This is a genomic window from Arthrobacter sp. B3I9, from assembly GCF_030816935.1.
GTDB lineage: Bacteria > Actinomycetota > Actinomycetes > Actinomycetales > Micrococcaceae > Arthrobacter.
Window position 1 is genome coordinate 1,879,449 of record NZ_JAUSYO010000001.1, and the last position, 56,027, is coordinate 1,935,475.

General features: G+C 66.2%; 53 protein-coding genes, 5 tRNA genes, 1 other RNA gene and 1 pseudogene (2 of these 60 cut by a window edge). 35 read left to right on the forward strand and 25 right to left on the reverse strand.

The annotated features are described in order from the left end of the window. Window positions 1–1,925: the 5' portion of a pyruvate dehydrogenase (acetyl-transferring), homodimeric type gene (aceE, locus tag QFZ65_RS08795; protein ID WP_306909748.1), read on the reverse strand. It extends 856 nt beyond the left edge of the window; the window shows 1,925 of its 2,781 coding nt (coding positions 1–1,925); it begins with the start codon at window positions 1,923–1,925; the stop codon falls past the left edge of the window. 400 nt (window positions 1,926–2,325) lie between these two features. Between aceE and QFZ65_RS08800 the strand changes: the two genes are divergently transcribed. The 5 genes from QFZ65_RS08800 (at window position 2,326) to QFZ65_RS08820 (ending at window position 5,167) form a co-directional block, all read left to right on the forward strand. Beyond that, window positions 2,326–2,745: a DUF3052 domain-containing protein gene (locus QFZ65_RS08800; RefSeq protein ID WP_306909749.1), complete on the forward strand. Its 420-nt coding sequence runs from the start codon at window positions 2,326–2,328 to the stop codon at window positions 2,743–2,745. After that, the gene (locus QFZ65_RS08805) at window positions 2,742–3,236 is read left to right on the forward strand and encodes a peroxiredoxin (RefSeq protein WP_306909750.1); all 495 of its coding nucleotides are present in this window, start codon (window positions 2,742–2,744) and stop codon (window positions 3,234–3,236) included. The genes QFZ65_RS08800 and QFZ65_RS08805 overlap by 4 nt, the downstream gene beginning before the upstream one ends. A gap of 31 nt (window positions 3,237–3,267) precedes the next feature. Then, complete coding sequence (locus QFZ65_RS08810; RefSeq protein ID WP_373427573.1) at window positions 3,268–4,161, forward strand: NAD-dependent protein deacetylase; 894 nt, start codon at window positions 3,268–3,270, stop codon at window positions 4,159–4,161. A gap of 98 nt (window positions 4,162–4,259) precedes the next feature. Further along, window positions 4,260–4,335, forward strand: a tRNA-Val gene (locus tag QFZ65_RS08815). Window positions 4,336–4,876: 541 nt separating this feature from the next. After that, entirely contained in the window at window positions 4,877–5,167 is a 291-nt protein-coding gene (locus QFZ65_RS08820; RefSeq protein ID WP_306909752.1) for a hypothetical protein, read from the forward strand. Between the two features lie 183 nt (window positions 5,168–5,350). Here QFZ65_RS08820 and QFZ65_RS08825 read toward each other — a convergent pair whose 3' ends face one another. Then, window positions 5,351–6,079: a FadR/GntR family transcriptional regulator gene (locus QFZ65_RS08825; RefSeq protein ID WP_306909753.1), complete on the reverse strand. Its 729-nt coding sequence runs from the start codon at window positions 6,077–6,079 to the stop codon at window positions 5,351–5,353. A 303-nt stretch (window positions 6,080–6,382) separates the two neighbouring features. Between QFZ65_RS08825 and gndA the strand changes: the two genes are divergently transcribed. Continuing rightward, a complete protein-coding gene (gene gndA / locus QFZ65_RS08830) occupies window positions 6,383–7,819 on the forward strand; it encodes an NADP-dependent phosphogluconate dehydrogenase (protein WP_306909754.1) in 1,437 nt (478 codons plus the stop codon). Window positions 7,820–7,918: 99 nt separating this feature from the next. Here the strand turns inward: gndA and epsC are convergent, their stop codons facing one another. The 3 genes from epsC to msrA all read right to left on the reverse strand — a co-directional run bounded on the left by epsC (window position 7,919) and on the right by msrA (window position 10,073). Beyond that, a complete protein-coding gene (gene epsC / locus QFZ65_RS08835) occupies window positions 7,919–8,503 on the reverse strand; it encodes a serine O-acetyltransferase EpsC (RefSeq protein ID WP_306909755.1) in 585 nt (194 codons plus the stop codon). Between the two features lie 43 nt (window positions 8,504–8,546). Continuing rightward, window positions 8,547–9,482 (reverse strand): cysteine synthase A, encoded by a 936-nt coding sequence (gene cysK / locus QFZ65_RS08840; protein WP_306909756.1) that lies wholly within the window; start codon window positions 9,480–9,482, stop codon window positions 8,547–8,549. A gap of 66 nt (window positions 9,483–9,548) precedes the next feature. Continuing rightward, a complete protein-coding gene (msrA, locus tag QFZ65_RS08845) occupies window positions 9,549–10,073 on the reverse strand; it encodes a peptide-methionine (S)-S-oxide reductase MsrA (protein ID WP_306909757.1) in 525 nt (174 codons plus the stop codon). A 113-nt stretch (window positions 10,074–10,186) separates the two neighbouring features. Here msrA and QFZ65_RS08850 point away from each other — a divergent pair, with 113 nt between their 5' ends. Together QFZ65_RS08850 and QFZ65_RS08855 are read left to right on the forward strand one after the other, a co-directional pair. After that, entirely contained in the window at window positions 10,187–11,125 is a 939-nt protein-coding gene (locus QFZ65_RS08850) for a Nif3-like dinuclear metal center hexameric protein (protein WP_306909758.1), read from the forward strand. 123 nt (window positions 11,126–11,248) lie between these two features. Continuing rightward, window positions 11,249–11,986: a zinc ribbon domain-containing protein gene (locus tag QFZ65_RS08855; protein ID WP_306909759.1), complete on the forward strand. Its 738-nt coding sequence runs from the start codon at window positions 11,249–11,251 to the stop codon at window positions 11,984–11,986. Between the two features lie 62 nt (window positions 11,987–12,048). Here the strand turns inward: QFZ65_RS08855 and QFZ65_RS08860 are convergent, their stop codons facing one another. From QFZ65_RS08860 to QFZ65_RS08870, 3 genes are read right to left on the reverse strand one after another with little or no spacing between them, the layout of a single operon-like run. Then, window positions 12,049–12,822, reverse strand: coding sequence for a YaaA family protein (locus QFZ65_RS08860; protein WP_306909760.1), 774 nt, complete (start codon window positions 12,820–12,822; stop codon window positions 12,049–12,051). A 26-nt stretch (window positions 12,823–12,848) separates the two neighbouring features. Continuing rightward, window positions 12,849–13,745, reverse strand: coding sequence for an alpha/beta hydrolase family protein (locus QFZ65_RS08865; RefSeq protein WP_306909761.1), 897 nt, complete (start codon window positions 13,743–13,745; stop codon window positions 12,849–12,851). A gap of 40 nt (window positions 13,746–13,785) precedes the next feature. After that, complete coding sequence (locus QFZ65_RS08870) at window positions 13,786–14,628, reverse strand: slipin family protein (RefSeq protein WP_306909762.1); 843 nt, start codon at window positions 14,626–14,628, stop codon at window positions 13,786–13,788. Between the two features lie 130 nt (window positions 14,629–14,758). Between QFZ65_RS08870 and rnpB the strand changes: the two genes are divergently transcribed. From rnpB to QFZ65_RS08900, 6 genes and pseudogenes are all read left to right on the forward strand, one after another. Next, window positions 14,759–15,150, forward strand: an RNA gene (gene rnpB / locus QFZ65_RS08875) — RNase P RNA component class A. A gap of 305 nt (window positions 15,151–15,455) precedes the next feature. Next, window positions 15,456–16,911, forward strand: a pseudogene (locus tag QFZ65_RS08880) (glyceraldehyde-3-phosphate dehydrogenase). A gap of 80 nt (window positions 16,912–16,991) precedes the next feature. Further along, window positions 16,992–17,201, forward strand: a complete 210-nt coding sequence (locus tag QFZ65_RS08885; protein WP_306909763.1) for a hypothetical protein — start codon at window positions 16,992–16,994, stop codon at window positions 17,199–17,201. A 136-nt stretch (window positions 17,202–17,337) separates the two neighbouring features. After that, a complete protein-coding gene (locus QFZ65_RS08890; RefSeq protein ID WP_306909764.1) occupies window positions 17,338–18,144 on the forward strand; it encodes an HNH endonuclease family protein in 807 nt (268 codons plus the stop codon). Window positions 18,145–18,212: 68 nt separating this feature from the next. Beyond that, window positions 18,213–18,665 (forward strand): DUF1579 family protein, encoded by a 453-nt coding sequence (locus tag QFZ65_RS08895; RefSeq protein WP_306909765.1) that lies wholly within the window; start codon window positions 18,213–18,215, stop codon window positions 18,663–18,665. A 9-nt stretch (window positions 18,666–18,674) separates the two neighbouring features. Next, entirely contained in the window at window positions 18,675–19,385 is a 711-nt protein-coding gene (locus QFZ65_RS08900; RefSeq protein ID WP_306909766.1) for an alpha/beta fold hydrolase, read from the forward strand. Between the two features lie 155 nt (window positions 19,386–19,540). Here the strand turns inward: QFZ65_RS08900 and def are convergent, their stop codons facing one another. The 4 genes from def to orn all read right to left on the reverse strand — a co-directional run bounded on the left by def (window position 19,541) and on the right by orn (window position 22,271). Continuing rightward, window positions 19,541–20,113 carry a peptide deformylase gene (def, locus tag QFZ65_RS08905; protein WP_306909767.1) on the reverse strand — a complete coding sequence of 191 codons (573 nt, stop codon included), beginning with the start codon at window positions 20,111–20,113 and terminating at the stop codon, window positions 19,541–19,543. A gap of 44 nt (window positions 20,114–20,157) precedes the next feature. After that, complete coding sequence (locus tag QFZ65_RS08910; RefSeq protein WP_306909768.1) at window positions 20,158–21,312, reverse strand: acyl-CoA dehydrogenase family protein; 1,155 nt, start codon at window positions 21,310–21,312, stop codon at window positions 20,158–20,160. A gap of 114 nt (window positions 21,313–21,426) precedes the next feature. Further along, a tRNA-His gene (locus QFZ65_RS08915) sits at window positions 21,427–21,499 on the reverse strand. 133 nt (window positions 21,500–21,632) lie between these two features. Beyond that, entirely contained in the window at window positions 21,633–22,271 is a 639-nt protein-coding gene (orn, locus tag QFZ65_RS08920; protein WP_306909769.1) for an oligoribonuclease, read from the reverse strand. Window positions 22,272–22,429: 158 nt separating this feature from the next. Here orn and mptB point away from each other — a divergent pair, with 158 nt between their 5' ends. Together mptB and map are read left to right on the forward strand one after the other, a co-directional pair. Then, a complete protein-coding gene (gene mptB, locus QFZ65_RS08925; protein ID WP_373427574.1) occupies window positions 22,430–23,986 on the forward strand; it encodes a polyprenol phosphomannose-dependent alpha 1,6 mannosyltransferase MptB in 1,557 nt (518 codons plus the stop codon). A 27-nt stretch (window positions 23,987–24,013) separates the two neighbouring features. Then, the gene (map, locus tag QFZ65_RS08930) at window positions 24,014–24,781 is read left to right on the forward strand and encodes a type I methionyl aminopeptidase (RefSeq protein WP_306909770.1); all 768 of its coding nucleotides are present in this window, start codon (window positions 24,014–24,016) and stop codon (window positions 24,779–24,781) included. Here map and QFZ65_RS08935 read toward each other — a convergent pair. Next, on the reverse strand, window positions 24,778–25,293 hold the full coding sequence (locus QFZ65_RS08935; RefSeq protein ID WP_306909771.1) for a lipopolysaccharide assembly LapA domain-containing protein: 516 nt from the start codon (window positions 25,291–25,293) through the stop codon (window positions 24,778–24,780). The two genes, map and QFZ65_RS08935, sit on opposite strands and share 4 nt — an antisense overlap. A 257-nt stretch (window positions 25,294–25,550) precedes the next feature. Between QFZ65_RS08935 and QFZ65_RS08940 the strand changes: the two genes are divergently transcribed. Then, window positions 25,551–26,567 (forward strand): magnesium and cobalt transport protein CorA, encoded by a 1,017-nt coding sequence (locus QFZ65_RS08940; RefSeq protein WP_306909772.1) that lies wholly within the window; start codon window positions 25,551–25,553, stop codon window positions 26,565–26,567. Between the two features lie 318 nt (window positions 26,568–26,885). On the opposite strand, the gene QFZ65_RS08945 is transcribed toward QFZ65_RS08940, so the two are convergent. The 4 genes from QFZ65_RS08945 to QFZ65_RS08960 form a co-directional block, all read right to left on the reverse strand. Then, window positions 26,886–26,958: transfer RNA gene (locus QFZ65_RS08945), tRNA-Arg, on the reverse strand. 276 nt (window positions 26,959–27,234) lie between these two features. After that, the gene (locus QFZ65_RS08950) at window positions 27,235–27,585 is read right to left on the reverse strand and encodes a hypothetical protein (protein WP_306909773.1); all 351 of its coding nucleotides are present in this window, start codon (window positions 27,583–27,585) and stop codon (window positions 27,235–27,237) included. A gap of 134 nt (window positions 27,586–27,719) precedes the next feature. After that, on the reverse strand, window positions 27,720–28,712 hold the full coding sequence (locus QFZ65_RS08955) for an IS481 family transposase (RefSeq protein ID WP_306909774.1): 993 nt from the start codon (window positions 28,710–28,712) through the stop codon (window positions 27,720–27,722). Window positions 28,713–28,933: 221 nt separating this feature from the next. Continuing rightward, window positions 28,934–29,176 (reverse strand): hypothetical protein, encoded by a 243-nt coding sequence (locus QFZ65_RS08960; RefSeq protein ID WP_306909775.1) that lies wholly within the window; start codon window positions 29,174–29,176, stop codon window positions 28,934–28,936. 622 nt (window positions 29,177–29,798) lie between these two features. On the opposite strand from QFZ65_RS08960, the gene QFZ65_RS08965 reads away from it, so the two are divergent. The 3 genes from QFZ65_RS08965 to ettA all read left to right on the forward strand — a co-directional run bounded on the left by QFZ65_RS08965 (window position 29,799) and on the right by ettA (window position 32,693). Continuing rightward, window positions 29,799–30,344, forward strand: a complete 546-nt coding sequence (locus QFZ65_RS08965; RefSeq protein WP_306909776.1) for a single-stranded DNA-binding protein — start codon at window positions 29,799–29,801, stop codon at window positions 30,342–30,344. An 80-nt stretch (window positions 30,345–30,424) separates the two neighbouring features. Next, on the forward strand, window positions 30,425–30,946 hold the full coding sequence (locus tag QFZ65_RS08970) for a hypothetical protein (RefSeq protein WP_306909777.1): 522 nt from the start codon (window positions 30,425–30,427) through the stop codon (window positions 30,944–30,946). Window positions 30,947–31,010: 64 nt separating this feature from the next. Next, entirely contained in the window at window positions 31,011–32,693 is a 1,683-nt protein-coding gene (gene ettA / locus QFZ65_RS08975) for an energy-dependent translational throttle protein EttA (protein ID WP_306909778.1), read from the forward strand. Between the two features lie 122 nt (window positions 32,694–32,815). Here ettA and QFZ65_RS08980 read toward each other — a convergent pair whose 3' ends face one another. Beyond that, on the reverse strand, window positions 32,816–33,727 hold the full coding sequence (locus tag QFZ65_RS08980) for an acyl-CoA thioesterase II (protein ID WP_306909779.1): 912 nt from the start codon (window positions 33,725–33,727) through the stop codon (window positions 32,816–32,818). Window positions 33,728–33,790: 63 nt separating this feature from the next. On the opposite strand from QFZ65_RS08980, the gene QFZ65_RS08985 reads away from it, so the two are divergent. Beyond that, window positions 33,791–34,450: a hypothetical protein gene (locus tag QFZ65_RS08985; protein ID WP_306909780.1), complete on the forward strand. Its 660-nt coding sequence runs from the start codon at window positions 33,791–33,793 to the stop codon at window positions 34,448–34,450. Between the two features lie 89 nt (window positions 34,451–34,539). On the opposite strand, the gene QFZ65_RS08990 is transcribed toward QFZ65_RS08985, so the two are convergent. Then, window positions 34,540–34,998 (reverse strand): globin, encoded by a 459-nt coding sequence (locus QFZ65_RS08990; protein WP_306909781.1) that lies wholly within the window; start codon window positions 34,996–34,998, stop codon window positions 34,540–34,542. Further along, window positions 34,995–35,597 carry a mechanosensitive ion channel family protein gene (locus QFZ65_RS08995; protein ID WP_373427636.1) on the reverse strand — a complete coding sequence of 201 codons (603 nt, stop codon included), beginning with the start codon at window positions 35,595–35,597 and terminating at the stop codon, window positions 34,995–34,997. The genes QFZ65_RS08990 and QFZ65_RS08995 overlap by 4 nt, the downstream gene beginning before the upstream one ends. Before the next feature lie 179 nt (window positions 35,598–35,776). On the opposite strand from QFZ65_RS08995, the gene QFZ65_RS09000 reads away from it, so the two are divergent. Next, a complete protein-coding gene (locus tag QFZ65_RS09000) occupies window positions 35,777–36,775 on the forward strand; it encodes an NAD-dependent epimerase/dehydratase family protein (protein ID WP_306909783.1) in 999 nt (332 codons plus the stop codon). A 51-nt stretch (window positions 36,776–36,826) separates the two neighbouring features. On the opposite strand, the gene QFZ65_RS09005 is transcribed toward QFZ65_RS09000, so the two are convergent. Together QFZ65_RS09005 and pepN are read right to left on the reverse strand one after the other, a co-directional pair. Further along, window positions 36,827–37,306 carry an OsmC family protein gene (locus QFZ65_RS09005; RefSeq protein WP_306909784.1) on the reverse strand — a complete coding sequence of 160 codons (480 nt, stop codon included), beginning with the start codon at window positions 37,304–37,306 and terminating at the stop codon, window positions 36,827–36,829. Then, complete coding sequence (gene pepN, locus QFZ65_RS09010; RefSeq protein WP_306909785.1) at window positions 37,303–39,861, reverse strand: aminopeptidase N; 2,559 nt, start codon at window positions 39,859–39,861, stop codon at window positions 37,303–37,305. The genes QFZ65_RS09005 and pepN overlap by 4 nt, the downstream gene beginning before the upstream one ends. A 211-nt stretch (window positions 39,862–40,072) precedes the next feature. On the opposite strand from pepN, the gene QFZ65_RS09015 reads away from it, so the two are divergent. From QFZ65_RS09015 to QFZ65_RS09025, 3 genes are all read left to right on the forward strand, one after another. Next, window positions 40,073–41,131 (forward strand): hypothetical protein, encoded by a 1,059-nt coding sequence (locus tag QFZ65_RS09015; RefSeq protein ID WP_306909786.1) that lies wholly within the window; start codon window positions 40,073–40,075, stop codon window positions 41,129–41,131. 78 nt (window positions 41,132–41,209) lie between these two features. Next, window positions 41,210–41,701, forward strand: a complete 492-nt coding sequence (locus QFZ65_RS09020; RefSeq protein WP_306909787.1) for a ribose-5-phosphate isomerase — start codon at window positions 41,210–41,212, stop codon at window positions 41,699–41,701. Continuing rightward, the gene (locus QFZ65_RS09025; protein WP_306909788.1) at window positions 41,701–42,651 is read left to right on the forward strand and encodes an Fpg/Nei family DNA glycosylase; all 951 of its coding nucleotides are present in this window, start codon (window positions 41,701–41,703) and stop codon (window positions 42,649–42,651) included. Before QFZ65_RS09020 ends, QFZ65_RS09025 begins: the two co-directional genes overlap by 1 nt. Window positions 42,652–42,804: 153 nt before the next feature. Here the strand turns inward: QFZ65_RS09025 and QFZ65_RS09030 are convergent. Further along, a tRNA-Gly gene (locus QFZ65_RS09030) sits at window positions 42,805–42,875 on the reverse strand. Window positions 42,876–43,023: 148 nt separating this feature from the next. On the opposite strand from QFZ65_RS09030, the gene QFZ65_RS09035 reads away from it, so the two are divergent. From QFZ65_RS09035 to QFZ65_RS09070, 8 genes are all read left to right on the forward strand, one after another. Further along, window positions 43,024–43,098 (forward strand) — tRNA-Pro (locus QFZ65_RS09035). Between the two features lie 68 nt (window positions 43,099–43,166). Then, window positions 43,167–44,567, forward strand: a complete 1,401-nt coding sequence (gene tig, locus QFZ65_RS09040) for a trigger factor (protein WP_306909789.1) — start codon at window positions 43,167–43,169, stop codon at window positions 44,565–44,567. A gap of 232 nt (window positions 44,568–44,799) precedes the next feature. Further along, on the forward strand, window positions 44,800–45,444 hold the full coding sequence (locus QFZ65_RS09045) for an ATP-dependent Clp protease proteolytic subunit (protein WP_306912539.1): 645 nt from the start codon (window positions 44,800–44,802) through the stop codon (window positions 45,442–45,444). A 38-nt stretch (window positions 45,445–45,482) separates the two neighbouring features. Next, entirely contained in the window at window positions 45,483–46,142 is a 660-nt protein-coding gene (locus QFZ65_RS09050) for an ATP-dependent Clp protease proteolytic subunit (protein ID WP_306912540.1), read from the forward strand. A 148-nt stretch (window positions 46,143–46,290) separates the two neighbouring features. Next, window positions 46,291–47,571 (forward strand): ATP-dependent Clp protease ATP-binding subunit ClpX, encoded by a 1,281-nt coding sequence (clpX, locus tag QFZ65_RS09055; RefSeq protein ID WP_306909790.1) that lies wholly within the window; start codon window positions 46,291–46,293, stop codon window positions 47,569–47,571. 103 nt (window positions 47,572–47,674) lie between these two features. Continuing rightward, window positions 47,675–48,292 (forward strand): DsbA family protein, encoded by a 618-nt coding sequence (locus tag QFZ65_RS09060; protein ID WP_306909791.1) that lies wholly within the window; start codon window positions 47,675–47,677, stop codon window positions 48,290–48,292. Window positions 48,293–48,712: 420 nt separating this feature from the next. Continuing rightward, window positions 48,713–50,554, forward strand: coding sequence for a glycoside hydrolase family 15 protein (locus QFZ65_RS09065; protein ID WP_306909792.1), 1,842 nt, complete (start codon window positions 48,713–48,715; stop codon window positions 50,552–50,554). Next, complete coding sequence (locus tag QFZ65_RS09070; protein WP_306909793.1) at window positions 50,551–51,144, forward strand: TIGR03086 family metal-binding protein; 594 nt, start codon at window positions 50,551–50,553, stop codon at window positions 51,142–51,144. Before QFZ65_RS09065 ends, QFZ65_RS09070 begins: the two co-directional genes overlap by 4 nt. A 103-nt stretch (window positions 51,145–51,247) precedes the next feature. Here QFZ65_RS09070 and valS read toward each other — a convergent pair whose 3' ends face one another. Continuing rightward, window positions 51,248–53,866 carry a valine--tRNA ligase gene (gene valS / locus QFZ65_RS09075; RefSeq protein WP_306909794.1) on the reverse strand — a complete coding sequence of 873 codons (2,619 nt, stop codon included), beginning with the start codon at window positions 53,864–53,866 and terminating at the stop codon, window positions 51,248–51,250. A 103-nt stretch (window positions 53,867–53,969) separates the two neighbouring features. Between valS and QFZ65_RS09080 the strand changes: the two genes are divergently transcribed. Both QFZ65_RS09080 and QFZ65_RS09085 read left to right on the forward strand, forming a co-directional pair. Then, window positions 53,970–54,320 carry a DUF488 domain-containing protein gene (locus QFZ65_RS09080; protein WP_373427637.1) on the forward strand — a complete coding sequence of 117 codons (351 nt, stop codon included), beginning with the start codon at window positions 53,970–53,972 and terminating at the stop codon, window positions 54,318–54,320. Window positions 54,321–54,377: 57 nt separating this feature from the next. After that, window positions 54,378–55,211 carry an SDR family oxidoreductase gene (locus tag QFZ65_RS09085; RefSeq protein WP_306909796.1) on the forward strand — a complete coding sequence of 278 codons (834 nt, stop codon included), beginning with the start codon at window positions 54,378–54,380 and terminating at the stop codon, window positions 55,209–55,211. 13 nt (window positions 55,212–55,224) lie between these two features. On the opposite strand, the gene QFZ65_RS09090 is transcribed toward QFZ65_RS09085, so the two are convergent. Beyond that, a protein-coding gene (locus QFZ65_RS09090; protein WP_306909797.1) for an endonuclease/exonuclease/phosphatase family protein crosses the window boundary here: on the reverse strand, window positions 55,225–56,027 show its 3' portion. The gene runs 226 nt beyond the window's last position; 803 of the gene's 1,029 nt are visible here — the last part of the coding sequence; its start codon lies off the right edge, out of view — the gene reads right to left on this strand; its stop codon occupies window positions 55,225–55,227.

The window sequence follows — 56,027 nt, forward strand, 5'->3', positions numbered from 1 at the left end:
GCAGCGGCCCAGAAGGAGTCACCGGTGCGCTGGAAGCCGAACATCGAGTAGAAGACGTAGACGGGGATCAGCGGCTCGCCATGCGTGGCGTAGGACGTTCCCGCGGCGGTGAATGCCGCCACGGAGCCGGCCTCGTTGATGCCGGCGTGCACGATCTGCCCGGCGATGGATTCCTTGTAGGCCAGGACAAGTTCGCGGTCAACGGACAGGTAGTTCTGGCCGTTCGGGTTGTAGATCTTTGCGGTCGGGAAGAACGCGTCCATGCCGAAGGTCCGGGCCTCGTCCGGGATGATCGGCACAATCCGCTTGCCGAACTCCTTGTCGCGCATGAGGTCCTTGAGCAGCCGGACAAACGCCATGGTGGTGGCTGCCTGCTGCTTGCCGGAGCCGCGGTTGGCCACCTCATAGGCCTTGTCATCCGGGAGGACGACGTCGGCGTGCTTGGAGCGGCGCTCGGGGACGAAGCCGCCGAGTTCCTTGCGCCGGCCCATCAGGTACTGGATCTCGGGGGAGTCCATGCCCGGGTGGTAGTAGGGCGGGCGGTAGAGGTCCGCTTCGAGCTGCTCGTCCGTGATCGGGATGCGCAGGTGGTCACGGAACGCCTTGAGGTCCGCGAGCGTGAGCTTCTTCATCTGGTGGGTCGCGTTGCGGCCCTCGAAGTGCGTGCCCAGGCCGTAGCCCTTGACGGTGTGGGCCAGGATGACCGTCGGCTTGCCCTTGAACTCGGTGGCGGCCTTGTAGGCGGCGTACACCTTGTTGTAGTCGTGGCCGCCGCGCTTGAGGTTCCAGATCTCGTCGTCGGAGAGGTGCTGGACCATTTCCTTGGTCTGCGGGGTCTTGCCGAAGAAGTGCTCGCGGACGAACGCGCCGGACTCAGCCTTGTAGGTCTGGTAGTCGCCGTCGACCGTCTCGTTCATGATCTTGACCAGCGAGCCGTCCTCGTCCTTGGCCAGGAGGCTGTCCCACTCGCGGCCCCAGACCACCTTGATGACGTTCCAGCCGGCACCGCGGAAGAAGGCTTCAAGTTCCTGCATGATCTTGCCGTTGCCGCGCACCGGACCGTCGAGGCGCTGGAGGTTGCAGTTGATCACGAAGTTGAGGTTGTCGAGCTTGTCGTTCGCGGCAAGCTGGAGCAGGCCGCGGGACTCGGGCTCATCCATTTCGCCGTCGCCCAGGAACGCCCAGACCTGCTGGTCCGAGGTGTCCTTGATACCGCGGTTGTGCAGGTACCGGTTGGACTGGGCCTGGTAGATGGCGTTCATCGGGCCGATGCCCATGGAGACGGTGGGGAACTCCCAGAACTCCGGCATCAGGCGCGGGTGCGGGTAGGAGGAAAGGGCGTGGCCTTCCTTGGACTTCTCCTGGCGGAAGCCGTCCATGTCCTCCTCGGAGAGGCGGCCTTCCATGAAGGCACGGGCGTACATGCCGGGGGAGGCGTGGCCCTGGAAGAAGATCTGGTCACCGCCGCCCGGGTGGTCCTTGCCGCGGAAGAAGTGGTTGAACCCGACCTCGTAGAGCGTGGCGGCGCCGGCGTAGGTGGAGATGTGCCCGCCCACGCCGATATCGGGGCGCTGGGCCCGGTGCACCATGACGGCCGCGTTCCAGCGGAGCCAGGCGCGGTATTTGCGCTCGATTTCCTCGTCGCCCGGGAACGGTGCTTCCTGGTCAACGGGGATGGTGTTGACGTAATCGGTGGTGGTGACCATCGGAACCCCGACGCTCTGCGCACCCGCGCGCTGCAGCAGCGCCCGCATGATGTACTGGGCACGCTCGGTGCCCTGATCCTGAATCAAATCATCCAGGGACTCCAGCCACTCGGCGGTCTCTTCCGGATCACGATCAGGCAGCTGGTTTGTCAACCCGCTGAGGATATGGGAGGTATCTTCTCCTGCAGCCACGTCCAACCTCTCTTTGAGCGCATTCATCGGCACCCTCAGCTCGCGGCAGGGTAGCTGCCTGGCGTGAACGCGACGTGTGCGACATATCGGTTACAACAGGCCCGGTCGTGTGCGCCGGGCCAAGGTCCAATCAAGACTATGCCTGCCGGTGTCAGCAGGGCGTCCGCCCTCGCGGGCGTAGTCGTCATGAGCCACTCTAGCCTTCACGGCAGGCGGATGCGTAGCGCTCACGTGGGCGCCCCACCGTATTTCCCGGGCATACTGGTTGTGTGACGAAGCGCCGCCCGGCGGCCTCCGGATCCTTCCGTGTGACGCAGAATATGGCGGATCGCGTTGCCAACAGCTTGAAGCGCAGGCTCAAAGGGTGTTGGCTTGGAGTAATGGAAATCACTAGGTTTGCACGAATCACTAAGCATAGGAGTTACACGTGAGCGAGGCCGACGCCGCCACTTCGGTAAATGTGGCGGAAAAACTGGGTTTCAAGACCGGGGATCTGATTCAGGAATTCGGTTATGACGACGACGTCGACTTCGACTTGCGTGACGATATCGAGGATCTCACCGGCTCGGAACTCTTCGACGAGGACGACCATGAGGTAGTGGATGCGGCTATTCTCTGGTGGAGGGCCGGCGACGGCGACCTCGTCGACACCCTCGTCGATCCTCTGACCACCCTCACGGAGGGCGGCGTCATCTGGGTCCTGACCCCGAAATCCGGCCGTCCGGGCTACGTTTCGCCGGCCGATATCCAGGATGCGGCTCCTACCGCCGGTCTCCACGTCACCACCTCCGCGGGCGTGTCCCGCGACTGGAGCGCAACCCGGCTGGTCTCCCGGAAGAACAAGTGACGCAAACCGTTGTAGCTGGTGGCGGAACCGTACCCGCCGTCGGCGCGCTGGCTCCCGACTTCGAACTGCTGAACCAGTTCGGGGAGCCGGTCAGGCTCTCCAGCCTCCGGGGACGCAGCGTGGTCCTGGTGTTCTACCCCTTCGCCTTCTCCGGTGTCTGCACCGGGGAGCTCTGTGAGCTGCAGGACAACCTCGGGCTTTTTGAGGACGCAGACGCCGTCCTGCTGGGAATCTCGGTGGACAGCAAGTTCGCCCAGCGGGCCTACGCGCAAAAAGAGGGCTACGGCTTCGATCTTCTAGCCGATTTCTGGCCCCATGGCGCAGTGGCAGCACAGTACGGCGTCTTCGACGCCGAAAGCGGCATGGCAAAGCGCGGCACCTTCATCATCGACCCGAGCGGCATGGTCCGCTACGTGGTGGTGAACCCGCGCGGCCAGGCCCGGGACTTCGCCGAATACCGTGCCGCCCTGGCTGGCCTCGCCGGGGGCTGAGCAATTGAGGCAGCGGCGCCCCGGGATCGGCATGACTGGCTTCGCCAGCCTGCCGCCCGTCGCCGCGGCCAGTCCGGCCAGCGACGAGCTTGAGTCGTTGCGGGAGATCCGCAGCATCCTCGCCGGCGACCGCTTCGCCGTTCTCACCGGGGCGGGCCTGAGCACGGACTCCGGCATACCGGACTACCGTGGCCCCGGCGCAGCACCCCGCGCGCCGATGACGTACCAGGAATTCATCGGCCAGGCGGAAAACCGCCAAAGGTACTGGGCCCGCAACCATATCGGCTGGTCCCACCTGCGCCGGGCCGACCCCAATCCCGGGCACGCCGCCGTCGCCCGCCTGGAGCAACGCGGCCTCCTCACCGGACTCATCACCCAGAACGTAGACCGGCTCCATGAGGACGCGGGCAGCGTCAACGTGGTGGACCTGCACGGCCGCTTCGACCGGGTGGTCTGCCTGCATTGCCAACGCCGTTACAGCCGCAGCCTGCTGGCGGGGGTGTTGGAGGAGCTTAACCCCGACTTCCTGGACCGGGCCTTGGCGGCCGGCGTCGTCGAGATGGCCCCCGACGCCGATGCCAGCGTGGAGGACGCCGGCTTGATCGGGGAGTTCGTCGTGGCCCAGTGTCCGGCCTGCGGCGGAACGCTCAAGCCGGACTTCGTGTACTTTGGCGAAAACGTGCCCAAGGACCGGGTGGAGCGTTCGTACGCGATGGTGGACGAGGCCGGGGCGCTGGTTGTCGCCGGATCATCGCTGACGGTGATGAGCGGGCTTCGCTTTGTCCGCCACGCCGCGAAGCAGGGGAAACCGGTCGTCATCATCAACAGGGGGCAGACCCGCGGGGACGACCTCGCGACCATCAAGCTTGAGGCCGGCGTCAGCGAGTCGCTGACGTGGCTGGCGGACGAGCTCCCGCCACTGTGATGGCCCGGCGGCCTGTGCCCGGATTGGTGTTTTTCCCACGGGGTCCGGTAAAGTAAATCTTCGTTGGTTGAAGCGCTGAGGCGCCGAAATCACGGTTTGGGTCTTTAGCTCAGCTGGTAGAGCGCCACGTTTACACCGTGGATGTCATCGGTTCGATCCCGGTAGGACCCACCACGTCAGGAAGCCCCGCCATTTTCGGAATACCCCGGAATTGGCGGGGCTTTTTTGTTGAGCGACCCGTTGAGCGCCGCCTAGCAAGTACCGATCAGGTGCGTCGGGGGCTGAAGGCAAGTACAGCATCCTAAAGACACGTGGACCGACACGCTTTGTCTCCAAGGGTGCAGGGAGGATCATGGCGGCAAGGCTGATTTCGTTGCGGATTCCGGAGCACCCGAACACACGGCAACGTCGCGGTGGGTTCGGAGAATGAGGCGTTCCGTGACGGCGGGAAACGCCCGTTAGCCACGAGTTGGGGAGTGATGCACATGAAAGTTTCCTTTCCTTTCGGCCAGGGCGCAGCCCCAGTCGACTGCCCCCACCTGTTCGTCGGAGTCTGTGACAGCTGCCTGCACGCCGCGCGAGCCGCGAATACCGGCGAACCGGACAGCCAGCCGCTGGGCATGTCCCCGCTTGACCCGTGACCCAGCCGCCCCGGAGCTTTCCCTGAATCGGACCTTCCCCAAATAACGTCACAGCCCCGCCCTACGCTGACGGCATGGAACACGTGATGGTGAAGTCAGGTCCCGACGGAAAGCCAGCGGCGGTGGTCCGCGGCGGCCGGGAATGGGTGGTGGGCGCGGAACCGGTCCGCTGGTTTGAGCGGGTGAGCTGGTGGGAAGCGGAGCGGAGGATGCCCAAGGGGCTGAGCCGGGTGGACGTGGAAGTGTGGCAGATCCAGGCGACTCTGGGCTGGAACCGGGATTCCGCACTCACCACCATGGAACTCATCCGCGACGGGCTGGGCGGCGGCTGGCGCTTGCGGGAGGCTGTCGCCGATGCCGCCTAAGGGCCGATGCTGCTCAGGGCCGATGGCGCCGGAAATCCGGCCGCTCCTGGCAATGGAAAAGCCTTCCACCGCGACTATTGGGGGATGCCGCGGTGGAAGGCTTAGGACGAATATACCGTGAAAGCCGCCGGATGTTAAACCGGTGTTAATCCGGCGTCACGGCAGCTGCACATTAACCGGAAGCTAGCGCTCCTGCAGCGGCACGAAAACCCGGGGCTGGTTCTTCCAAGTGGGCTCCATCTCCGAAATCGTCTGGCGCATGATCTGGTTTGATGCTTCCCACGCGGCGGAGGCGTTACCGGTGGCGATGGCCTCGGCCACGTCCACGTGCCACTGCAGGGCCGTTGCGCGGGGGTGGTCCGGCATCAGGCCGTGAACGGTGCGCCCGGTCAGCGTCTCAGCCACCTGGCCCACCATGTTGGCGAACATCTCGTTGCCCGAACCGGTCAGCAGCAGCGAATGAAAGTGGATGTCCAGCTCCAGGAACCGCGGCACGTCCCCGGCCTGGCCGGCGTCGCGCATTGCGTGCGAAACCTGGACGAGTTCACGGCGCAGTTCCTCGGGGGCGTTGACCGCTGCGAGCTCTGCCGCCACGGGCTCGACGGCGGCCCGCAGCTCTGCGAGGGAACGCAGCTGGCCCCCGCGTCCCTCCCCGGCAAGCCGCCAGCGGATGACGAGGGGATCGAAAGGGTTCCAGCGGTCGGCCGGCAGGACGCGGATCCCCACGCGCTTGGTGGTTTCCACCAGGCCCAGGGACTGCAGGACGCGGACGGCCTCCCGGACCACCGACCGGGAGACCTTCAGTTCATTTTCAAGATGCTCGGCCAGCATGACATGACCCGCCGGAAGTTCACCTGCGACGATGCGGGCGCCGAGATGTTCGATGGCCCGGTGGTGGAGGCTGGTTGGCATAGTCGTAAGCATAGTGCCGGGGGCCGGGCACGCAGCGGACGTCCGGCCGCCTGTTAGCAGGCGATGCCAACGGACTGACGCGGCGGCCCGCCGGCCGTGCCCGGGATTCCGGTGTGGCCGCAGCGCAGCCGCCGGAAATCATAGACTGTTTATGACGCGCCGTTGTTCCGCCACGTGGGCGCTTCTTTTCGGCAGCCCGCCGGAATACATATGGTTTACGGACAGCCACTGTCCTACAAAGCGTGTTCCGCAAGACGTGCGGGACGATATGCACTCGTTGCACAAGAATGAATTGGAGTTTTGATGTCAGCACACATCGGTGTCACCGGCCTTGCGGTGATGGGGGCCAACCTCGCCCGGAACCTGGCCCGGAACGGCTTCACCGTGGCCCTGCACAACCGGTCGGTGGAAAAGACCGACGCGCTCCTGGCCAAGCACGGCCAGGACGGCGACTTTGTCCGCACGGAAACGCTCCAGGAACTCGTGGACTCCCTGGAGAAACCGCGCCGCGTGCTGATCATGGTGAAGGCCGGCAAGCCGGTCGACTCCGTGATCGAACAGCTTGAGCCGCTCCTGGAAGCGGGCGACATCATCATCGATGCCGGCAACTCCCACTACGAGGACACCCGCCGCCGCGAAGCCGCACTGGCGAAGAAGGACCTGCACTTCGTGGGAATCGGCGTCTCCGGCGGCGAGGAGGGCGCGCTCAATGGCCCCTCGATCATGCCGGGCGGCTCCAGGGAGTCCTACGATGCCCTCGGCCCGCTGCTCGAGAAGATCTCCGCCCACGTTGACGGCCAGCCGTGCTGCGCGTGGATCGGCACCGACGGCGCCGGCCACTTCGTGAAGATGGTCCATAACGGCATCGAGTACGCGGACATGCAGGTCATCGGCGAAGCCTTCGACCTGCTGCGCTCCGGCGCCGGAATCGAACCCGCCGAGCAGTCCAAGATCTTCGAGGAATGGAACAAGGGCGAACTGGCTTCGTTCCTGATCGAGATCTCCGCCGAGGTCCTCGGCCACGTCGACGCGAAGACCGGCAAGCCGTTCGTCGACGTCGTCGTGGACGCCGCCGGGCAGAAGGGCACCGGCCGCTGGACGGTCATCTCCGCCCTCGAGCTGGGTTCCCCGACGTCGGGCATCGCCGAATCGGTCTTCGCCCGTGCACTGTCCTCCCAGACGGAGCAGCGCAAGCTGGCCCAGGAGATCCTCGCCGGCGAAGAACTCGCCGTCGAGGTTCCCGAGACGTTCGTGGAGGACGTCCGCCAGGCGCTGTATGCCTCCAAGCTGGTCTCCTACGCGCAGGGGCTGGACATGCTCACCGCAGCCGCTAAGGAATACGGCTGGGACCTGAAACTGGACGAGATCGCCTCGCTCTGGCGTGGCGGCTGCATCATCCGCGCCGAACTGCTCAAGGAAATCACCAAGGCATACGCCGCCGAGGAGAAGCCGGCGAACCTGCTCTTCGCTCCGGCCTTCACCAAGGCCATCGCTGAGGTCCTCCCGGCCTGGCGCCGGGTGGTCTCCACCGCGGTCCAGCTTGGCATTCCGGTGCCGGTGTTCTCTTCCTCGCTGGCCTACTACGACGGGCTGCGCCGCGACCGCCTCCCCGCCGCCCTCATCCAGGGCCAGCGTGACCTCTTCGGCGCCCACACCTACGGCCGCGTCGACGCCGACGGCACGTTCCACACCCTGTGGGGCGAGGACAAGTCCGAGATCGAAGCCGTGGACACGCACTAGTAGCACTCTGTCCGGTCCGGCGGCCGGCGCTTCCCGTTACTCTGGGGGCGCCGGCCGTCGGTGTTTAAGCGGGAGGTTGGTGCTTAAGCGGAGTCGCCACTAGATGTGGTAATCGATGAGGTACTCGGCGGGGTCGACGGCGGGTTTCGTCTCGCGCTGCGCGTCGCGGTGGCGCCAGATGCCCGGCACGCCGGTGACAATCGATTCGGCGGGAGTATCCTTCACCACGACGGCGTTGGCGCCCACGGCGCTGTCCCGTCCGATGGTGATGGGTCCCAGGATCTTGGCGCCGGCGCCGATCACCACGCGGTCCCCGATGGTGGGGTGGCGCTTGATCTTGGCAAGAGAGCGTCCGCCGAGGGTCACGCCATGGTAGATCATGACGTCCTCGCCGATCTCGGCGGTCTCGCCGATCACTACTCCCATGCCGTGGTCGATGAAGAAACGCCGGCCGATGGTTGCCCCCGGGTGGATCTCGATTCCGGTGAGGAAGCGGGCCAGCTGGGAAACCAGCCGTGCCGGGAAACGAAGGGCGGGGTTCTGCCACATCCGGTGCGTCAGGCGGTGAAACCAGATCGCGTGCAGCCCGGAGTAGGCAAAGAAGTTTTCAAAAGAGCCTCGCGCCGCCGGGTCGTGGGACCGGGCGGCGTCGAGGTCTTCCTTAAGCCTTGCGAAGAAGCTCACAAAGACCTTTCTACCGAAGATCGTCGAAGGGCGAGCCGGGGGCTCAGCCGCGGATGTCGTCGTAAAGAACGGTGGAGATGTAGCGCTCCCCGAAATCGCAGACGACGGCAACAATGAGTTTACCGGCGTTCTCCGGGCGTTTTGCCAGCTCAAGGGCCCCCCAGACGATGGCGCCGGAAGAAATGCCGCCCAGGATGCCTTCCTGCACGCCGAGCTGGCGTGCCACGCGGACGGAGTCCTCCAGAGTGGCGTCCAGGACCTCGTCGTAGACATTGGTGTCGAGGATCTCGGGCACGAAGTTCGCGCCCAGACCCTGGATTTTGTGCGGGCCGGGTGCCCCGCCGTTCAGGATCGCGGAATCCTTGGGTTCGACCGCAATGACCTGGATGTCGGGGTTGCGTTCCTTAAGGACCTGGCCGACGCCCGTGACGGTTCCGCCGGTGCCGACGCCGGCGACGAAGATGTCCACCTTGCCTTCGGTGTCCGCCCAGATCTCTTCCGCGGTGGTGGTGCGGTGGATCTCGGGGTTGGCCTCGTTGGCGAACTGCCGGGCCCAGATGGAGTTTTCCGTGTTGGCGACGATGTCCTGTGCCTTCTCGACAGCGCCGCGCATGCCTTCGGAGCCGGGGGTCAGCACAATCTCGGCACCATAGGCGCGCAGCATGACCCTGCGTTCCGTTGACATGGTCTCCGGCATGGTGAGGATGACCTTGTAGCCGCGGGCTGCGCCCACCATGGCGAGGGCGATGCCGGTGTTGCCGGAGGTGCCTTCGACGATGGTGCCGCCGGGCTTGAGGGCACCGGACTTTTCGGCGGCGTCGACGATCGCGACGCCGATGCGGTCCTTGACGCTGTTCGCCGGGTTGTAAAATTCCAGCTTCACGGCGACCGTGGCGTCGAGCCCTTCGGTAAGCCGGTTCAACCGGACCAGCGGGGTGCCGCCGACCAGCTGGGTAACATCGTCATAGATCCGTGCCATGGGTATATGTGCCTATCTGAAGTAGGGAATGCTGAGGTCAGCCTAACGAGGGCGCTCAGGGGCTAGCTAAGCATTAAGCCATCCAGAGTAATATTTCCGGGCCTTCGCGAGTTTCGGGTTGATGATCACCTGGCAGTAGCCCTGTTCCGGGTATTTGGCGTAGAAGTCCTGGTGCATGGCCTCAGCGACATGGAACGTCGACAGCCGGGTCACCTCGGTCACTATCGGGTGGGACCACAGCGCCTGGTTCCGCTCTATGGCTTCCTCAAAGAGGACCTTTTCCTCGGTCGTCTCGTAGAACATCGAGGAGCGGTACTGGGTTCCGACGTCGTAGCCCTGGCGGTTAAGCGTCGTGGGGTCATGGAGGGCGAAGAACATGTCCAGGATGACCTCCGGCGGGATCACCTCCTCGTCGAACGTCACTGCCACGACCTCGGCATGGCCTGTGGTTCCGGAGCACACGGAGTAGTAGTCGGGGTTGCGGTCATGGCCTCCGGTATAGCCGGAAACGACGGTGCTGACGCCCTTGGTTTTCTGGTAGACGGCGTCGAGGCACCAGAAGCAGCCTCCGCCGAGGACAAAAGTTCTCATGACTCCTTCAATGGTTGAAGTGCCCCGATGATTCCCGGCCCGGCGGCGGGGAGTGTGGCGCGGCCGGTGGCGCGGCCCGGTGAGCGGTGCGCCCATAGGGTAAAAATATGGGTATGGATGCTGTGAACACCGACGTTTCAGGCGGCTCTGCCGGAGGCAATAACAGAGGCAATGACACGGGGGCCGGTATTGGGAGCGCCGCGGAGGAGATCTCCGGCCCGCCCACGCTGGGCATGGTCCTGCTGGCCGTGGAAGAGCTCTGGCCTGAGTCGCTGGCCGAGGAATGGGACGAAGTGGGTCTCGTGGCGGGGCATCCTTCCGCCGCGGTGAGCAGGATCCTCTTCGCCGTGGATCCGACCCTGGAAGTCATCGAGGAGGCCATCGAGTGGGGTGCGGGTCTGTTGATCACGCACCATCCGCTGCTGCTCAAGGGCGTGACGTCGGTCGCCGCCACCACCGCCAAGGGGCGGGCCGTGCACCGGTTGATCGAGTCCGGTACCGGGCTGCTGACAGTGCACACCAACGGTGATTCCGCCGTCGGCGGAGTGTCCGATGTCCTGGCCGATGCGCTCGGGCTGCAGAACGTCTCCCCGCTGACGCCGGCGGCGGCCGGCCTGCCGGAAGAGGGAATCGGACGGGTGGGAGACCTTGAGGAGGTCCTCACCCTCGGCGACTTCGCGGCCCGGGTCTTTGGGATCCTGCCGGCGGTGGCCGGCGGAGTGCGTGTCTCAGGGGACCGGGACGGCCTCGTCCGGCGGGTTGCCGTCTGCGGCGGAGCCGGTGACTCCCTGTTCGGCCAGGTCCGGGCCAGCAACGCGGACGTTTACGTGACGGCGGATCTTCGGCACCATCCGGCGTCGGAGGCCCGCGAAGCCACCGTCAACGACAGGCCGTACCTGATCGATGTGTCGCACTTCGCCAGCGAGTGGCTGTGGCTGCCCGCCGCCGCGGAAGCACTCGGCAATGTCCTCAGCGACCAGGGGCACGACGTCGAGATCAGGGTAAGCACCACCAACAGCGATCCGTGGGACTTCATTCTGACTCCGGGCTAAGCCTGGCGTGCGAGGGGCCCCGGATGAGCGTAGCGAGGCTGGGGAGCACGCGACGCGCTAGAGTCTAGGAAGCGCCGGTAAGGTGCCCGGCTGACGCCGGTAGGGAACAAGCGGAGGTAAATAGTGGCCAAGGCAGCACCGGCGGAACAGTTGAAGTTGCTCGAATTGCAGGGACTCGATGCGAAGCTGAAGTCCTTGTCCAACCGCCGCCGAAGCCTTGAAAGCGACTCCCGGATCACCGATCTCGAGGCTGCCCTGGGCGTCGCCAACGGCGCACTCGGCGCAGCGAAAGTAGCTGTCCACGACGCCGAGCTCGAGCTCAAGCGCGCCGAAGCGGACGTCGAACAGGTGGCCACCCGGATCGAACGCGACGAGGCCAAGCTGAACAGCGGGACCGGCCTGTCCAAGGATCTCGTAGCCCTGCAGAAGGACCTCGTCTCCCTCAACAAGCGCCGCTCCGACCTTGAAGACGTTGAGCTCGAGGTTCTGGAGCGCCTCGATTCGCTGCGCCTCAAGCAGGCCGAGCAACAGCAGATCGTCAATGACATCCAGGCATCCTTTGGTGTCATCCGTGCCGAACTCGATGAGCAGCTGGCCGAAATCGCGGCCGAGGCCACCGTGGTGCGCGGCAAGCGTGCGGAGTTCGCCGAAGGACTGGACGCGGGCCTGCTCGCGGTCTACGAAAAGACGCTCGCCAAGCGCGGCGTCGGTGCGGCCCGGCTCTTCCATGGCACGTCCGAGGGGTCGGGCATGCACCTGAGCCCGGGCGACCTGGCCGAGATCAAGGCCGCCGCCGAGGACGACATCGTGTTCTGCCCCGATTCCGGCTGCATCCTGGTGCGCTCCGCCGAGTGGGCGTAGCCCCGCCCAACTGAGTCGCAGTTGGAGTCGTCTTGAGGGCTCAGAACGACTCCAAGTGCCAGCTAGTTGGGCTGACCCGGCAGGATGATGTTGAGGGTGTGCGGCTTGCGGGCCGTGCCGTCGACGAGTTCCGCGGTCCACTTTTCGGCCGCCGCCTTCTGCAGCTGGACGGGCGTCGCCGGGGCCTTGCCCCGCCGCGTCAGCAGGTGCCGCGCCAGCTCCCCGCGCGTGTGCTTGGCGAAATGGCTGACCACCTTGCGGACGCCGTCGACCTCCGTGAAGACGTTCACCGAGACAGTCTGCGCCGCCGGAGGAGTCCATGCTGCGGCGTAGGTGCTGGAGCGGCAGTCCACCAGCAGCTCACCGTCCGTGGCGGCGTGCAACGCCTTATTGAGTTGGGGCTTCCAGAACGACGCGAGCCGGCCGACGTGGGGCAGCGCCGTACCCATCGAGAGCCGGTACGCGGGCACCCGGTCCGCAAAGCGGATGGCTCCCCATAAGGCCGACACGACCAGCACCGTTGCGTCGGCCTTCCTGCGCTGCGCCGGCGTGAGGGTGTTGTAGCCCAGCGCGTCGTAAAGCACGCCGGAATAGACCTGGTGGGCGGGCGCTGCGGGTTCGGCGTGCAGCCGGGTGTTGCGTTCGACGTCGGCGCGCAGCGATGCTCCGACGCCCAGGAGCGCGAGGGCATCCTGGTGCGCGCTGACGGTTCCTAGGGCCTCTAGTACTTCCGCCCTGTGGCTGTTGAGTCCGGGAAAGCTCAGGGAGGCCCAGTCGACGGCGTCCCCGCGAGCGGCGGGAGTCTTGCCTTCGGAGGGCGGCAGCAGAATCAGCACCGTCCAATGCTACCGGGAGCCCCGGCTCAACCCAGATGCTGGCCCAGGAAGGACACCATGTCCGGAAGGATGGACCGCCAGTAGGTCGCGTCGTGCCCGCCGGGCTGGAAGCCGCCCTCAGCCGGGCTGTTCAGGCCGCTCACGTAATCCTTCACCGAGGGATACAGCTCGTCCTCCGTGCCGCAGTCGATCCGCTTGGGTAGGTTTGCGAGTTTCGGCCGGAGAGCGAAGACATCGTTGGCCGCAAAATCCCGCGCATGGTCGAAAGCTCCGTCTATGCCGACGCCGAAATGGTCCCAGATGGCCGGGCTCATGGCAGCCACGGCCCGAAGGCCCGGCAGCTTCCGCTGCGAGGCGAGCAGCAGCGCGCCGAAGCCACCCATCGACAGCCCCAGCAGGGCGGTCCGTCCGGTGTCGAGTCCCCGCTGTTGGAGAAGCGGCAGGAATTCCTCCAGCAGCATCTTCTGCGGATCGATTCCGTTGGAGCGCTTGTGCCACCACCAGTCGCCGCCGTCCACTGATGCGAGGGCGAACGGTGTGCCGCCGGCGGCGAGATGGCGCTGAAGGACGTCCTGGGCCTGCAAGGTATCGAAGATTGTCCGGTTGTTGCCGTGCAGCCCGTGAAGGAACATCGCCACGGGGTACCGGGTCCCAGCGCCGGGGAAATTCTCAGCGCCGCCGGCGAGAACGGGCGTGGCGACGGTCCAGTGTGTGGCTTCCGCCGGACGGAACGTGGAGACGAACGAACCGACGCTCAGCGCAACTCTCGGAGCAGCGGCAGGGGTGGACGCGGGACTTGGGGTCGTCGTCGTCCGGGCGGACGGCAGCGTGGGGGTGGAGGCGCAGGCGGAGAAGCCGGACGCGATCAGGCCGGCGGCCGCCAGCTGCAAGAACCGCCTTCGGGAAAGCGCGCACTCGTCCATCCCACGATCATAGGCACCGGACTGCCGGCCGGAGGTTGTCCTAGGCGGCCTTGACCGGAGCGACCTGGGGAGAGGACGCCTCGGCTGCCTGGGCGGAAGCGGCCTCCGCGGCATGCGTTTCGCGCGACAGGAAGGCGGACAGCTCGCCGATCGTACTCATCAACGGAGCCGGGAAGACCACCGTCGAGTTGTTGTCCACGGCGATTTCCACCAGGGACTGCAGGTTGCGCAGCTGCAACGCCAGAGGGTGGACCATCATTGTGTCCGAAGCCTGGCCCAGCGCCGTGGCCGCGATGGCCTCGCCTTCGGCGGCGATGATCTTGGCACGCTTCTCCCGCTCAGCCTCCGCCTGCTTGGCCATCGCCCGCTTCATGCCGTCGGGCAACTGGATGTCCTTGAGCTCCACGAGCGTCACCTCGACGCCCCACTCCAGTGTGAGGGCGTCGAGGATTTCGCGGATATCGCTGTTAATGCGCTGCGTCTCGGACAGGGTCTGGTCCAGGCTGTGACGGCCGACGACCTTCCGCAACGTGGTTTGGGCAATCTGGTTGATCGCGGATGCCACATTCTCGATTGCCACGACGGACTTCACGGCGTCGATCACGCGGTAGTACGCCACCGCGGAAATGTCCACGCTGACGTTGTCCTGGGTGATGATGCCCTGCGACTGGATGGGCATTGTCACGATCCGCAGGCTGACCAGGTGAAGCTTGTCGATCACCGGGATGATGAACCGCAGCCCCGGCAACCGTACGCCGACCACCCGGCCCAGCCGGAACAGCACCCCCTGCTCGAACTGGCGCACAACCCGGATCGACATCTTGGCCAGCACGAGCACCACTACGACGACGACGACCAGCACGATGATGGCGGTGAGATTCATCGGATCACTTCCCTTGCGCGCCCCAAACCGGGGGAGCGGGTGCCTCCGGTCCTACTTCCATTCTCCCACCGGAGCCCCTGTTTGGACCCGGCGAGAGCCGCCCTCCGGGGACCGTAGAATGGACAGCGGATGGGTTGACCAGGCGGCCGCGCGTCACGCAAGTGGCTCGAGGAACGTCCGGGCTCCGCAGAGCAGGGTGGTGGGTAACGCCCACTCGGGGTAACCCGCAGGCCAGTGCCACAGAGAACAGACCGCCTGGGTCGTGCCGGTTTGAAAGCGGCACGGAACAGGTAAGGGTGAAACGGTGGTGTAAGAGACCACCAGCTTCCCGGGTGACCGGGAAGGCTAGGTAAACCCCACCCGGAGCAAGGCCAGACAGGGCACGTTTGAGGGCTGCTCGCCCGAGTGTCCGGGTAGGCCGCTGGAGGGCGTCGGCAACGGCGCCCGTAGATGGATGGCCGCTACTCCCGTGCTGGTAACGGCACGGGAACACAGAACCCGGCGTATCGGTCAACCCATCCAACCAACTTCCTGCGGTCCCGTCTCCCAGCGCCTGTGTGAGTGACTTCACGCCCCCCGACTGCGACACAAACTGTGTGCCGCCTTAGAATGGATAGCGAACGTAGAAGTTCTGCCACCGGGTCTGCGTTCGCAGCCGGTGGTTTTTCTTTGCAACACAGGCGGGTACCGGGGTGGACCGAATCCCCGGCGATGCCAGGTTCCGGACACCCCTCCGGCGGCCGACTTCCCCATACGAGGACGTATGCGGCGGATATTAGGAAGGTAATTCTGTGAGCCAGACGTCAGATTCTTGTCTTGATACGTGGATGGGCCGCGAGGCGCTCGCCGAGGCCATGATTCCGGTGATCGGCCGGCTGTACCGTGAGAACAACGTGTGTGACCTCCATCCACGGCCGCAGCCTGATCAACAAGTCCACCATGAACATCCTGAAGGCACACCGTTTTGCCCGCCGGATGAGCAAGGAAGAGCTGCGGCTCGAGGAGACCGCCCCGCTGCTGGACGCGCTGACCAAGCTGGACCTTGGCGCTGCGGCGATCGATATCGCCCGCCTCACCGAGAAGTACCGGGCCGAGGGCGACGGCGTCAGCCTGGATGAGTTCCTCCGCCAAGAACTCGCCGAAGTCGTCGGAAAGCGCGGCGGCGACGACCGCACCAGCACCGACGTCGTCCTTTACGGCTTCGGCCGCATCGGCCGGCTCCTGGCCCGCCTCCTGATTGAAAAGGCAGGCGGCGGCCACGGCCTGCGGCTGCGTGCCATTGTGGTCCGGCGCGGTTCCGACAACGACCTGGCCAAGCGCGCCAGCCTGCTGCGCCGCGACTCGGTCCACGGGTCCTTCGAAGGCACCATCAAGGTGGACCTCGAGAACGACACCATCACCGCCAACGGCGTGCAGATCCAGGTCATCTACTCGGACAACCCCGCAACGGTGGATTACTCGGCCTACGGCATCCACGACGCACTGGTGGTCGACAACACAGGCCGCTGGCGCGACGCCGAAGGCCTGTCCCAGCACCTGCAGAGCAAGGGCGTGGCACGGGTGCTGCTCACCGCTCCGGGCAAGGGCGAGCTGAAGAACATCGTGCACGGCATCAACCACGGCACCATCACCGACACGGACAAGATCGTCTCCGCGGCTTCCTGCACCACGAACGCCATCACGCCGGTCCTGAAGGCAATCAACGACCGTTACGGCGTCGTGCACGGCCATGTGGAGACCGTGCACTCCTTCACGAACGACCAGAACCTGATCGACAACTTCCACAAGGGAGACCGCCGGGGCCGTTCCGCCGCGCTGAACATGGTCATCACCGAGACGGGTGCCGCCAAGGCCGTGGCGAAGGCCCTGCCGGAACTCCTCGGCAAGCTCACCGGCAGCTCCATCCGCGTCCCGACGCCGGACGTGTCCCTGGCCATCCTCAACCTGAGCCTGGAAAACGGCACCACCAAGGAAGAGGTCAACGATTTCCTCCGGGAGATGTCGCTGCACTCCGAGCTGCGGAAGCAGGTCGATTACATCGACTCGCCCGAGGTTGTCTCCACCGACTTTGTGGGCTCACGCCGCGCAGGCATCGTCGACGGCCTCGCCACGATCTCGAACGACAAGAACCTTGTCCTCTACGTCTGGTACGACAACGAGTTCGGATACAGCTGCCAGGTGGTCCGCGTCATGGAGGAGATGGCCGGCGTGAACCCGCCGTCGTTCCCCGCCAAGGATGCGGCGTCGATCCTGGCTGCCGCCGGACTGCCGGCCGAGGTCTAATACCGGGCCTCCCCGGGATGTGTTTGCTTTTCCCGGCCGGTCCTCTGGAATCGGCCGGGAAAGCCACCCACAATGGAGCCATGGAACAGAACTCGGCTGTGGAGCACGAAACCACCCTGGAACACGCCCTCGACATTGCCCGCCGGAACGCCAAGGAAGCCAAGCGGCTCTTTGACGATGCCGTCGCCAAACGGGACGCCGGTGAGATTGACGACGCGCGGGTCAGGCAGCTGGAGGACCTGATGATCATCGCCAATGAAGACCTGGTGCGGGTGACCAGGGAGCAGTAACCCCAGGCTTTCCTCCGGCAGCGGCGCCACTTGCCCTCCACACTGTGGAGAACCCGAGGGCCGTCCTATCCCCGCCCTAGGCTTCAGACATGCAGCAGGAAATCTATCCTCCTCAGTGCCGCCGCCGGGGACGGTCGTGACGGCCACGTGGGCGGAGTTCCGGCGGGCGCGCCGCCGGTCCCGCCTGGCCTGGGCCATCCTGGCCGCCGGGGTCTTTGTGGTGGTTGGAGGACTGGGCTGGTTCTTCGCGGTCGGCCAGTTCACCGCCTTCGGGCCGCCGTCGGACGGGCCCCACGAGGCGCGGGTCCTTGCCCAGGGCTGGATGAAGGCCGTCCCGTCCGTCCGCGCGGTCCCGACCGGCGCCGCGCTTGCGTTGCTGGACACGCTGGCGGTCAAGGGCCGGGCGGCGAGCGGGGACTATGACCGCAGCGCGTTCGGCCAGGCTTGGCTCGACGTCGACCGCAACGGCTGCGACACCCGCAACGACATCCTCCGCCGCGACCTGGCGGACGTCGTCTTAACGGAAGCCTCCCGTTGCCAAGTCGCCGGCGGATCCTTCCAGGAGCCGTACACCGGGCAACGGACCACCTTCCGCCGCGGTGCGGAGAGCAGCAAGGCCGTGCAGATCGACCACGTCGTGGCGCTCGGGGATGCGTGGCAGAAGGGGGCGCAAAAGCTGACACCCCAACAGCGCGAGCACCTCGCGAACGACCCCCTGAACCTCATCGCCGCCGACGGCCAGGCGAACCAGGACAAGAGCGCGTCCGACGCCGCCACCTGGCTGCCGCCGAACAGGAACTTCCGCTGCCACTATGTTGCCCGGCAGATCTCGGTCAAGGCTGCCTACCGCCTGTGGGTCACACCGGCGGAGAAGGACGCGATGAAAAGGGTCCTCGGGTCCTGCCCGCAGCAGCAGACCGTTGTCCCGCACCCGCTCCGCTGAGGGATCGGAGGCGTACGCGGAAGGCCGGGTTGATGATACGAAGACGGACTTGCTCAGTAGACTGCATCATGGACATTGTGCGATACGTGACGCCGCTGCTGGGCAGCTGGCAGGGAACAAACCGCTCCCGGCTCATGCCGACGGATGATTATCAGGACTCGGCGGCCACCGCCACCGTAGAAGTGACGGCCGCGCACTTCGCGAGCATCGCCTACACCTGGTCCGACGGCGAGAGCCCGCAGGAAGGCCTGTTGCTGATGGCCGGAGGAGCCACTGACGCGGAACCGGCCACTGCGGTCTGGGTGGACTCCTGGCACACGGGCAGGGCACTTATGCAGTTCTCCGGGACTGTCGGCGAAGACGGTGTCCTCCTGCTCCACGGCTCCTACGCCGCGCCGACCGGCCCGGACTGGGGCTGGCAGATCCACCTCCACCCGGCTCCGGACGCCCGCATCACCATGCACAACATCGTGCCGGGCGAGAACCCCTACCAGGTGGTGGAGCTCGCACTCCAACGGTAGGGTGCCGGAATGGACATCATTCTCGTACCCGGATTCTGGTTGGACGCCTCGTCATGGGATGAGGTCACACCTCCCCTCGTCGCGGCCGGGCACAAGGTCTACCCCCTGACGTTGCCCGGCCTCGAGTCCGCCGATGCTCCGCGGGCGGGCATCGGCCTGCGCACCCATGTTGACGCCGTCGTGGCGAAGATCGATGCCTTCGACGCACCCGTGGTCCTGGTGGGCCACTCCGGCGGGGGAGCCATCATTCACGGCGCCGTCGACGCCCGCCCAGACCGGGTGGCGCGGGCAATCTACGTGGACAGCGGCCCGCTCGCCGAGGGCGGGGTCATCAACGACGAACTGCCCACCGAAGGCAACGACATGCCGCTGCCGCCGTGGGAACTGTTCGAGGACGAGGACCTTGTCGACCTGACAGACGAGCTGCGGGCCATGTTCCGCGCCCGCGCCATCCCGCAGCCGAAGGCGGTGGCGCAGGACCAGCAGCATCTCGGCGACGAACGCCGCTATGACGTTCCAGCCACCGTGATCGCCTGCGAATTCCCGTCCTCGATGCTGACGCAAATGATCGAGGCCGGCCACCCGTACGTCGCGGAGCTCGGACGGGTCCGGGACGTCGAATATATCGATCTGCCCACCGGCCACTGGCCGCAGTTCACCAGGCCGGCCGAGCTCGGCGCCGCGATCCGGTCCGCCCTCGAACGGGCTTCCGGGAACTAGCCCGCCGTGGCAGTTCTGAACTGAGGAGGTTCCGCGCAAATTCCCCTCCTTTGGGACTCGCTGCCGGTGTGTCGCGCCAAACCGCCGTCGAATTCCTGCCCGTCGGCGTCAAAGTTGGGGAGATTCCGCGCGCGCGACTAGGGTCACCCGGGACGTCAGTGCCCGAACGGGTCCGGGTCCACGCCGGGCATCCACGTCAGCCCGGGGACGCCCCAGCCGCTTTTCTTGGCCTGCTTCATGGCCTTGCGTGCGTACCGGTCGATCAGCCGGTTGACGTAGAGCTTGCCGTCGAGGTGGTCGTATTCGTGCTGGATCACCCGGGCGAACCAGCCGGTGGCCTCAAACTCCACAGGCTTGCCGTCGCCGTCGAATCCCTGGACGCGTGCCCACTCGGCGCGCTTGAGCGGGTACTGCCCGCCCGGAAAGGACAGGCACCCTTCCTCTTCCTCATCCGGGTCCGGCAGCGCGCCCGATACCTTCGAGAGCGTCAGCACCGGGTTGACCACGACTCCGGACGGCGGGGCGCCGTCGTCGTTGGCGTATTTGTAGACGAAGAGCCGCTTGCCCACCCCGACCTGGGGTGCGGCGAGGCCGACGCCGTTGGCGGCGTCGTTGGTCTCGAACATGTCCGCGATCAGGGTGCGGAGTTCGTCGTCGAAAACTTCGACCTCAGCCGCCCGGCGGTGCAGTACCGGCTCGCCCCAGATGGTGATTGGCAGAACGGTCATGTCAGGTGTGTCCTCGAATGCTTCTTGGCGGTGCTTGGGAACGCTCAGCCGGCGATAGTGCGACCGACGACGTCGCGCATGATTTCATTGGTGCCGCCGAAGATCGTCAGCAGGCGGGCGGCGAGAAAGGCCTGGGCTACGGGGTACTCCATGATGTAGCCGTAGCCGCCGTGCAGCTGCAGGCAGCGGTCGGTGATGGACTTGGCGCGCTCGGAAGCCCACAGCTTCGCACGGGCGGCGGCGGCGGCGTCGAGCTCTCCGGCGTTGAAGGCGAGAATCGCCTGGTCCACATAAGCCTCGGTGACCTCCACCTCGGTGAGGATGTCGGCAAGGGCAAAGCGGCTGTTCTGAAAGTCGATAACACGTTCGCCAAAGGCATTGCGTTCCTTCGTGTACCGGACAGTCGCCTCGTAGATGGCCCGGACGACGGCGGAGCTTGCCGCGGCGATCGCGAGCCGGCCCTGGGGGAGCTGCTCGGCGGCGTACTGCAGGCCCTTGCCCTCCTCACCCACGAGGTCGGCGTGCGGGACGCGGACGTTGTCGAAGAACAGCTCGGCCGTGTCCGAGGCCTTGAGGCCCATTTTGTCCAGCTGCTTGCCGGTGTTGTACCCCTCGCCCTTGCGGACCATGAAGAGGGAGAAGGAGTCGTGGTTTCCCCGGCCTGTGCCGCCGTCGGTCCGGGCCAGGACCAGGGAGGCATCGCCGGAAATGCCGTTGCCGATGAAGGTCTTCTGCCCGCTGACCAGCCAGCCGTCGCCGTCGCGGACGGCTTTCGTGCGGATGCCGCGCAGGTCTGAGCCGGCACCGGGTTCGGTCCAGGCGATGGACGTGACGGTCTCACCGGACACCATGCCGGGCAGCCAGCGGCTCTTGAGGTCATCCGAAGCGTACGCCAGCAGGTGGGGGAGGACCATGTCGTCGTGCAGGTGGAAGGCGAGGCCTACCGCGAGGTGGTTGCTCTTGGCGAACTCCTCGTCCAGCACGGCCCGGAACCGGTAGTCGGCCATGCCCACGCCGCCGAACTCCTCCGGAACCGCGAGGCCCAGCAGGCCCTGTTCACCGGCCGCCGTCCACAGCTCGCGGGACATCATGTGGTCCCTGTCCCATTGGGCGTAATGCGGGGCCACGGTCCTGGCATTGAATTCGGCTGCCATCTCACGGAACATCTCGTGGTCTTCTTCAAAGAGCGTGCGCTTCATTGCAGTCCTTCCGGTGACAGGTCCTTGGACGACGCTGGACAGACAACAAAGGCCGCACCGGATATCCGGTACGGCCTTCGTCTAAGGTCGGACAATTAAGCCGTCCTTCATGAGGGTGAGCGACGGGGGTTGAACCCGCGACCTCCTGGACCACAACCAGGCGCTCTGCCAACTGAGCTACGCCCACCATGTGCCCCGCCATGCCCTCCGGTTGAACCGGCTGGCCGAAAAGGCAACGACAAATAGCTTACCTGCTCTTCGGGGCAGCTTTCGCCACTTTTCCGGTTTCAGGCGAAAATTTCCGGAAAACGTGGCGCAGATTACCCCGGGAGCTGCTCCGCGGGGCTCGTCCCGGCCGGCGCCATGACCTTTTTGGCGATCTGTTGGGCCGTGGCGCTGTCAGGTCCGGGGGCCGGAACAAACACGGCCTCGCGGTAGTAGCGCAGCTCGTCGATCGAATCCTTGATGTCGCCGAGGGCGCGGTGGCCGCCAAGCTTGGCGGGGGACTGGAAGTAGGCCCGCGCGAACCAGCGCCGGGACAGCTCCTTGATGGTGCTCACGTCGATGACCCGGTAGTGCAGGTGCTCCACCAGTTCGGGCATGTCCCGGACCAGGAAGACGCGGTCCGTACCCACCGAGTTGCCGCCCAGGGGTGCCTTCTTGGGATCCGGCACCCACTTCTTGATGTAGTCCAGCACCATGGCCTGGGCTTCCGCCATCGTTTTGCCGTGCGGCAGTTCCGCCAGCAGCCCGGACCGCGTGTGCATGTCCCGCACGAAATCGCCCATCTGGGCCAGTGCGGCGTCGTCCGGCTTGATGACGACGTCGACGCCGTCGCCCAGGATGTTGAGTTCGGAGTCGGTCACCAGCGCGGCCACCTCGATGAGGGCGTCGTTCTTCGTGTCCAGGCCGGTCATTTCGCAGTCGATCCAGACGATGCGTTCGTTAGTAATAGGCACGCGCCCAGCCTACCGTTTCGTCCCCGTTCAGCTGTCCGATGCTAGGATTTCGGGTACGCAGCCTTCGAAGTTTTTCGTTCTCGCGGCGTGCTCCCAGGCCAGCCCGTGCGGCCGCCGCGGGCGGATACGAGCCCCACGACAGATTGGACGATCCTGAGATGATGGCGCCTGTACCGGCGACGGGGAAGACGGTCGAAGGTACGTCCCCTTCGGTGGTTGTGGCAGAAGTGGATAACGCCCGGTCGCCACTGCTGGCGGGGTTCGTCGGATCAATGTTCATGGCGATCGGTTCGCTGGGTGTCGGCTGGCTCGCGCCGGCCTCCGAGCTCCGGAGGGTCCCGCTGTTCATCTGGATGCGCACCGAAGCCGTCGGCGTGGGCGTCTGCATCGTCCTGCTGGCTTTCGGCGGGATGCTGCTGGTCCGTGCCTGGCTGCGGCTGGGCCAGCGTGTGCAGGTTTGGGGCGCCGGTGCCCGCAAGGCGACGTTGCAGGCAGTCGTCGCCTGGGGGCTGCCGCTGATGTTCTCCGTCCCGCTGTTCAGCCGCGACGTCTACGCCTATATCGGCCAGGGCCGCCTGATGGTGGAAGGCTTCAACCCCTACGAAAACGGCATCTCGGCGCTGTCCAACTATTTCCAGCTCGGCGCCGACAAGATGTGGACCGAGGCTCCTGTTCCTTATGGCCAGCTTTTCCTTTGGATCGAGCAGGCGGTCGTCTGGGTCACGAACGTGCATCCGGAAGGCAGCATCATGCTGTTCCGGCTCGCAGCCCTGGTCGGCATCGTCCTGTGCGTGGTCTACGTGCCCAAGCTTGCCGAGCTGCACGGGGTCAACGCGCATCGCGCGCTGTGGCTGACCGCGGCCAATCCGCTGTTCCTCACCAACTTCATCGCCAGCGTCCACAACGATGCGCTGATGATCGGGCTGGCCCTGGCGGGGCTGTACTACTGCGCTACCCGCCGCGTCATCCTCGGGCTGGTGCTCGTCACGCTGTCCATCTCCGTCAAGCCCATCACCATCGTGTTCCTGCCTTTCATCGGCCTGCTCTGGGCCGGCAAGAACGCCAGTTGGCCGCGGAAGTTTGTGTACTGGGGCCTCACCGCCGGAATCAGCCTGGCATTGCTCTACGCCATGAGCCTGGTCAACGGCTTCGGCTTCGGCTGGATCAACGGACTTTCCGCTCCGGGCAGTATCTGGATCTGGTACGCCCCGGTCGGGCTGCTGGGCCTTGTGGTCGCCTCGATCTCCAATGCGTTCGGCCTCGACGGGTGGGGGCTCGCCAAGTGGGTGTACGACGCCGGCAAGCTGCTCGCGCTCGGAATCGTTGCCTGGCAGATCTTCCGGGGGGACCACGACCGCCTGATGCGCCGCCTGACGCTGGCGTTCGCCGCCGTCGTCGTCCTGGCCCCGATGATCCAGTCCTGGTACGTCGTCTGGCTCATTCCGCTCTTTGCGGTTACAGGCATCCGAGATGACTGGCAGGTCAAGGCGCTCTACTTCATCGTCTCCTTCTTCATGGTGTACGCCATCTCCGACCAGCTGGAAGTCTTCCCGTACCTGCAGACGGCGGACCTGGGCCTGGCCCTCGCCCTGGCCCGCAACGCCGCCGCGATCATCGCCCTGCTCTTCGCCCTCTACCTGATTTTCCTCGACCCGAAGACGAAGATGCTGTTCAGCAAGCCGGAGGAACCGGTCACCACCAGGCCGGTCATCTAGGCGGTCTGTGGCCCTAGAGTTGGAGCCATGGCCATGATTAAGACTCCAGCCGAGATTGCCCTGATGCGTGAGGCGGGCAGGGTGGTCGCGAACACCCTGGCGGCTGTCCGGAGCGCCGCCGCGGTCGGAGTGTCCCTGAAGGATCTGGACACCCTTGCGGCGGCAGTGATTGCCGAGGCCGGCGCCACGCCCGCGTTCCTGAATTACAAGCCGCGCTGGGCGTCAGTCCCGTTCCCGGGGGTCATCTGCACCAGCGTCAACGACGCCGTTGTGCACGGGATCCCCAACGACTACCGGCTCCGGGACGGTGACCTGCTCAGCGTCGATTGCGGCGCCTTCCTCGAAGGCTGGTGCGGCGACGCCGCCATCAGCTTCATCGTCGGCACGCCGGACCCCGCGGACCAGGGGCTGATCGACGCCACCGACGCCGCCCTGGCGCGGGGCATTGATGCCGCCCGGATCGGGAACAAGATGGGCGACCTCGGCTACGCGATCGGCGGCGCCTCACGCCGCGCCGGCTATGGCCTCCTTGCGGACCACGGCGGCCACGGGATCGGCAAGGCCATGCACGCCGATCCGCATGTGCCCAATGACGGCAGGCCCGGCCGCGGCATCAAGCTGGCCGAGGGGCTCGTCATTGCCATCGAGCCGATGCTGATCCTCGGGGGCAACGACGACTATTTCCACGACGACGACGAATGGACCCTCCGCTCGGCGAACGGCCGCCGGGCCGCCCACAGCGAGCACACCGTGGCGGTCACGGCGGACGGTCCGGTCATCCTGACCCTGCCTTAGCGGCGGGCGCTGCCTTTGATCCGCTGCCGGTGGGCGGCGAGCCGCAGCTGGATGATGCGTGCGGCGCCGGCGATTGCCACCAGGACTCCGCCTCCGACGGCGGCGATGAACAAGGCGACGCCCAGGGCCACCGCTCCCTCCAGGCCAAAGAATTTCACCTGGACGTAGTCCTGGTTCTGCAGAATGAACACGATCAGCAGGATTAGCACCACCAGTGCGGAGGCGACGGCAACCCAGACCATTCCCGCCCGGGTGACCTTGCGCTGTTCCGGGCTTTCCGCCGGGCCGGAGCGGTCTGTTCCGGCCGTTCCTGCCGGCGTCCTGCCCGGGCCACCAACAGTGGCGACGCCGTCCGTTCGGGGTCCCGCAGTGGTCCCGGCGGCAAAATCCGCATCCGTCCCTGCGGGCGAGGCCTCGCTGGCGTAACCGCTGTCCGTGTAGCCGGCGTTGCCGGCCGCCGGAGGCTGCTGCGCGGGTTCGGTGGGGTCGAACTCTCGGGGTGTCTGGGTCATGGCGGCCGTACCTTTCACGAGTCGTCCCGGCGGGCGGGATGAGCGGCTCGACGCCGGGCGGCGTCCCTTGTGGCGGCGGAGGCCGGAAGCTTCCGGCCACTGCCCTTGAATCAATAGTAAGCCTACTGATCATGAGGATTCGGGTCCACCACCCCACCGGCGCCGCACGTGGCGGCACTGCGGGGCCCGCTGTTGGCACTGCCGGTGCGGCGGTATAACGTCAGGGCAAAGGGGTGCCTGACGGAGGAGGTGCGGCCGTGACCATCATCGACAACGCCGTCTATGTGGACGGTCACCGGACCGCTGACCCCGAAGGCCTGGAAGAGACGTACTTCATCCTGCGCCAGCGCCAGGGCATGGCCTGGATCGGGCTCTACCGGCCGGACGCGGAGGAGCTGCAATCGGTCGCGGACGAATTCGACCTCAATCATCTGGCCGTCGAGGATGCACTGGCGGGCCACCAGCGGGCCAAGGTGGAGCATTACGGCGAGACGCTTTTTCTGGTGCTGCGCCCGGCCCGCTACCTGGACGACCTGGAAAAGGTCGAGTTCGGAGAGATCCACGTCTTCACCGGTGCGGATTTCGTCGTCACTGTCCGCCGCGCCGAGTCGCCCGACCTTGCCCGCGTCCGGCGGCGGATGGAAGCTGACCCGGAGTTCCTGGCACTCGGCCCGGACGCGGTGCTCTACGCGATTCTTGACCAGGTGGTCGACGAGTACGAGCCCGTGGCCACCGGCCTGGAGAACGACGTCGACGAGATCGAAGACGACCTCTTCGCGGCGGACCCGGGTGTCTCCCGCCGGATCTACGAACTATCCCGGCAGGTCATCATGTTCCAGCGTGCGACCGCACCCCTCAATGCCATCCTGCAGACGCTGATGGCCGAATCGCGTAACCGCCATCCCGGACCGGAGTTGCAGGACCACTTCAGGGATGTGCTGGACCACGTGCTGCGCCTCAGTGAACGCATCACGGCTTTCCGCGCCCTGCTGCAGAACGCGCTGGCGGTCAACGCCGCGCTCGTGGCGCAGCGGCAGAACGACGAGATGCGGCTGCTGACAGAATCCAGCTACGCCCAGAACGAGCAGGTCAAGCGGATTTCCTCATGGGCTGCGATTTTGTTCGCGCCGACGTTGATCGGCACGATCTACGGCATGAATTTCCGCTCGATGCCCGAGCTCGACTGGGTCTTCGGTTATCCGATGGCGTTGGGGCTGATGGTGGGGATGGGCCTGGCGCTGTTCTGGACGTTCAAACACAACAAGTGGATCTAGGATTCCGGGACCGGAGATCCACGGGTAGGCGGAAATCCTGGTGGTGGGCAGACAATGAAGTGCCCGCCGGCGGTGAGGTGCCGGCGGGCTATACAGTTGTCTATTCAGTTGTGATTACCGTGCACAAGCCCGTGGTCCTCAACCGTTCTGCGCACGGCGCGGGCCGGAAACAATGGTCAGTTCGCGCTCACGCATCACCCAGCCTGCAACGACGACGGTAGCGGCCCGACCCTTGGAAAAGCTGGGGAGCCGGCATCGCCCGGAACAAAGAAGCGGCCCCGGCGTGCGTTTCCGCAGGCCAGAGCCGCTTTTCCTCGGTGCCCCAGGAGGGAATCGAACCCCCGACCGGCGGATTAGAAGGCCGCTGCTCTATCCCCTGAGCTACTGGGGCATGACCGCCCGCCACACTTACCGGGCTGCGCCTCAAAAAGTTTACAGTGCCTTTCATCCGAAGGCGGGCAGGACAAAGCCGAATTTCAGCCCGGCACCTTCTGACTTGTCCCCAACAGCGTCTATGGGCCGCGGGTTTTCCACATGGCGCGCTTCGGGCCTGCCCGCCGGGCCGCTGCGGCTTCGTTCCGCATGGGCTTGACCGAGCGGCGCTTCGACCGCACCGCCGGGCGCTGGGTTGACGGCAACACGAACTGATAGACAGTTTCAAAAGGCTCTATTTACTGGCCTTCTCGAAGTGTCCAAGGCTCAAGCGCATTGCAACGATCCCCATCCCTCTAGACTTGGTGATCTCGGACTGCGCCTTGACAAACGCGTCGTTATCCACGGCCCGCTTCTCATTGATGGAGTCCTCAATCACCGTCAAGAGCCCCGTGCTTGCCACCAGCATGGCTGTCATTGCTTGATCGACGAGATCTGTGTCGGTGAAGAGGCGGACCGTGTTCAGCATGCCCTGAAGGTCCTGTCTCAGCCGAAGTACTTCGCGTTCGTCCAGCCGTCGCGGATTACCGAAATGTCCTCGGACCAGCAGGCTTTCGTACTCATCGAAAGTCACAAGGAACTTCACGTAAAGGGCTTCCTTCTTCGCCAGTGTCGCCTCTGCCTGCTCATGGTTCTTGTTGAGCTTCCAGAGATCCAGCTCTGCCTTATGCGCGTCTCGGACGTTCTTCCTGTTTACGTAGGCCGTAAGACCGGCACCGCCTAGGTGTACTGGTCAGGCAGGTTGGTTAAGCGGCTGATGGGCGGGCGGCCTCCGATTGCGGTGTGGGGCCTGTGGTGATTGTAGTGGTGCAGCCATGCCGGGAGCGCGTTTCTGCGGGCTGATTCGGAGGCGTAGAAGCGCTTGAAAGCCCACCCGTCGGCGAGGGTCCGGTGGAACCGTTCGATCTTTCCATTGGTCTGCGGGCGGTAGGGGCGGGTCTTCTTGACCTTGATGTTCAGTTCCCGGCAGGTGTCCCGCCAGAGGTGGGATTTGTAGGCCGATCCGTTGTCGGAGAGAACCCGCTCAACGGTGGCGCCGCGGGCAGCGAACCAGGACACGGCCCGTTTCAGCACTCCCACGGCGGTGGCAGCTGTTTCGTCGCCATGGATCTCGGCGTAGGCGACCCGGGAGTGGTCATCGATGACGGTATGCACGTGAGCGGTGCCGATCAGCGGGTTGCGGTAGCTGCTATGCGGTTTGGCAGGGGTACTTGCCCGATTCCTGTTGCCTTCCTGTCGGCCAACGTAGCGCCAGCCGCCACCGTCCGGGATGTTGCCGAGCTTCTTCACATCGACGTGGATCATCGCCCCCGGTGTCTCATGTTCGTAGCGGCGGATGACTTCTCCGGTGCGCTTGTCGATGTGATGCAACCGGTTCAGCCGGCACCGGACCAGGACTGCGTGGACCGTCGAGGCGGGCATGGCCAGCTTCGCTCCGATCGCGACCGGCCCCAACCGTTGCTTCCAGCGCAGATGCACGACCTTGCGCACCAGCTGCTGCGCGGTCCGGTTCGCCACCCGGTGCGGGCGCGAGGATCTGTCGGCCATGCCCGCCTGGCCCATAGCGGCGTAGCGTTCAGCCCAGCGCTTGGCGGTGGGCCAGGAGCAGTTGAATTGTTCGGCGGCCCGGGACACAGGCCAACCGTGGTCTACGACGAGACGCGCAACGCGTAAACGTTGGCGCGGAGTCAAAGCGGCATTAGCGTGGGACATGAGGACCTCCTGGTCGCTGCAGCGGTTGTCTAAGCAACTCCACTGTGCAACCGGAGGTCCTCACCTTGGGGTCAACGACTCCAGCGAGTCACCACATTGACCGAACCAACGTCCCTGGGCAGTACACCTAGGCCCGCAACAACTACTCCACAGGTGGTCACTATCAATCTCAACGTCTCGGCGTCCATGGCCCAAAAGTACCCAAGTCAGGCCCCGTCTGTTCAATCTCGGATGCCGAGATCCTTCCTCATGGCCAAACGGAGCTTGTCGTAGGCCTCTCTGAAGTTCTCGGATGCCTCTTCGCGGGTCATCTTCGCCGAGATGTGCTCGTTGTGAGGACGCGCAAAAGCATTGAGAGTCGCTGTGGTGAAGGCGGAAAGCGTCTTCTCGAGATGCTTCGGGATGAAGAAATCGACGTCGCCCGCGAGAAGAACCTCCGAGTTGGCATGAATTTCGTCGTTCACGCGTTTTACTAACGAAGGTGGTCGGCTCGTAGCGTCGGCCAGGAACCTTCCGGCTTGTATGTACCGGTGATAGACCTGACGCTTCTCATTGCGGAGCCATTGGGCGTGCTCACTTGCACGCCCAAGGAAAGCGCCCAGCCAACTGCCCACTAGTGCGCGTACACACCACCGGCTCTTGTTTCGGATAAGTCAGGGCCGGTGGTGTCTACCGCGAACAGCCCAGATCAGAAGCGGATGATCTACGTTCAGATTTACTGGTGCTGCCGAGACCCGCGTTCGCAAATGGCATGGATCCTGACGATGTCGTCAGCGTTGTGCTTCGGGCCAGACGCGACGTGTGGCTGCGGGACGCTGTTGTTGCACGCAGAACGTAGGTCAGGACGTTCGGTAGCTCCCTGTCTTTGACGTCGGCACTTAAGACATCATCGTTGACGACGAGCAGAAGCATGCTCGTACCTTTCATCGCACGAGCCAGCCGTCGCAACTATGAAGAACTTGTCCCCAACAGCGTCTCCGGGCCGCGGTTTTCCACATGGCGCGCTTCGGGCCTGCCCGCCGGGCGGCGCCTGATCGACGCTGGAAGTGCCCGCTTAGGCAGAACACTTCGAGACAGGACAGAAGAATGAGTGACAACATCACGGTCCGGGGCTTCGTCGCCACGGAGATCAAAAGCTCGACGACGCCCGGAGGTGTGCCCACGGCGTCGTTCCGCATGGGCTCCACCGAACGGCGCTTCGACCGCACCGCCGGCCGCTGGGTTGACGGCAATACAAACTGGTTCACGGTACAGGGCTACCGCCAGTTGGCGGGGAACATGGGCTGCAGCATCAAGAAGGGCCAGCGCATCATCGTCGTCGGGCGACTTAAGCTGCGCAGCTGGGAAAAGGACGGGCGGGTTCATCACGCGGTGGAAATCGACGCCGAATCCGTTGGCCACGACCTCATGTGGGGCTCGGCGAACTTCATCCGCATGGCCGGCGCCGGGGGACAGGGAGCCGCCACCCAGCCCGCCATGACGCCCGGCGACGAGGAGCCCCGCGGCGACGATCCGGAGGTGGAGGCGGACCGGGATGGAGATGACTTCGCCACGACGTTCATCGACGACGCGACCGGCGAGATGCAGGAGTTTGATCAGGAAACGGGTGAACTGAGGGGAGCTGCATCCTGATCCCAGGAGCCGCGTGGCAGACTTGCCAGGTGTTGCGTGCAGGGGCGGGAAGCGTATTAAGGCAGAGCGGGAACAGCTCTGTGCGATGGCGTGTGTCCGTCCTTGCGCTTCTGGCATTGCCGCTGCTGATGGCCGTTGGATGCTCGACCGGTGCCGGTAATGGCGTCGGTGCCGGCGGTGGAGACGGCGCGACCGGCTCCGCGCCGGCATCCCTCGCGCCGCCCCCGGCCCCTGCCTCGTCGGCTGCGGCCCCGGCCCCGGTCCCGGGGGCACCGGACCCGGCGGCGGACTGGGCAGCCGCGGACCAGGCCGACGCCGCTGCCCAAGCCAGGGTCGAGGCGGTCCTGCGCGGTGCCAGCGAGCACGGAAATCCCGCCTCTGAGCAGCTTCGGAACGCTTTGGTCACTGCGGGGTTCCCCGCGGCGGACGTCGAGGTAACGGCGGACCGCACTCCGACGGGGTTGCAGCCCGATGCGGTCGAAGTCGGCGTAAGGCAGGGCGATCGCTGCCTGGTGGCACAAGTCCGCAGCGGCGCAGTGCATGTCACCGCCCTTCCGGTTCTGGCCGACGGACTGTGCCTGGTCGGCGGCGCGGTTCCCTGAATGTGAGGTACGCAGCCGTTCATTGAATGTGAGTTATCCGGGCCGAGCCACTAGATTTGTAGGCATGGCGGAATTTATCTACACAATGACCAAGGCCCGTAAGGCTGTTGGCGAAAAACTTATCCTCGACGACGTCAGCATGTCCTTTTTCCCGGGGGCAAAAATCGGCGTGGTTGGCCCGAATGGTGCCGGTAAATCCACCATTCTCAAGATCATGGCGGGGCTGGACACTCCCTCCAACGGAGAAGCCCGGCTGAGCCCCGGATACACCGTCGGCATCCTGCTGCAGGAGCCGCCGCTGAACGAAGACAAGACCGTCCTCGGCAACGTCCAGGAAGGCGTCGGCGAGATCTACGGGAAGATCCAGCGCTTCAACGAGATCTCCGAGGAGATGGCCAGCCCCGACGCCGACTACGACGTCCTCCTCGAGGAAATGGGCCAGCTGCAGGAAGCGATCGACGCGGCCGACGCCTGGGACCTCGACTCGCAGCTCGAGCAGGCCATGGACGCGCTCCGCTGCCCGCCGGCCGACGCCGACGTCACCCTGCTCTCCGGTGGTGAGCGCCGCCGGGTCGCGCTCTGCAAGCTCCTGCTCCAGAAGCCGGACCTGCTGCTCCTCGACGAGCCCACCAACCACCTCGACGCCGAGAGCGTGCTGTGGCTCGAACAGCACCTGTCCAGCTACGCCGGCGCCGTCCTCGCCGTCACCCACGACCGGTACTTCCTCGACCACGTGGCCGAGTGGATCGCCGAAGTGGACCGCGGCCACCTGTACCCCTACGAGGGCAACTACTCCACGTACCTCGAGAAGAAGCGCGCCCGCCTCGAAGTCCAGGGCAAGAAGGACGCCAAGCAGGCCAAGCGCCTCAGCGAGGAACTCGAATGGGTCCGCTCCAACGCCAAGGGACGCCAGACCAAATCCAAGGCCCGCCTGGCGCGCTATGAGGAAATGGCTGCCGAGGCAGACCGGACCCGCAAGCTCGACTTCGAAGAGATCCAGATCCCGCCGGGCCCGCGCCTGGGCGGACTGGTGCTGGAAGCGAAGAACCTCCAGAAGGGCTTCGAGGACCGCACCCTGATCGACGGACTGTCCTTCACGCTTCCCCGCAATGGCATCGTGGGTGTCATCGGCCCCAACGGCGTCGGCAAGACCACCCTGTTCAAGACCATCGTCGGGCTGGAGCCTCTCGACGGCGGCGACCTGAAGATCGGCGACTCCGTCAAGATCTCCTACGCCGACCAGAGCCGCGGCGGAATCGACCCGAACAAGACCCTGTGGGAGGTCGTCTCCGACGGACTCGACTTCATCCAGGTCGGCCAGGTCGAAATGCCGTCCCGCGCCTACGTGGCCGCCTTCGGATTCAAGGGCCCGGACCAGCAGAAGAAGGCCGGCGTGCTCTCCGGCGGTGAGCGCAACCGCCTGAACCTGGCCCTGACCCTCAAGCAGGGCGGTAACCTGCTGCTCCTCGATGAGCCCACGAACGACCTCGACGTCGAGACCCTCAGCAGCCTCGAAAACGCCCTGCTCGAATTCCCGGGCTGCGCCGTCGTGGTTTCGCACGACCGCTGGTTCCTGGACCGGGTGGCCACCCACATCCTCGCCTACGAAGGTGACGAGGAGAACCCCTCCAAGTGGTACTGGTTCGAGGGCAACTTCGAGTCCTACGAGGAGAACAAGATCGAGCGCCTCGGCCCCGACGCCGCCAAGCCGCACCGCGTCACCCACCGCCGCCTCACCCGCGACTAACCACCGGGGCCTGACCCGCACCTAAGCTCCGCGCGGGCAGCAAGTGAACGAGGCTAGGCAAGCGAAATGGCCGGCTCCCCACGGGGAGCCGGCCATTTTGCGTTTGTTGGTGGGGTCGGTGCCTACACGTCGGTGGGGACCCTGACCATGCCCTCCTGCGCCACCGTGGCCACGTGCCGGCCGTCTCGGCTGAAGATCTTGCCGGTGGCCAGGCCCCGGGCTCCCTGTGAACTAGGGGATTCCTGGACATAAAGGAGCCACTCGTCCACCCGGACGGGGCGGTGCCACCACATGGCATGGTCCAGGCTGGCGACGGACATCCCGGGCGTGATCCAGCTCAGCCCGTGCTGGCGGAGGACGGGTTCCAGGATTGTGTAGTCGCTGGCGTAGGCCAGTGCGGCGCGGTGCAGGCCTGCGTCATCGGGCATCGGTCCGAACGTCTTCATCCACACCGCATTCCGCGGCTCCCGCGGGCCGTCGGCAGAAACGTAGAGCGCCGGATCGACGTGGCGTACGTCGAAGGGCCTCTCGTACGACCAGTGCCGCGCCACGGGATGGTCGAACTTGCCGAGGAGGTCCGCCGTGCTGGGCAGCGACTCAGGGTCCGGTATTCCCGGCGGCATTTCGGACTGGTGCTCGATACCCTCGTCCTCGGTCTGGAACGAGGCGATCATGGACAGGATGGGCGTGCCATCCTGGTAGGCGTGGACGCGCCGTGCGGAAAAGGAACGGCCGTCCCGCAGCCGCTGGACGCCGAAGGTGATTGGCTTGTTCGCGTCACCCGGGCGGAGGAAGTACCCGTGCATGGAGTGCACGTTGCGGCCGTCGGGCACGGTGCGGCCTCCCGCGATCAGGGACTGCGCCAGCACCTGCCCGCCAAAAACCCGCTGCCGCGGCTGCTGCTGCGACGGGCCCAGGAAGATGTCCTCATCCGTCCGGGCACCTTCCAGCTCGCCGAGGTTCAGGAGTTGGAGGAGGGAGGAGGTGGGGTCCTCGGCGGGCATCGCCTGCAATCCGGCTTCGACTTCAGTCATGGACTGACTCTAGACGTCACCCCGGCACCGCTCAAAAGAGGCGCAGCCGGTAGAGTCCATAATGTGTCTGACGTCCTAACCCAGCCCCTGCAGTTCACTGATCCGCGCGACCTTGCCGACCTTCGCACCTTCGCCACCCGTGCCAGGTCCATCGACGACGGCGCCATCCGGCTCCAGGCCTCCGCCTCGGTGCTGGCCGCCTATGTGTGCGTATTACGGCCCCGCCTGCTGGGCGAGGCAACCCCGACCATCCTCGGCCTGCGGACCATGGCGCTGGCACAGCCCGCCGAGACCGACGTGACCGTCCCGCTGTCCGCGGTACTGGACCGGCTCGCCCGGGCAGGGGAGAACGACGTCGAACTGCCGCTGCCGCCCGTGAACGTCACCGAGTCGTGGGCCGGCGTCGGGGCACCCCGCGGCGGCTGGGAGATTGTCGGTCGGCTGCAGGACCGGGAGCTGCGCGACGCGGCCGAGGCCGGCATCACCGAGGTGGCCGCCATCATGCCCGACAAGCCCGGTGCGCTGATCGTCAACAACGCCCGCGCCACGGTCTGGGGCCGGGAACTCCCCGGCGCCGCCGGACTGCCGGCCGGGGCCGCCTTCGCCGCGCTCACGCTGGGATTCCTGGCGGACGGCGAACAGCAGCTGTACCGCGCCGGACGCTGGTTCCGGCTCAGCGGCCCCCGGGGGCATGTGCTGGCCCGGACCGGATCCGGACTCTGATCCTGCCGCCGTCCCCCTGACGGTACGGGTCCCGCTGACGGAACGGGCCCGCTGCCTGACCGGGACGCGCGTCCCCGGCAGCGCCCGGATCAGGCTCCGGACGGGCTGTTCACCATCGAGAGGGCAGCGCGCTCCATGTAATCCCAGAGGGTTCCCTCATACAGCGGCGGCAGCTCCAGGGAGTCCACCGCGGCGCGCATGTGGAACAACCAGCGTTCCTTGGCCTCCGGCGTCACACGGAAGGGCTGATGGCGCATCCGAAGCCGCGGGTGCCCGCGTTCCTCGCCGTACGTCGTCGGGCCGCCCCAATACTGCTCAAGGAACATCAAGAAGCGGCGCTTAGCGTGAACGAGGTCCTCTTCCGGATACATCGGCCGCAGCAGGGGATCCGTGGCGACGCCGTCGTAAAACACATCGATCAGTTTCACGAACGTGTCGTGGCCGCCCACGGCATCGTAAAAGTTGTCGGTGTATCCGGGCTGGCTGAACGGGTCGTTCTGCATCAGTTGCCTGGGCTGCCGGGGTTCACCGGCCATCGGAATCGTCATATTGCTATTCTCCGGCTTTCTGCTGGGTGAGCCGCGGCTCCGGAAGTTTCCGCTTCTGCCTCGGCGGGAGGAACGTACGTGCCCTGGGAACGGTTGCCGACGCGCAGGATCTCGCCGTTACGTAGGTACCAGATGGCGCCGTCGTCGGCCCGGACCCGGGTGATCCGCAACCCCATGGCCTCGACCTCACCCACCACCTCGGACGTTTCGATGATGTCGCCGATGCCGTACTGGTCCTCGATGGTGATGAAGATGCCGGCCAGGAAGTCCCGGATCAACTGCTGCGCACCGAAACCGATGGCCACACCGAGGATGCCGACGCTGGTCAGCAACGGGGCGATGTCCACGTTCAGGTTCTTCAAGACGTACATGATGGTGATCACGGCGACCAGGACGCTGACGACGCTGTTGAGCAGCGAGCCGATGGTGTTCGCCCGCTGGACCCGGCGCTCGTGGTCCAGGGCGCGCAGCGCCGGTGCAACCCAGCGGAAGTGCGGCTTCTTGAAGAACGTTGTTCCGGCGGCGACGCGCTTGGTGATCCCGGCGATCAGGAACGTGGCCACCAGAAACACGGAAACACCCACCCCGATGCTGATCATGACCCCGGGCAAATTGATGGCTGAGATATCCGGAGGGGTGATGGGGGTAGTCGTCGAAAAGCCGTACATCGTCTGGGGTTGCTCCTTGCTGCTGCGCTCCCGCGCTGTGCTGCCGGGCGGCGTTCGCCGGGCGCATAACACTCTGTTCTCTTTCAACATTAGCGCCGTAGCGTAGCGGCATGCGCATTCTGGTCCTTGGCGGTACAGCCTTCCTCTCCGCGGAAATCGCCCGGCAGGCGCTCGACGCCGGACACGAAGTGACGTGCCTCGCCCGCGGGACCGCCGCAGCGCCGCCGGCCGGGGCGCGGTGGCTGCAGGCCGACCGCTCAGCGGGCAAGGCCGCCTATACGGACGCGGAGAACACCGGATGGGATGCCGTCGTCGACGTCTCCCGGAACCCGGAGCACGCGCGCGAGGCCCTCGAAGTCCTGGCCGGAACTGCGCGGCACTGGACTTTCATCTCCAGTTGCTCCGTCTACGCCGACCACTCGGTCGCCGGGGCGGCGGAGGGCGCGGAGCTGCTGCCCCCGCTGGCTGCCGGCACCGGCCTGACCATGGACAACTACGGCGAGGCCAAGGCCGCGATCGAACACCGGACCCGAGAACTGGCCGGGGACAAAGCCCATATCTGCCGGCCGGGGCTCCTTGGCGGGCCCGGTGACAGCTCGGACCGGTACGGCTACTGGCCGGCCCGCTTCGCCCGGGACCAGGAGCCCGTGCTGATACCGGACATCCCTTCGGACCCCACCCAGGTCATTGACGTCCGGGACCTCGCGGCCTGGGTCCTGGCCGCAGCCGGGGCAGGCACCATCGGAACCCTGAACGCCGTGGGCGAGACCGTTCCGTTTGCTGCCTACCTCGAAGAAGCCCGCCAGCTCAGCGACCAAGAAGCGGAGGTGGTGGCCATCCCCGGCGAGTGGCTTGCCGAGCACGGCGCCAACTACTGGGCCGGACCGGATTCGCTGCCGCTCTGGTTGCCGCCCGGCCAGGACGGCTTTCTGTCCCGCAGCAACGATCCCGCCCGTGCGGCCGGGCTCCGGCTCCGCCCCTGGATGGACACCGTGCGGGACGCCCTGGCGGACGAACGCCAGCGCGGTCTCGGCCGGGAACGCAAAGCCGGGCTCAGCCCGGAGACCGAGCGCCGGCTTCTGCGCGAGTACCGGGCCGAGACCGCCTGAGCGCCGAGTCCGCCTGACCGCCCGGTCCCTGTGTACTCAGTCCCGAAGTCCTCAGTCGGAGTATTCGAACACCGTGCTGGGCTCGTGCAGCACCGGGAAGTTGACGCTCCGGGCAATGAAGCACAGCCTGTTCGCCTCGGCGTGTAGTTCCTCGAGCTCCACAGCCGCCGGAGCAGCCACCGTCACGCGGGGCTTGAGGGTCACGGACTCGAACTGGCCGCTTCCGTCCCGGTTGGTCCGCATCAGTCCCTCGGCGTGGTCTTCGTAGGCACTGACCACCACCCCGTGCTTGACGGCCACATGCAGGAAGGACAGCATGTGGCACTGCGCCAGCGCCGCCAGCAGCAGCTGCTCGGGGTTGAACCGGGTCCGGTCGCCGCGGAAGCTGGGGTCCGCGGATCCCCCGAGCACCGGAAGTCCCGGGATCTCGACGTCGTGGTCCCGGGAATAGCCCCGGTAGGAGGCCGTACCCTCGCCGAGGTTTCCGGTCCACGTGACCGTCAGCGCGTAGCGGTGCTCGTCGAGGCTCATGCGCCGACGTCCGCCTGCCGCGCCCGCAGTGCACGCACCACGCCGTCGCGGTTTTCCAGCATCATCCGGCGCAGCGCGGCGCTGTCCTCCGGCAGCGAGGCAAGGAACTCGTCGGTGCGGTCCACGGTTGCCTGGCTGGTCAGCTGTGCCGGGTAGAGCCCGACGACGATCTGCTGCGCCAGGGCGTGCGTGCGTTCCTTGACGATGCCCGGGACGGCCTCGAAGTACTTCTCGGCGTAAGGCTCCAGCAGGGCAGTTTCCAGCACCCGGGTGAAGCCGTTGACGGCGGATCCCTGCAGGGCGTTGGACAGGTCTCCCTTAACCACGATCGACTCCCAGGCGGCGGCCTTGGCCTCGGGGGTGGGGATGGCTGCCTTGGCGAGGGCCGCGGCATTCTGCCCGGTGGCGGTGTTGTCGCGCTCCAGCTCGGCGTCGATCAGCTCCTGCCCGGCCCGGTCGCCAACCACGAGGGACGTAATCAGTTCCCAGCGCAGGTCCTGGTCCACCGCGAGGCCCTCGAGGGTCACAGAGCCGTCGAGCAGCCCGGCGACGTTCTCCAGCTGTCCTGCGCTGCGGGCAAGGAGGGCATAGGACTTCACGAACTGCAGCTGCGCGTCCGAGCCGGCCGGAACGCCGGAGGCGAGCTCCCACAGCCGGTCCGCCGCGGCAACGGCCGTGGCTTCCTTGTGCTCCTCTGCCACGTAGAAGTTCAGCGTGGTGGCCAGCTGGCGGAGCTGGACCAGGATGACGGAGGAATCGGATTCCTCGGCGATGTTGGCGAGGATCAGTTGCACGTAGCCGCGGGCCGGGGTTTCACCGTCCCGGGCCGCGTCCCAGGCGGAGCCCCAGACGAGGGTACGGGGGAGGCTCTGGCTGAAGTCCTTCAAGTGCGCCGTGGCGGTCGCGAGCGACTTCGGGTCGAGGCGGACCTTGGCGTAGGCGAGGTCGTCGTCGTTGAGCAGGACCAGGTCCGGCTGCGCGAGTCCGGCGAGCGCCGGAACCTCGGTGCGTTCGCCGCCGACGTCGAGCTCCTCGCGGTGGACACGCTCGAGCTTCCCGGCAGCGGTGAGGTTGTAGAAGCCGACGGCGAGGCGGTGCGGGCGGATGGTGGGCTGGTCTTCGGTGGCGGACTGCAGGATTGCGAAGGAGGAGATCGTGCCGTCCTCATCCACGGACAGCTCTGGCTTCAGCGTGTTCACGCCGGCGGTCTCCAGCCAGAGCCGGCCCCACTGGTCGAGGTCCCGGCCGCTTGCCTTCTCGAGTTCGGCCATGAGGTCGCTCAGCTCGGTGTTCTGCCAGGCGTGCTTGCCGAAGTACTCCCGGACGCCGGCCATGAACTGATCCGGGCCCACCCAGGCGACCAGCTGGCGCAGCACGGACGCGCCCTTGGCATAGGTGATGCCGTCGAAATTCACTTCGACGTCCCGCAGGTCGTTGATCTCGGCAAAGATCGGATGCGTGGTGGGGAGCTGGTCCTGGCGGTAGGCCCAGGATTTCTCCACGGAGGCGAAGGTGGTCCAGGCGGAGTCGAACTTCGTGTTCTCGACGGCGGCAAGGTGGGACATGTACTCGGCGAAGGATTCGTTCAACCAGAGGTCGTTCCACCAGCGCATCGTCACCAGGTCGCCGAACCACATGTGCGCCAGTTCGTGCAGCACGGTGATGGCGCGGCGCTCCACCTGCGCACCGGTGACCTTGCTGCGGAAGATGTAACCCTCGAGGATGGTGACGGCCCCGGCGTTTTCCATCGCCCCGGCGTTGAACTCGGGCACGAACAGCTGGTCGTACTTCTCGAACGGGTAGGGGCAGCCGAACTGTGCCTCGAAGAACTCGAAGCCCTGGCGGGTCAGTTCGAAGATGTTGTCCGCGTCCAGGTACTGCATGAGGGATTTGCGGGCAAAGATGCCCAGCGGCGTGACCTTCCCGTCCGCCGATGTCACCTCGCTGCGGACGGACTGGTACGGTCCGGCGATCAGGGCGGTGACGTAGGAGGAGAGCCGAGGCGTGGGGGCGAACTCCCAGACGGAGCGGGCGCTGCCGTCCTCGCCGGGAATGGTCTCGACCGGCACCGGCGTGGGGGAGTTGGACACCACGGCCCAGTGCGACGGCGCGGTGACGGTGAACGTGAAGCTCGCCTTGAGGTCGGGCTGTTCGAAAACGGCGAACATCCGGCGGGAATCCGGGACCTCGAACTGGGTGTACAGGTAGACCTCGTTGTCCACCGGATCCACGAAGCGGTGCAGTCCCTCGCCGGTGTTCATGTACGGGGCCTCGGCCACCACCAGCAGATCGTTCACCGCGGCCAGGTCCGGGAGCTGGATCCGGATGCCGTCGGAAACTTCGGCCGGATCCAGCTCCCGCCCGTTGAGCATCACGCTGTGTACGGCGTGCGTCACGGCGTCGATGAACGTCGAGGCGCCCGGGGTGGCCGTGAACTTCACGGCGGTGGTGGAGCCGAAGACCTTCTCGCCGCGGGTCAGGTCCAGGCTGACCTCGTAGGACTCGACCTCGATCAGTTCAGCGCGCTCGCGTGCTTCGGCGCGTGTCAGGTTCATACCGGGCAAAGTGGGGCCTCCAGGAAAGTCTCGGCGTTGACGTGAAGTTATTCTTTCACGCTGAGGTCCCTTGGCAAGTTGCGCGGGTCACATGGATTTTGCTGGGTGCCCTTACCGGCGTGCCTGCATGGGTGCCCTTCCGGGCGTGGCCGTCCGCACCCGCCTGCCCCGGCGTCTCACCCCCGGCGGCGGCCGGGGGTAGCGTTGGAGTATGGGAAAGCTTCGGGATTCTGTGGACGCCAGGGCCCTGCGGTTTGCGTTGGGGTTCCCCGTGATGCTTGCCGTCGGCTTCGTGGTCTGTGCCCTTCTGATCCAGGCCGACCTGCCCGAGCCGCTCGCGGTCCGCTGGGCCGAGGGCGGTGCTGCCGACTTCGCACCCTTCGGTGCCGTCGTCGGAGTGGGGGCCGCCCTGATTGTGCTGATCGGCTGGGCCGCGCTGGTGCAGGCCGCCCCGCTCTCCCGTCCCGCGGTGATGCGGCGGATCATGATGGGGGCCGGCCTGACGATCAGCCTCTTCGTCACCACGGTCCTGGCCGCCGTCCTTGTCGGCCAGCTCGGCCTGGCGGACGCGAGGGAGTCCCGGGTGGACATCACCGTGCTCGCCCTGGGCAGCGGCGCTGCTGTGGGCCTCGGTTTTGTGATGGGGTTCGTCTTCAAGGCGGACGAGCGTTGGTCCACCGACGATGACCGGGCCATGGAGGCGGCCCTGCAACGCGAACTGGATCCCGATGTCGGACGGGATGCGGTGAGCCTGTGGGTGCACGCGCGCAGTTCCGTTTTCGTGATGCTGGGGATCGCCTGCGTGCTTCCGGCCGCACTGCTGACCATCGCCGTGCCGTGGCTTGCTGCGGTCCTGGTGGTCCTGGGCCTGCTCGCCGCGGCATTCCTGGTCGCCCGCGTGCGGGTTGACCGCAGCGGCCTGCGCGTCTTCGCCGCAGGCTTCCTGCGGGTCATGGACGTTCCTGCCGCAGCCATCGAGGCGGCGACGCCGAAGGACGTCAAGGCTGCCGACTACGGCGGCTGGGGATACCGCAGTACCGGCAGAGCCACGGCGCTGCTGGTCAGCAGCGGCCCTGCCGTCGTCGTCGACCGTTCCGACGGGCGCAAACTGGCCGTCAGCAGCGGCAGTGCCGCGTCCGCCGAGCACGTGGCAAGGGTCCTCTCCACCGGGTTGCCGAGCGCGCCCGCCACGGTGGGGACACGGCGGCCCTGTGACCGGCTCCTCCGAGAAGTTCCGGAGGCCCGGCGCGGCCGGCGGCCGGCGCACTAGTAGTCTTGGAACCGGCCCAGAACCGCCCCCGGCAGCTCCTGTACCCGAGCTGTCCTGCCCCCAACTGAACGGATAGCCGTGACCTCCACAGATCTCCCGACCGTGCACATCGCAACAGACCACGCCGGCATGGAACTCAGTGCACACCTCGTGAGCCACCTCCGCTCCACGGGTTACAACGTGGTGGACCACGGGCCCGCGACCTACGACGCGCAGGATGACTACCCCTCCTTCTGCATCAACGCCGCGCTCGCCGTCGTGGCCGACCAGGCGGCGGGCCGCAACGCCCTCGGCATCGTGCTGGGCGGATCCGGCAACGGCGAGCAGATTGCTGCCAACAAGGTCAAGGGTGTGCGGGCCGCGCTGGCCTGGAACCTGTCCACCGCGAAACTTGCCCGTGAGCACAACGACGCGAACGTCGTCGCTGTCGGCGGCCGCCAGCACAGTGTCGAGGAGGCCACCTCCATCATTGAGGCTTTCCTGGCCGAGCCCTTCAGCCACGATGAGCGCCACGTCCGCCGGATCGACAAGATCGCGGCCTACGAGCGTACGGGCGAGGTCATCGACTAGTGCCGGAAGGCCATTCCGTCCACCGGCTGGCCCGCCAGTTCGCTGACGTTTTCCAGGGGGAGCGGCTCGCGGTCTCGAGCCCGCAGGGGCGGTTCGCGCAGGGCGCGGCGCTGCTGGACGGCCATGTGCTGACGTCCTCCGTTGCCCACGGCAAGCACCTGTTCCTTGGGTTCGAGCACGGGTTGCTGCTCCATGTCCACCTGGGCCTGTACGGGGCCTGGAACTTCGGCGGTGATGCAACGTTCCGCGGCGCCTCGAGCATCGGCGCACCCCGCAAGGTGGGGGAGCGGGAAGACTTCGACAACGCACCGGACGCCGCCGCCCTGGCTGGCAGCTACCCGGGAGACGCCGGCGCGGACAGCTACTCGGGTCCGCCCGACCCGGTGGGTGCCGTGCGCGTCCGCCTGGCCGGTTCGCATGGCTGGGCTGACCTTCGCGGCGCCACCACCTGCGAAGTGGTCACAAGGGCGGAAAGCGAACTTGTCCTGGCCCGGCTTGGCCCTGACCCGCTCCGGAACCGCCCCGGCGACCGGGACGCCTTCGTCGCCGGCGTGCGGGCCAGGCGCACGCCCCTGGCGGCCCTGCTGATGGACCAGAAAGTGATTGCCGGCGTCGGGAACGTCTACCGCGCCGAGCTGCTCTTCCGGCAGCGGCTCGACCCCTGGCTCGCCGGGAAGGCCCTGGCTGCCGACGCCGCCACCCGGCTCTGGGACGACACCGTCGCCATGATGTCCGACGGCGTCCGCCACGGCCGGATCATCACCACGCCGCCCCATTACTGGAGCCCCGCAACAGCCGGGGTACCGGGCGGAGGCCTGCCGGCCCCGGAGGAAGCCCACTTTGTCTACCGGAGGCAGGGCCTGGAGTGCCGGAACTGCGGAACCCCGGTGGCGCTCACGGATCTTGGCGCCCGGAAACTCTACTGGTGCCCTGGATGCCAGCAGATTTGAGCATGAACCCTTGACCCGCCCCGGGGCCGCCGTCGGCCTATCGATTGCTCCGTAACCGCCCTTTTGACCCGCGAGAAGGGCAGTTGTGGAGCAATCGATGGGCCCGGGCGCAAAAAAGCCCCTCCGGGGAGGGGCTTTTGCTTCATATTTCGGAGGGGACGACGGGAATCGAACCCGCGTAATCAGTTTGGAAGACTGAGGCTTTACCATTAAGCTACGTCCCCGGGATCTTGACCGTCCTGCATTCCTGCTGCGCAGTCGGGCAAACTTCCGGGCGGCTGTTGAAGCCAGATACAACTAAACCTAATTCAGGGCCCCAGTGTCAAATGTGCAAATCCCCGCAGGATGACCGTAGACTGTTCTGTGCACTTACGGGGTGTAGCTCAGCTTGGCTAGAGCACCTGCTTTGGGAGCAGGAAGTCGCAGGTTCAAATCCTGTCACCCCGACTCTGCGGTTACGGCCCAGTTTGTGGCAAGGCAGAACCCAACCCCCTAAAACCAGGAGTACTTAGACTGTGAAGAGCGCTGTCGAGAACCTCACCCCCACGCGGGTCAAGCTCAATGTTGAGGTCCCCTTTGAGGAATTGAAGCCCAGCATCGCAGAGGCATACAAGACTGTTGCTTCGCAGATTCAGGTCCCCGGTTTCCGCAAGGGCAAAGTTCCCTCCAAGCTCATCGACCAGCGCGTCGGCCGCGGCTACGTGCTCGAGACTGCCATCAACGAGGGCCTCAACGGCTGGTACCAGGCCGCCGTGCAGGAAACCGGCATCCGCCCGCTGAGCCGCCCCGAGGTTGAAATCACCGAGGTTCCGGACCCGTCCGCCACCGACGGCGAGCTCAAGTTCCACGCCGAGGTTGATGTCCGTCCCGAGATCGAGCTGCCGGACTACGCCGGCATCAAGGTTGAGGTTGCCGCCGCTGAGTCCTCCGACGCCGACGTCGAGACCGCCCTGGACGAGCTCCGCGGCCGCTTCGGCACGCTGAAGACAGTCGACCGCCCTGCGGCCGACAAGGACTTCCTCACCATCGACATCGCAGCCTCCATCGACGGCGCCGAGGTCGACTCCGCTTCCGGACTGTCCTACCAGGTTGGTGCCGGCACCATGCTCGAAGGCCTTGACGAGGCCGTCACCGGCCTCAGCGCCGACGAGGACGCCATCTTCGACACCACCCTCGTGGGCGGCGACCACGCCGGCGAAGCCGCGCAGGTCAAGGTTGTCGTCAAGGCCGTCAAGGAGCGCGAGCTTCCCGAGGCCAACGACGAGTTCGCCCAGCTGGCCTCCGAGTTCGACACCATGGCCGAGCTCCGTGAGGACCTCGCCAAGCAGGCCTCCGAATCCAAGGTCGTCGAGCAGGGCGTAGAAGCCCGCGACAAGGTCTTGGACAAGCTCGTTGAGCTCGTCGAGGTTCCCGTTCCGGACTCGGTCGTCGAAGAGCAGCTGGAGCAGCACTTCAGCGCCGAGAACTCCCACGGTGAAGGCGAGCACGACACCGAGGAGCACCGCGCCGAGGTCCGCGCCAACACGGCCCGCTCCTTCCAGAACGAGATCATCCTTGACGCCATTGCGGAAAAGGAAGAAGTCAATGTCAGCCAGAACGAGCTGATCGACTACATCGTCACCACGGCCAGCCAGTACGGCATGGACCCGAACCAGTTCGCCCAGATCATCGATCAGAGCGGCCAGGTCCCCATGATGGTTTCCGAGGTCCGCCGCCGCAAGGCACTGGCGGTTGTCCTCGGCCAGGCCGAGGTCACCGACTCCGAGGGCAACACGGTTGACCTCAGCGACTTCGTCCGCCCCGGCGGCGAAGAGGCTCCGGTCGAAACCGAGGTTGAAGCCGGCGTCGAAGAGGAAACCTCCGAGGCAGCCCCCGCCGAGGCCAAGAATGACGACCCGGCGGCCGTGAAGTTCTAACGGCAACCCGCCAGTACCACCGGCAGCCCTCGGATCCGTGATCCGGGGGCTGCCCCTTTTAACCCCCGTGCCGGCAATCGTGCGCCGTCAGCGAACAGCCCCGCGCCTGCGAACAAAGCGGCCTGGAAAACGGTTAGTGTCGCTATAGGAAAGTTCAGTGATGTCGTCCCGTGACGTCACCGTCGCCAGCGAGAGGTAAGTACACATGTCACAGCAAGCAGGGGCACCCCGGATGGCTACCGTCGATCCGGCCGCCCAGGATAACTACATTTACAACCGCCTGCTGAAAGAGCGCATCATCTGGCTCGGCTCCGAGGTCCGCGACGACAACGCCAACGCGATCTGCTCCCAGCTCCTGCTGCTTTCGGCGGAGAACCCTGAACGGGATATCTACCTTTACATCAACTCACCCGGCGGCTCCGTCACCGCCGGCATGGCGATCTACGACACCATGCAGTTCATCCCGAACGACGTCGTGACGGTTGCAACCGGCCTTGCCGCCTCGATGGGGCAGTTCCTGCTCTCCTCGGGCACCAAGGGCAAGCGCTACGCCACCCCCAACGCCCGCATCCTGATGCACCAGCCCTCGGGCGGCATCGGCGGCACGGCCTCGGACATCAAGATCCAGGCCGAGCTGATCCTGCACATGAAGAAGGTCATGGCCGAGCTCACCGCGGACCAGACCGGCCAGACGGTTGAAACCATCCTCAAGGACAACGACCGCGACAAGTGGTTCACGGCCAAGGAAGCCCTCGACTACGGCTTCTTCGACAAGATCGCGGCGCACGCGGGATCCGTGGCCGGCGGCGGCGGAACCAATGCCAACGGCAATGACGCTGCCTCCGGCAACGGCGCTGCGGCAGCCACCGAGAACTGACCGGCACTCAGACAGCAATGAATTCAGGAGCAATGAACATGAACTACAACTTCGGTTCGACTGCCGGTAACCTGCCGAGCAGCCGCTACGTGCTGCCGCAGTTCGAAGAGCGCACCCCCTACGGCTTCAAGCGCCAGGACCCGTACACCAAGCTGTTCGAGGACCGCATCATCTTCCTCGGCGTCCAGGTTGACGACGCCTCGGCCGATGACGTGATGGCCCAGCTGCTGGTGCTCGAGTCCACCGACCCGGACCGCGACATCACGCTCTACATCAACTCCCCGGGCGGCTCCTTCACCGCCATGACCGCGATCTACGACACGATGACCTACATCCGCCCGGAGATCCAGACCGTCTGCCTCGGCCAGGCCGCCAGCGCCGCCGCCGTGCTGCTCGCAGCCGGAACGCCGGGCAAGCGCCTCGCACTGCCGAACGCCCGCGTCCTGATCCACCAGCCCTCCCTGTCCGGCGGACAGGGCGGCCAGGCCTCCGACCTGGAGATCCAGGCCGCAGAGGTCATGCGGATGCGGTCCTGGCTCGAAGAGACCCTTGCCAAGCACTCCGGCCGGACGCCGGAACAGGTCAACAACGACATCGAGCGGGACAAGATCCTCACCGCCGCCGAGGCCATGCAGTACGGCCTGATCGACCAGGTGCTGGACTCCCGCAAGATCAAGTCCCAGGCCATCAGCAGGTAGCAATTTCACCTGGCAACCGCCAGTTATCGACGCCGGTGCGGCTCACCCCAAATGGCCGCACCGGCGTCGGCTTTCCACCCAACAGGCCCAAAGTGACCTAGAGTGGAACATGTCACAGGCACCAGCAAGATATTAAAGGGGTTCACATATGGCTCGGATTGGCGAGAGCACCGATCTGCTGAAGTGTTCTTTCTGCGGGAAGAGCCAGAAGCAGGTCCGGAAGCTCATTGCCGGGCCCGGCGTCTACATCTGCGATGAGTGCATTGAACTCTGCAACGAGATCATTGAAGAAGAACTCGCAGAAGTCGCCGATCTGGGCAGTTTCGAACTGCCCAAGCCCCGCGAAATCTTTGACTTCCTGCAGGAATACGTCATCGGCCAGGAACCGGCCAAGCGGTCCCTCGCAGTGGCCGTGTACAACCACTACAAACGCATCCAGGCCGGGCACGCGCCGAAGAGCGGCAACCTCGCCGAAGGCGGCCACCACGACGACGTCGAGATCGCCAAGTCGAACATCCTCCTGATCGGACCCACCGGCTGCGGCAAGACCTACCTTGCCCAGACCCTGGCCCGCCGCCTCAACGTCCCGTTCGCGGTGGCCGATGCGACGGCCCTCACCGAGGCCGGCTATGTGGGCGAGGACGTGGAAAACATCCTCCTGAAGCTCATCCAGGCCGCTGACTATGACGTCAAGAAGGCCGAACAGGGCATCATCTACATCGACGAGATCGACAAGATCTCGCGCAAGAGCGAAAACCCCTCCATCACCCGGGATGTTTCCGGTGAGGGCGTCCAGCAGGCCCTCCTGAAGATCCTGGAAGGCACCGTCGCCTCGGTGCCGCCGCAGGGCGGACGCAAGCACCCGCACCAGGAATTCATCCAGATCGACACCACGAACGTGCTGTTCATCGTCGCCGGCGCCTTTGCCGGGCTCGAGGAAATCATCGGATCACGTTCGGGGCGCAAGGGCATCGGCTTCGGCGCCCCGCTCAACGAGGCCAAGAACAACGCCGACTCCTACGGCGAGGTCATGCCCGAGGACCTGCTGAAGTTCGGCCTCATTCCGGAATTCATCGGCAGGCTTCCGGTCATCACCACCGTCTCCAACCTGGACCGGTCGGCACTGATCCAGATCCTGTCCACTCCCAAGAACGCCCTCGTCAAGCAGTACCAGAAGATGTTCCAGCTCGACGGCGTCGAGCTGGTCTTCGATGACGAGGCCCTCAACACCATCGCCGACCAGGCCCTCGAGCGCGGCACCGGCGCCCGTGGCCTCCGGGCGATCATCGAGGAAGTCCTGCTGCCGGTGATGTTCGACCTGCCCAGCCGCGATGACATCGCCACCGTCGTCATCACCGAAGAGGTCGTGTCCCAAAAAGCGCAGCCGACGATGATCCCGCACGACGTGAAGCGCCGTAAGTCCGCCTGACCCGGAATAAAACCGCCGCACCGGGCGCTGTCTCCTATGACGCGCCCGGTGCGCTTTTTTCCCGCAGACATCCTTTCCCGCAGACATCCTTAAGGAGAACACTGTGCCTGAAACCACGAGCAACAAGGCAGACTTCTGGTTTGATCCGATGTGCCCCTTCGCCTGGGTCACGTCCCGCTGGGTCGGCGAGGTGGAGAACGTCCGGGACATCGACACCGAGTGGCACGTCATGAGCCTCGCCGTGCTGAACGAGGGCCGCGACGAGCTGCCGGAGCAGTACAAGGAGTTTCTGACCAAGGCCTGGGCTCCGGTGCGCGTTATCGTGGCGGCGGCGGAAAAGCACGGAGCCGAGTACATCAAGCCGCTTTACGACGCCATGGGCACCAAGATCCACAACGAAGGCAACAAGGACATCGACGAGGTCATCGCCAAGTCCCTCGCCGAGGCGGGCCTTCCGCCGGAACTCGCGGCGGCCGGGCAGAGCGATGAATTCGACCAGCAGCTCCGTGCCAGCCACGAGGCCGGCATCACCCTGGTGGGCCAGGACGTCGGCACGCCGGTCGTCGCCTTCAACGGCACCGCTTTCTTCGGCCCGGTCCTGACCCGTATTCCCCGCGGCGAGGACGCCGGCCGGATCTGGGACGCCACGGTGACCCTTGCGTCATTCCCGTACTTCTTCGAGATCAAGCGCAGCCGTACCGAAAGCCCCGAGTTCAACTAGGCCGGTTTCAGGCCCTTACCCGTCCCGCAAGAGCCCCGGGAGAACTACTGTCATGTAGTTCTCCCGGGGCTCTTGTGCAGGAGAAACCACGGGACGACAATTGAACTTACCCACTTCGAAAGAAGCGGGACGCAGGAACCAAAGATTCAGTGACATTCATCTGCCGCAGCCTTCGGCAAAGACAGATGAAGGCTATGAGTGACGACGTAGTAAGACCTGAAAATCCAAGGATCCCGCCAGATTGTCAAAGACGTCACGAGACAACCGAAAAGTCGAAGCCCCACCGACGGCAAAACGCTGATGGGGCTTCCCCTTTGCCCTCAAGAGTTCGACCCGCGGTGCCAGCCCACCGCGGGGCCAGCCCGGGACAGCGGGGTCAGGGTGGGATGAGCAGTGAGCATGAGCAATGAGCACTGACCGATGAGCAGCGAGCCGATCGCTGATTACGCCCTGTTGTCCGACTGCTGCTCCGCAGCCCTGGTCAGTGCCGCCGGCTCGGTGGACTGGCTCTGCTTCCCGCGGTTCGACAGCCCGTCGGTGTTCGGCCGGATCCTGGGCCGCGACGCGGGGTTCTGGTCCGTCCGCCCGGTGGGCGACCACACCTCGACGCGGCGCTACCTCGGGTCCACCCTCGTCCTGGAGACCACCCACACGGCCCCGGGCGGCGTCCTCACGGTCACCGACGCCCTGGTGCTTGGCGACGGCAAGCGGGGCCACGACCTCGGCGCGGATTCCCCGGGCACCCTGTTGCGCCAGGTCGCCTGCACGGAGGGCTCCGTCGACGTCGAGATCGTCATCAGTGCCCGCCCCGGCTACGCGCTGGCCCCGCCGCTGGTGGGCGTCACCCAGGGCGGGATCCATTTCAGGGCCGGGGAGTCCGGGTTGTCCTTCTCCACGCCGGTGTCCTTTGAACTCACCGCGGACGCCGCACGTGCGGGCCTGGACCTGCGTGCGGGAGACGTCACCGGCTTTGCGGTCTCCTTCCAGGCCGACGGATCCAGGGAGCCGGTGTTCTGGAGCCAGGCGGAGATCACACGGCGGCTGGAGGACACCGTGCAGGGCTGGACGAGCTGGGCCGAGCTGCACCAGAACTACCAGGGCCCGTGGCGGGACCTGGTGGCCTGCAGCGGACGGATCCTCCAGGCCCTGACCTATTATCCGACCGGGGCCATCGTTGCCGCACCGACGACGTCCCTCCCCGAAGTGGCGGGCGGGACGCGCAACTGGGACTACCGCTACAGCTGGATCCGGGACGCAAGCATGACGCTGCAGGCGCTCTGGGTTGCGGCTTGCCCGGACGAGGCGGGAAAGTTCTTCCAGTTCCTGGCTACGGAGGCCGCAAGCCAGCTTGCATCCGGCGAGGAACTGCAGATCATGTTCGGCGTCGGCGGCGAACGTGAGCTGCCCGAACGCGAGCTGGCGCACCTGCCGGGCTGGCGGGGAAGCTCTCCGGTCCGGGTGGGCAACGGCGCCTGGAACCAGCGCCAGCTCGATGTCTACGGTGAACTGCTCGACGCCGCCGCCACCCTGCCCGAATATCTCGCCGAACTGCCACCGGACACCCGGATGTTCCTCGCCGACGCCGCGGACGCCGCGGCCGCCCGCTGGCAGAGTACTGACAACGGCATCTGGGAAGTCCGCGGGGAACAGCGGCATTACCTGCACTCGAAGCTCCTGTGCTGGGTGGCCCTCGACCGGGCCATCAGCCTCGCAGGGCTCCTGCAGTCGGAGGACAAGGTCCCGCAGTGGACGGAATCACGGGACCGGATTGCGGCATCCATCCGGACCGAGGGGTGGAGCGAGGCTGCGAAGGCCTACACGCAGTCCTATGGCTCGGAGGATCTCGACGCCTCGGCCCTGATGCTGTCCATCGTCGGCTTCCTGCCGCCTGATGACCCGCGGATGCTCGCCACGATCGAAGCCATCGAACAGCGGCTCACCGATCCCCGCGGCCTGGTCTACCGCTACCGTTCGGACGATGGTTTTCCGGGGGAGGAGGGCACGTTCATGCTCTGCACCTTCTGGCTGGCCCACGCCCTCGCCCTTGCCGGGCGGACGGACCGGGCCCGGGCGGTGTTTGAACGGGCTGCAGCATTTGCCACGGACCTGGGCCTGCTGGCCGAGGAAGTGGCCCCGGACAGCAGCGAGCTGCTCGGAAACTTTCCCCAGGCGTTCAGCCACATCGGGCTGGTCAACGCCGCCTGGGCCATCAGCGAGGCTGAGGCGCGGGGCCGGCGCGGAACAGGAAGAGGAGACCAATGACCAGTGAGAATACCGTCCTCGGGCTTCTGGAGCGCGCGCTCGCCCAGATGCAGGCCGTCATCGCCGCGATCCGCGCCGAGGAGTCCGGGTTGCCAACACCCTGCACAGACTGGGATGTGCAGGCACTGGTACGGCACCTTGTGACGCAGGATCTGCCCCACTTCATCGAATCCGCCCGCGGCGGGACACCGGACTGGACCTCGCCGCCGGGGGACCCCGGCACCGACTGGGCGGGCGCGTTTGCCGAAGGCGCCCGGCAGCTGCTGCGTACCTGGGCCGCCCAGGACCTCGACAGGCCGGTCACCGGACCGGGTGGCGCGCAGGCGCCCCTGCTGGGGCGCGCCGACCTGCAGATCAGTGAACTGGCCATGCACTCCTGGGACCTGGCCATGGCCACTGCTGCGGAGGTTGACCTGGACCCGGAACTTGCCGAGCACGGCCTGGCCTGGTCCAGGAGCACGCTGCGGCCCGAGTACCGGGGGCCCGACAAGGCGTTTGGCCTGGAGGTTCCGGTTCCGGAGGATGCTCCGGCATATGTCCGGCTCGCCGGCTGGTTCGGCCGCGATCCGTTCTGGAGCGCCCGGCCCTGACCACGGTGGGGAACCCGGCCCCGGCAGGTCAGGGGCCAAAGCAAAGGCGCCGCCCAGGACAAGAGTCCCGGACAGCGCCTCAGCTCGAACGTTCCGTTTGCGGCTACGCCGTGGCGGGTGCCTCGGGAGCGGCCAGCACCACATCGCTCACGGTCAGCTCGCCTTCACCGGCCACAAGCTCCAGCTCACGGGCGTTGGCAGCGGCCTTCAGGTCGGCGAGACCCGCCTTGAGCTGCGTGATGAGCGACTCCGAGGCGGTGATGGTCGCGGACAGCACTTCGGTGCGTTGCTTGACCTTGGCCTCGGACTTGGCCTTGCGGATGCCGCTGAGGGCGATTCCCACCGTCGAAAGGAGGGTGGTGTCGCCGTCGACCTCGACCGGGGCCGGCCACGGCGCACGGTGCACGGACCCGGCACGCCACCAGCTCCAGACCTCCTCGGTGGCAAAGGGCAGGAAGGGGGCAAACAGGCGCAGCAGCGTGTCCAGGCTGGTCGCGAGGGCTGCCAGCACGGATGCCTGCTGGGCTTCGCCGGCGGCGCCGTACGCACGGTCCTTGATCAGTTCCACGTAATCGTCGGTGAAGTGCCAGAAGTAGCTCTCGGTGATCTGCAGGGCCCGGGCGTAGTCGTAGTTCTCGAACGCCTTGGTGGCCTGCCGGACCACGTCGGACAGCTGGGCCAGCACGGCGCGGTCCAGGGGGTTGGCCAGGACCGACAGCTCGTGGGACACCACGGAGTCCTCCGTGGCGCCGAGGTTCAGCACGAACTTGGAGGCGTTGAGCAGCTTGATCGCCAGGCGGCGGCCGATCTTCATCTGCGCGATCTCGTAGGCGGTGTCCGCCCCCAGCTTCGCGGAGGCCGCCCAGTAACGGACGGCGTCCGAGCCGAACTCCTCGAGCACGTCCGTGGGAACAATCACGTTGCCCTTGGACTTGGACATCTTCTTGCGGTCAGGGTCCAGGATCCAGCCCGAGATGGCCGCGTGCTTCCACGGCGCAACCTTCTGCAGGGCATCGGCGCGGACCACAGAGGAGAACAGCCAGGTCCGGATAATGTCATGTCCCTGCGGGCGGACATCGAAGGGGAAGACCTTGGCGAAGAGCGCCTCGTCGGTGCTCCAGCCGCCCACGATCTGCGGCGTCAGCGAGGACGTCGCCCACGTGTCGAGGACGTCGGCGTCGCCGATGAAGCCGCCGGGCACGCCGCGCTGGGCCTCCTCGTAGCCGGGCGCCGCGTCCGCGGCGGGATCCACCGGCAGCTGCGCGTCGGTCGGGACGATCGGGGCCGTGAAGTCGGGGTTGCCGTCGCTGTCCAGCGGGTACCAGACCGGCACCGGCACGCCGAAGAAGCGCTGGCGGGAGACCAGCCAGTCACCGTTGAGCCCGGAGATCCAGTTCTCGTACCGTGATCGCATGAAGGCCGGGTGGAATTCGATCTCGGAGCCACGGCCGATCAGGCGCTCCCGGCGGTCCGCATCGCGGCCGCCGTTGCGGATGTACCACTGGCGGGAGGTGACCACTTCGAGGGGCTTGTCGCCCTTTTCGAAGAAGTTGACCGGGTGCATGATCTTTTTCGGCTCGCCGTCGAGGAGGCCGCCGGCGGCGAGGCGCTCCACCACGGCTTCCTTGGCGCTGAAGACGGTCTTGCCGGCGATTGCCTCGAAGCTCGCGCGGCCCTCGTCGGTGGTGATCCACTCGGGGGTTTCGCCGATGATGCGCCCGTCGCGGCCCACAATTGCGCGGGTAGGCAGCTGCAGCTCGCGCCACCAGGTGACGTCGGTCAGGTCACCGAAGGTGCACACCATGGCGATGCCGGAGCCCTTGTCCGCTTTGGCGAGGGGGTGGGCCTTGACCTCCACCTCGACGCCGAACAGCGGGGAGGTGACCTTCCGGCCGAACAGCGGCTGGTACCGTTCGTCGTCGGGATTCGCCACCAGCGCGGCGCACGCCGCCAGCAGCTCCGGGCGCGTGGTCTCGATGAAGATCTTCTCGCCGTCTTCGGTGAAGAACGGGTAGCGGTAGTAGGCGCCCGGCACCTCGCGGTCCTCGAGTTCGGCCTGGGCCACGGCGGTGCGGAAGGTGACGTCCCACAGGGTGGGCGCCTCGGCCATGTAGGCGTCGCCGCTGGCGAGGTTCGCCAGGAACGCGCGCTGGGAGATGGCGCGGGATTTGTCGTCGATGGTGCGGTACGTCAGATTCCAGTCCACGGACAGGCCGAGGGTCTGGAAGAGGTTCTCGAAGACTTTCTCGTCCTCGACGGCGAGCTCCTCGCACAGCTCGATGAAGTTCCGGCGCGACACGACGTCGAAGTCGCGCTGGTTCTTGGCCGGCTCGGCCGGCGGCCGGTAGCCGGGGTCGTAAGCCACGGTGGGATCGCAGCGCACGCCGTAATAGTTCTGCACCCGGCGCTCGGTGGGCAGGCCGTTGTCGTCCCAGCCCATCGGGTAGAACACGTTCTTGCCGGTCATCCGCTGGTAGCGGGCCAGGACGTCGGTCTGGGTGTAGGAGAACATGTGACCGACGTGCAGGGATCCGGACGCGGTGGGCGGGGGAGTGTCGATCGAGTAGACCTGCTCCCGGGTGGTCTCCGGGTTGAACCTGTAGGTCCCTTCCTCAAGCCAGCGCTTGGTGAGGGTCTCTTCGAGCCCCTCGAGGGCAGGTTTGTCCGGAACGTTGATGGGGGCGGTGGTGGGCGTGTCTGTACCCTGAGTGTCTTCAGCCATGGGCCAATTCTTCCACTAACTTCCGCAGCCTTCCGCACCGGCGGTGATCGGGCGGGGTTGCGGTCCCGGCCGGAACGTGAAGTAGCATGCGCAGATGGAGGATATGCCAGGCGCTTTCGCCATCAAGCGCGTCTATGAGGACCCCGCGGACGACGACGGCTGCCGGGTCCTGGTGGACCGTCTCTGGCCGCGCGGCGTGACCAAGGAACGCGCGCACCTGGAGCTGTGGCTCAAGGAGGTGGCGCCGTCGCCGCCGTTGCGGCAGGAGTTCGCGCACATGCAGGAACGCTTCGCCGATTTCCGGGAGGCCTACGAGGCCGAACTGGAGGACAACCCAGCTGTGCAGACCCTGCAGGAACTCGCCGCTGCACACGGGAAAGTGACGCTGCTGTTCGGCGCCAAGGACCCGCAGACCAACCACGCCCGGGTGCTGCTGGAATTCCTGCAGCGCTGAGCATGGCGCGGGGTGTCCGGCCGCGGGCGTTAGGGCGGCGGGCGTTAGGGTGGTGCCATGACTGAGGAAATCGATAACGCGGGAACTGCAACCGCGGGAACTGCCAACGCGGGAACTGCCAACGCAGGAACTGCAAAACCAGCAACAGTAGTCAAAGCGGCACTCGTCACCGGCGCCAGCACCGGAATCGGCGAAGCCACCGTCCGTGCCCTGCGGAACGAGGGCTGGACCGTTTACGCCGTCGCCCGCCGCGCGGACCGGCTGGACGCGCTCGCCGCCGAAACCGGCGCCGTCGCTCTCCCGGCCGACGTGACCCAGGACGCCGACGTCGCGGGGATCCTGGAGGCGGTGACGCGGGCGGGCGGCATTGACACCCTGATCAACGTCGCCGGCGGCGCGCGCGGTGCCGACAAGGTGGCCGACGCCAAGGACGAGGACTGGGACTGGATGTACCAGGTGAACGTGCTCGGCACCATGAAACTGACCCGGGCCTTCCTGCCGATGCTGCGCGAGTGCGGCGAAGGCACTGTCCTGAACCTGACCTCGACGGCGGGACTTGCCGCCTACGAGGGTGGCGGTGGCTACAACGCTGCCAAGTTCGCCCAGCATGCCCTTACCGGTGCGCTGCGGCTGGAGGAAGCCGAACACAACGTCCGGGTGATCGAGGTGGCCCCCGGCCTGGTGCAGACGGAGGAGTTCGCCCTGAACCGGCTCGGCGACCAGGCCGCCGCGGCCAAGGTGTACGCCGGCGTCGAGAAGCCTTTGACTGCCGAGGACGTCGCCGACGTCGTCCGGTACGCCGTGGTGGCCCCGCACCACGTGAACCTGGACCAGATCGTGATCCGCCCGGTGGCGCAGGCCGCCAACTTCAAGCTGATCCGCAAGGGCTAGCCGCCGGCCGGGGCTAGCCGCCGGCCGGGACGGACAAGGTGGCCAGAACGGCAGCATGGTCGGTCCCGGGCACGGCCTGCACCGAATACCCGCTGCTGCGCACGTGGGGGCTGGTCACGATGTGGTCAATCACCACGCCAGGGAGCGGCTGGCCGTCCTTGGGCCAGGTTGGAACGAAGCGCGCCCGGGCCGCCACCCCCACGTCCACGAGGCCGCCTGCAGTGTCCGGCCCCGCCGGGCCGCCGTCCAGGAATTCGCGGAACTCGGAATGGTCGAAGGTGGCATTGAAATCGCCGAGCAGCAGCAGGTTGCCCTGGCGGGCGGCCAGGCCGCCCAACGCAGCAAGGTCGCTACGCCACGAGGCGGCCTGACCCTCGACGGGGGCGTGGACGTGCACGTTGGTTACTGCCACCCGCGCCGGCCTGCCGCCCGCGTCCAGGTCCAGGCTCAGGGTCGGGATGGAGAAGGCGGTGCCTTCCAGGGTGTCCAGCGGAAGCAGGGGCCGGGCCGCATACACGCCGCTGCCTTCGGCGCCGTTCAAGGGGTTGCTGGCCCGGTGCGGCAGCAGTGTCGCCAGGCCCGCCGCGTCCAGCCGCCGCTCCAGGGCCGGCGAAAGCTCCTGGAGGGCCAGCAGGCCGATCCCGTTCTCCCGGACCAGCCGGACGATGGCTTCCGCGTCGGCCTCGCCCAGCCTTGTGTTCAGGCTCATAATTTTCAGTTCCGCCGTCCCGGGGGACGGGTCTCCTTGTCCGGGGCCAGGTTCACCGCGCCGGTCCAGCAGCCGGTCCGGCGGGAACAGCCACAGGAGCTGGACTG

Coding starts and splice junctions, on each gene's coding strand:
- QFZ65_RS08810 (WP_373427573.1), top strand. CDS start 3,268: ATGACTGGCTTCGCCAGCCTGCCGCCCGTCGCCGCGGCCAGTCCGGCC.
- QFZ65_RS08820 (WP_306909752.1), top strand. CDS start 4,877: ATGGAACACGTGATGGTGAAGTCAGGTCCCGACGGAAAGCCAGCGGCG.
- QFZ65_RS08825 (WP_306909753.1), bottom strand. CDS start 6,079: ATGCCAACCAGCCTCCACCACCGGGCCATCGAACATCTCGGCGCCCGC.
- gndA (WP_306909754.1), top strand. CDS start 6,383: ATGTCAGCACACATCGGTGTCACCGGCCTTGCGGTGATGGGGGCCAAC.
- cysK (WP_306909756.1), bottom strand. CDS start 9,482: ATGGCACGGATCTATGACGATGTTACCCAGCTGGTCGGCGGCACCCCG.
- msrA (WP_306909757.1), bottom strand. CDS start 10,073: ATGAGAACTTTTGTCCTCGGCGGAGGCTGCTTCTGGTGCCTCGACGCC.
- QFZ65_RS08850 (WP_306909758.1), top strand. CDS start 10,187: ATGGATGCTGTGAACACCGACGTTTCAGGCGGCTCTGCCGGAGGCAAT.
- QFZ65_RS08865 (WP_306909761.1), bottom strand. CDS start 13,745: ATGGACGAGTGCGCGCTTTCCCGAAGGCGGTTCTTGCAGCTGGCGGCC.
- QFZ65_RS08870 (WP_306909762.1), bottom strand. CDS start 14,628: ATGAATCTCACCGCCATCATCGTGCTGGTCGTCGTCGTCGTAGTGGTG.
- QFZ65_RS08885 (WP_306909763.1), top strand. CDS start 16,992: ATGGAACAGAACTCGGCTGTGGAGCACGAAACCACCCTGGAACACGCC.
- QFZ65_RS08895 (WP_306909765.1), top strand. CDS start 18,213: ATGGACATTGTGCGATACGTGACGCCGCTGCTGGGCAGCTGGCAGGGA.
- QFZ65_RS08900 (WP_306909766.1), top strand. CDS start 18,675: ATGGACATCATTCTCGTACCCGGATTCTGGTTGGACGCCTCGTCATGG.
- def (WP_306909767.1), bottom strand. CDS start 20,113: ATGACCGTTCTGCCAATCACCATCTGGGGCGAGCCGGTACTGCACCGC.
- QFZ65_RS08910 (WP_306909768.1), bottom strand. CDS start 21,312: ATGAAGCGCACGCTCTTTGAAGAAGACCACGAGATGTTCCGTGAGATG.
- mptB (WP_373427574.1), top strand. CDS start 22,430: ATGATGGCGCCTGTACCGGCGACGGGGAAGACGGTCGAAGGTACGTCC.
- map (WP_306909770.1), top strand. CDS start 24,014: ATGGCCATGATTAAGACTCCAGCCGAGATTGCCCTGATGCGTGAGGCG.
- QFZ65_RS08935 (WP_306909771.1), bottom strand. CDS start 25,293: ATGACCCAGACACCCCGAGAGTTCGACCCCACCGAACCCGCGCAGCAG.
- QFZ65_RS08955 (WP_306909774.1), bottom strand. CDS start 28,712: ATGTCCCACGCTAATGCCGCTTTGACTCCGCGCCAACGTTTACGCGTT.
- QFZ65_RS08965 (WP_306909776.1), top strand. CDS start 29,799: ATGAGTGACAACATCACGGTCCGGGGCTTCGTCGCCACGGAGATCAAA.
- ettA (WP_306909778.1), top strand. CDS start 31,011: ATGGCGGAATTTATCTACACAATGACCAAGGCCCGTAAGGCTGTTGGC.
- QFZ65_RS08980 (WP_306909779.1), bottom strand. CDS start 33,727: ATGACTGAAGTCGAAGCCGGATTGCAGGCGATGCCCGCCGAGGACCCC.
- QFZ65_RS08990 (WP_306909781.1), bottom strand. CDS start 34,998: ATGACGATTCCGATGGCCGGTGAACCCCGGCAGCCCAGGCAACTGATG.
- QFZ65_RS08995 (WP_373427636.1), bottom strand. CDS start 35,597: ATGATCAGCATCGGGGTGGGTGTTTCCGTGTTTCTGGTGGCCACGTTC.
- QFZ65_RS09000 (WP_306909783.1), top strand. CDS start 35,777: ATGCGCATTCTGGTCCTTGGCGGTACAGCCTTCCTCTCCGCGGAAATC.
- QFZ65_RS09005 (WP_306909784.1), bottom strand. CDS start 37,306: ATGAGCCTCGACGAGCACCGCTACGCGCTGACGGTCACGTGGACCGGA.
- pepN (WP_306909785.1), bottom strand. CDS start 39,861: ATGAACCTGACACGCGCCGAAGCACGCGAGCGCGCTGAACTGATCGAG.
- QFZ65_RS09015 (WP_306909786.1), top strand. CDS start 40,073: ATGGGAAAGCTTCGGGATTCTGTGGACGCCAGGGCCCTGCGGTTTGCG.
- QFZ65_RS09045 (WP_306912539.1), top strand. CDS start 44,800: ATGGCTACCGTCGATCCGGCCGCCCAGGATAACTACATTTACAACCGC.
- QFZ65_RS09050 (WP_306912540.1), top strand. CDS start 45,483: ATGAACTACAACTTCGGTTCGACTGCCGGTAACCTGCCGAGCAGCCGC.
- clpX (WP_306909790.1), top strand. CDS start 46,291: ATGGCTCGGATTGGCGAGAGCACCGATCTGCTGAAGTGTTCTTTCTGC.
- QFZ65_RS09065 (WP_306909792.1), top strand. CDS start 48,713: ATGAGCAGCGAGCCGATCGCTGATTACGCCCTGTTGTCCGACTGCTGC.
- QFZ65_RS09070 (WP_306909793.1), top strand. CDS start 50,551: ATGACCAGTGAGAATACCGTCCTCGGGCTTCTGGAGCGCGCGCTCGCC.
- valS (WP_306909794.1), bottom strand. CDS start 53,866: ATGGCTGAAGACACTCAGGGTACAGACACGCCCACCACCGCCCCCATC.
- QFZ65_RS09080 (WP_373427637.1), top strand. CDS start 53,970: ATGCCAGGCGCTTTCGCCATCAAGCGCGTCTATGAGGACCCCGCGGAC.
- QFZ65_RS09085 (WP_306909796.1), top strand. CDS start 54,378: ATGACTGAGGAAATCGATAACGCGGGAACTGCAACCGCGGGAACTGCC.